Below are 52,670 nucleotides of genomic sequence, written 5' to 3'. Positions count from 1 at the left end.
GGTTCGTTTTGATGAGGTGACTCATTTTGATGCTCCTATTCAGCGTTACAAGTTGTATGCGGGTAAGAAGCGTATTCGGCTGAATTATGTGCGTTTTGATTTTACGTTGGTGTTGATCCGGCTGTTGGTGGAGTTGGATAAGCGAGCGTTTATGTTGCAGGGGAAGGGGGAAGATGCTCCGGACTATGAGGAGTGGGCTCAAAAGCATAGGGTTCGGTGGGCGCAGGATATAGTGGCGGATCATTGGAATTATTATGTGCGTTTTCCTGATGAGTTGGAGCGTATTCGAACTTTGGCGCATTTGCCTGCAGAGTGGACTGCCCCGGTGGATGAGGAACGTCGCCGTCTGGGCATACAGGTAGCCGGGAAGCCGGATGGTGAGGGTGCGTGATGGGGCAGGCCGTCATGTCTTCGGGCACTAACAACTACCATCCCTATAGGGGGCTTGCCCTTACTTAGCTGGAAAACTGGCCCGCCTTTGAGCAGGTGCGCCGAGCTTGCACCTAGCTGCCGTTCCCCACTAGTTGCATGTTTTTACTGGGACGCTCGGTAAAAGCGCCAACCGTGGCTGTAATGACACAGTTGTCGGTTGGGCGCAAAGCCGTCACAGTTTTTCTATCACGCGAAACTGAAACTGCTCCTTCGCAGTTGTCGTTGAATTGGACTGTCCCTGCACTGCCAGTTATAGCCTGCAGGACGCTGGACGAAGTTCCTGTTTGGGGGCTCACGAAAAGTGGGTTTAGCTTGTCTGGGCCATACGGCCAGATAGGCACAATTGAAATAGGTACTGGGTTCTGTATGGTGGTGCGGTCCGGGGTTACAACGTCAATATCTTGCAACCGTTGCGCAGGGTAAGACGAACTGCGCACCCCTTTATCCAAGAGAACTTCACTGGTGCGCTTGGCGTTCAAGCTGAGCCATTTGCGTAAAGAAGCTTTCGTTACCTTGTTCCCTAAGTCCAAAGGGATGGTTGCATGCACTATGCTGGGGGCGTCGGTTCGAACGGCTCCGGGATCTACAGCCCACGAGCAGTCGGCAGAGATATAGGTTTCTTCCTCGGCATTCGGATGTGCTGGAGCATCCCAACTAGGTTCCGCGCACTCTGAACCATCCGCTACTACCTCCAAAAACGGGCCTTTTAGTTCGCTGCTCCTAGCTTCGTAACTAAGCTGTAAGGCTACCTTCTTATTCGCAGGATCGTAAGTTGCTTTTCGTTCTACTACTAGGCCGGTAGGCAAAGGCTCATCTTTCTGAGTTACGCTAACGGGCGTCGAAGGGGCAGAGCGAGAAGAGGCCAAGTGTTTTATGCCAAGGAAGCCACAAGCCAGAACCGCCACCGCTACCACGGCGCAAATTCCCGTTTGTAAAGGGGAAAGACTGCGAAATCTACTCAGCAAACTCTTGGGAGTTGGCTCGGGCTTGGGGAGCGAAATTGGTGCGGGGTGGTGCACTTCGCGCAAAATAGTCTGGTCGCCCTTTGGGGAAGCAGCCTCTACAGTTGGGCGCGACGAAACTGGAGCGGCGGGGGCTGGGGCCCGTTTTGGCTTGCGAGCCCTAATAACAGTTTTGGCTCCGTGCTTACTAAACGAGGCAGGCTGAGACTGCAATGTGCGGGCAACTTCCCCTTGCAAGGACTCTGCCAGGCTTGCGGCCGTAGTAGCCGCACCTTTCGCTGAAGGTCGGTCAGCAGGATTCTTTTCCAACAGCGAGCACAGGAATTCCCACAGTGGAGAGGGCAGATCTAGGCTGGGAAGTTGCGAATTAACGTGCCTTTGAGCAACGGTAAAATCAGTTCCGGGGCCCTCAAAAGGGGTGCGCCCAGCTAGCAATTCATAAAGCACTATGCCCGCAGAATACACATCAGCCGGGTAAGAAGCCTCCCCGAACTCTATTAGTTCTGGTGACATGTAATTAGGGGTTCCCAGCAGGGAAGTAGTACGCGCATGCGATTCAGACAGCACGCGGGCGATGCCAAAATCTGTAACTTTTACATGTTCAGCAGGGGCGGCCTGCCAGCCCCTATTTAGAAGAATATTCTGCGATTTCACGTCCCGGTGAAGCACGCCACGAGCATGTGCGAATGCCAGGGCTGAAAAGATCCCCTCCGATATTTTTAGAGCACGTGCGGGGGCAATTGGCCCAGCGGATACCAGCTCCGTAAGTGAGGGGCCCTCTATGTACTCCTGCACTATCGCTAGTGTGTGCCCTTCGGCAACTAAATCCAAGACCTTGACGATATTGGGGTGCTCCAGAGTCAAAAGAATTGAGCGCTCGGTAAGGAAACTCGTCACAATTTTCGGATCGCTGAGGTACTGGGGGCGAAGTATCTTGGCCGCTACCACAGTATTAGACGTCTTATTGACGCCGCGCCAGACTACGCCTGAGCTGCCCTCCCCAATTGGCGTGCTCAGCTGGTAGTTTGCTCCCAAACTCCGGTTGTGCGGGTTAGTAGACACCTCTCCTCCTGGCGCGTATGACAACGAAGATAGCTTCATGGTAGTGCACGGTAGTGACTCTATCCCAATATATTGCGTCAATTGGAAGATGCTTTAGTGTTGTTTGTCCACTTCTGCATGCTGTATCCTTTCGCCTGGATGGCACCCGACGGAAAGAAAACTGCAGATGTTGCCCCTAAAACCTAGATGGACTATCGCGAAACTGGCCCTCGCTACAGCGGCTGCTGTAGCCGTTGCACTGCCTGCGCTGACCTACCCGGCGATGGCAGCAGAAGCGCCGACTCCAAAAGAGCAAATGTTGCAGTCAGTAAGTGTTTCAGTGGGGTCAAATGGGGCAGTCCGTTCCATCGCTAGTTCGGAACTGAGCTCCGCAAAGAAAAATGGGCAGGCAGTAGGCAGCCATTCCTTCGATCCGTCGAAAGCTGCCATTGATTTGCCCGTCAGAGTGAAAGTAGCCTATAAGCACGACGGCAAGGTGGGAACAAATCTACGAGACCTAGAAGGTACAAACGGGCGCGTAGAGATCGATATATCGGTGCAAAATTTATTAGTGAGGCCGAAGACCTTGCACTTCGATTCTGCAGGTGCAGCGCACTCGCGAACTGATTTGGTTGGAGTCCCCTTGACTGTGGTTGCAGCGGCCAAAGCAGACTTTTCCCCAGAACGGGTAGTTATGCCTGAGCGCGGCGGCAAAGGCGGTACTAACGGGGTTTTGAGCCAGGACGAGTCCGGAAAGGCAGCAGTGCAGTGGGCGAGTGTTTTGGCTCCCCCTCAGCTGTCTGCCTCAACAAAATTGCAGTTTGTAGTAAACGCCAAAGACTTCGAAGTTCCCGATCTAGAAATTAACGTTCAGCCCGGAATCGTAACTGACCCGTCTATAAATAGTCTCCTAGAATCCACATTCGACCCGGCTAAATCCACCGAATTCAAAACGGTAAATAACACCGTCGAGATGCTAGCTGAACTCAACGGCACGCTTGCCCAGGCGGGGGACACCATATCGGCGGCCAGACAATCATTGAGCCAGTCGGCAAACGCCATTGGGGCAAAAACTATTGGCGACCTAAAGGCGTCAAATGACCATCTTGTCGAATCTGCTAAGTCCATGATTTCCTCTACCGAAACAATGGGGCAGGGGCTGAAACAATCCCTATCGGGTGCCCAAGATGGGTTTAATGCTCAGCTAGGTTCTTCCCTAGCAGAGATTCGCAATTTACTTGGAAACCCAGAAGAAGCGAAACCGGTCCGGCGCGTAGACAGTGAAGGGTGTGCTGTAACAGTGGACGAGCAGAGGGAGCCTCGTTCGCTGTTTTCCAACCTACAAGCGGTAAGTGCGCAGCTAGATGAGTTTGCTTCAGCCGCGCAATCTTGCAAAGAAACTACAAGGCAGGCCTTCCTAGAACTGGTGGGCCCTGAAAATCCCACCGCTGAAGCCTGCGAATCAGCACCAGAATCGGTATCTTGTATGCTGACTGATTCAAAGGGAAGACTACGTAAAATAGCCACTGGGTTTGAACAGAACGGAAACGCTGCTCTGGCTGCCCTAGATCCGCGCACCGGTGCAGATTCTGTGGCTGCAATGAAAGATTTATCGGACAGCGTCGATCAGGTAGGCGATCGACTGGAGCAATTGAGTCTTTCAGATCCTGTAGCAAAACTGCACGCCCGTTCGGGGCCAATAAAAAGTGCCATAGTTGGGGCAGAACATAACCTCGAAGATCTAAGGGGCTACTTTAACGCCCTGCACGAAAAAGCGGTAAAACAGGCGGAAAATGCGGGCAACGCACACACCCAGGTTGGCGAGCTGCGCGAAGAAATATGCAAGCTAACCGACGGCGCAGTGTTGCCGGGGGAAGATGCTGAGAACAGCACCGAAGTCGGTGACGGACCGCTTTCGCGCATCCAATCTGACCGCCTGTTGCGCTACCTGAGTGAACGTGCCTGTGGCAACCAAATAGACGCAAAAGGGCGGCCCCTGCTCATACACAAAGGAAAGAGCGGGCAATCGTTAGAGACAATCGCCGAGCAGCAGCAAAATGAGTGGCAACTCTTAGCCGAAAGCAGCGACCTGGACAATACAGAAAGTGGCCTGGCCACCCAAATTGATCTAGTAGCCAGCTCCCTGTCGGAGGCAAAAACGAAGCTAAAAGAACTAAACGACGATTCCGATAAGGCAAACGGGGAGCTAGGGGAAAATATTGCAGCCCTGCGAGGAGCAGTGAGCAAGCTGAATATGCGCAGAACCTCTTTAGCTGGATTCGTAACTACCGTAAATTGGCAGCGGCAAAGCGCAGCGAAGCGAGTGGGGGAACTGCTAGCGCACACTACGGAACAGATTGCCGAAAGTACGGACAGTTCTATAGATCCGGCCATCCGAACCGTAAGATCGCAAACCATGTTGGCGGCAGAGCAGATGTATAACATTTTGTCTACCACCTCCGCTGGACTGCAAGATACGGCGGCGGACATCACCTCGAATGGGCGCCAAATGGTTACCAATGCCAACGGCAACCTGACTGCAACCAGCCATAAGCTAGCAAAGAGCGGCACAGACCAGGTTGCGCAAAATGTCAGCCTGATTGAGCAGTCAGTGGCCGCCTCAAATCGCGATATGCAAGCTACCTCCGCGATGCTGGTTGGAGACATTTCGAAAGTGCTCCTAGACCTGGGCTCGTCTAAGGTCCACGGTTCTGGGCTACTAGGAACCATGGCCTCCAATGTTGCGGGCACGGCAACAGCGAACTACCAGGTTGCAGATGCCACCAGGAAATCAACTGCTTACCAGAACGTGCAAAGTGAAAATTTAGAAGGCAGCCTTTTGCGAGCCGCACAGACCCGCGCGGGCGCAAAAGCTCGGCGAGAACTCACCCCATTCCCCAACCAGAAAAATTTCTCAGGCGAAGTAACCAGCGTCTACAACTTCTCGATTGAGGCGAACTAAATGAATAAGAAGGTCATAGCTGCAGTTGGCGTTGTTATTGTATTAGCCGCATTGATCGCAGCAGCTGTTGTCACGTCCAGTAAAGGCACCGGGCACGAAAGCGCTACACAGCCTCTTGAAATCAGCCTTTCTAACGCACCGAAGAAGATAAAAGTGGGCGTGATCGTCAGCTTGACTGACGATCCAAGGCAAGGAAACGGGTATAGGAATGCCGTCCAGGGAGTTGTAGTTGCGAAAGAGCGGTTGCGCGCCGCTAATACGGAAGTGACCTTGCTGTCAGCCAATGACAAGGGCTCACAAGAGGGGGCGAAAGAAGCCGTAGACATCCTAAAGGAGCAGGGGGCGGCGGCAATAATTGTGGGTACTTCCGGAGCGCATGCCAAATACATCTCTAGGCAGGCAGAAAAGGATGGAATTGCCGCAATTTTCCCCTATGGGGGGAGCGAGCCGGCCGCCGCTACTAGCTTCAGCATGGTTCCCGACCTCGCAGAAGAGGCTAAAGGGGTTCGCAAGATTATAGAACTCGCAGGCTTGCGCCAGATTGTTGTTGTGGATGCTGGCGAGGGCGACCTAGGGCTCAAATTTCGTAAAGTCCAGGCTGCCGGCGAGGCCGACAAAGTACAGGTGGTGCATCAACTAGCCCAAGAGGCTAAAGCTGGGCATTCAATTGGGGCAGCTGTAGTGGTAGGGGACCCGCTTTCGCAGGCGGAGCTTATTGCCGCCTTTCAGGGGGAAAAGCTAAATGTCCCAATCGTAATACCTGCTGTTACGGCTAACGAAGCCTTCGAATCCAAACTGGCCGAAAAAGGTTCTTTATACGCGAATCTATACGGCGTAGGAATCGAAAATGTTGACATGGCTACGCTGCAAGGTGGCGCCAAAGGGGAGTCAGCAGCGACATTCTTCACGGCGCTCAATCAGTACGCAAGCGACCCACAGATCAAAGACAGTCTAGGTAAAGAAGAGTTTTCGAAGGCAGCCGGTAGAGCCGACGGAATATCCCACGACGGCCTTATTGCTGTGGTAGCTGCTGCCGGAAAAGCTGGTTCTGTAGATCCTGAGGACGTAGCAAAATCTCTAAATGACTTAGAACTATCCACCGAAGACGGATTGGTAAGTGGAGACATGAGCGTCTCTAACGGGCAAATTCAGATAGCGGACGAGCCGAAGCCGCTTGTTTCCACCGTGCAAAGTCCCGGGGTTCGCGAAAATGCTCCCCAGCGCCTGTACTGGTTTGATCTAACCGAAGCGCAAAAGTAAGAAATCACCTATGCGGCTACTGATTGACGTTTCGGATTATTCCCGAACAATCATTCTGCAAAAGGCGCCAGCTACGAAAACCCTGGCGGAGCTAATACGGCAGACGCACTCAATCCAAATCAGTGGCCACCCCCTGTACTTGGATGGGGCGGAAGTAGGTGCTGCAACGAAACTTGCCGATCTACCGCTGCTAGATGGTTCGCTCATTAGCGATAAGCAGCCCCGAAACCCTCTTCCGAGTAGGTGGGAAGTGCTGCTTTCTGGAGGATTGGCCGCTGGTGCGCGCATTGCGGTTACCGGCAAGCTAATAGTTGGTAGGGCGCCGGAATCGCACATTAGAAGCTACTCGCCCTCAACTTCTTGGATTCATGCTGCCCTAGTCCCAGAAGGGGAAGGGGTGCGCGTTTTCGATATGGATTCTGCCAACGGGACGTATCTGGACGGGGTGGCAGTTTCCCAAGAGGGCGAACTAGTAACAACTACGGCGGTAGTTACTGCCGGGGGAATCAGCCTGGTAATCCGGGAAAGGCAGGCAGAAGCAGCCGTTCCGAAGCCAGGCAGCCAACACAACATAAGTGCCGAGGGCACGGTTCCATTCAACCGGCCGCCAAGACCGGGAAGAGCTCCAGAACCGGAGGCAATTGAACAGCCCGAACGCAAACAGCCGCCGGAGGCAGCAAAGTTTAGTTGGGCAAGCTTTCTGGCTCCGCTCATAATGGCGGTAGCTCTGATGGTGCTGATGGGAAACGCCAGATACGGCATGATTGCACTGTTGAGCCCCGTACTGGCGGTGGCAACGTGGGTAGAGCAAAAGCGCAGAGCTAAGAAGAACGCGCGAGAAGAAACTGGGCGCTTTGGAAAATCTATGCTCCAGTTCAAAACTGAAATAGAGGAGGCCGTAGCCAGTCAACGAAAACGCCTGTGGCAACAGCTCCCAGATCCGGCTTGGATGATCTGGAGGGCCTGCCAGCCCTCAGTGCGCCTCTGGCAAAGACGCGCCGACGCCAAGGATTTCCTAGCCGTGCACCTGGGGATAGCAGATCTGAAATGGAAACCGCAGGTAGTGAAGGCCAGCACCACCAAATTAGAACCTGAGATCAAGCAGGTGCTGGAGCAGGTCACAATTCCCGCAGCCCCCGTGGGGGTGGAACTAACTGGGGGTGGAGTAGTTGGGATCGTAGGCCCAAGAAACGACTGCCTGGCAGTTGCTCGCTCCCTGCTGCTGCAGGCCACCGTGCATGCCGGGCCAGCTGATCTAAGTGTTGCCATTTTTTGCGAGCGCGGACGCGAAGAAGCGTGGCAATGGGCAAAATGGCTTCCCCACCTGCGCAGACACGTCGGTGGCGGCTATACCCAATGGGCTTCAAGTAACAGGGAGCGCAGCGAATCTTTAGCCCGCGCAATACTAGAGAATTCCTCGGCGTTCGCCACCCCTACAGTGTTGGCGCTAGTAGACTCTGAGGCGCTACTCGAAGGGCGCGAAGCGCCAGTTCGAGAGTTACTTGGGCACGGACGCAATAAAGACCAGGCCTATTTCGCAAAGGCCGAAACGGCAGTATCGGGAATTGTCATTGCAGCGACTGAACGTGCCCTACCTGCAGCATGTACGGCGATAGTGCGCGTGGGCGAAGATGCCAGTGCACAGGTATTTCATCCCGCCGACCTATCTATTCAAGAGGACGTACTGCTAGCCGGCATCAGAGCTGACGTTGCTGAACAATGTGCACGCAACCTAGCGCATTTTGAAGATCCCGAACTGGCTCTGCCAGGTGGGACTTTGCCGCAGGTAGTAAATTTACTTTCGCTGTTGGCGCCCGGCACCTTAGACGCCGCGAAGATTCTGGCGGACTGGAAAACCAATGCTGGGGTAGGTGCGCCGGTTGGGGTATCAGAAGAAGGTAGTTTTGCCTTGGATCTGGTGCGCGACGGCCCCCACGGCCTGGTAGGGGGAACTACCGGCTCGGGCAAGTCGGAGTTCTTGCGTACACTCGTGGCCTCTCTGGCAGCTCGCATCGATCCGGACCACCTGACGTTCATCCTGATCGATTTCAAGGGTGGGGCGGCCTTCAAAACTTGTGAGGCACTGCCGCACACCATAGGTACCGTTTCGAACCTGGACCAGCAGCTGGCAAACAGGGCGATCCGCGCCTTGGAGGCAGAAATGCGCTACAGGCAAGAAGTGTTCGCGGCTGCTGGGGAGGGGATAGACAACCTGGACGCCTACCTAGCAACTAACCCTGCCCAGCCTATGCCGCGCCTAGTGTTGGTAGTGGACGAATTTGCGCAGCTGGCTAAAGAATACCCCGATGTGCTGTCTTCCTTGGTGAGCATTGCTGCAGTTGGCAGAACGCTAGGGGTACACATGGTGTTGGCAACTCAGCGTCCGGCAGGGGTAGTAAACGAAGATATTTTGGCTAACACCAACCTGCGCGTTGCTCTGCGCGTGCAAAGCCGCGACGATTCGAACTATGTAATCGGCACCCCTTCGGCATCTACTATTGACCGTACCCAACGCGGACGCGCCTACGTAAAGTTGGGCGAGGGCGACATAACCCCCATACAAACAGCTCTCTCTACGGGCACTACCGGAGGCAGAGGGCAAGAGGAGCTAATTTTTGCCGATTTTGCCTTCGGTGTGGATGTTGCATTGGGCGAGCCCGACAGTCCCGCCGAGCAGACAAGCAACGATCTGGAACGGCTAATAGAAACTATTGGCGAGGCTGCCAGGCAGGGCGGTTATGCTAGGCCCAGACCCGTGTGGCCTCCGGCTTTAGAAGCGAATTTAAGGCTACCTATAGATAAAGGTCAGTCCGGTGAAGTTGCGATTGGCTCCCTTACAAATGGCAATCTTAGCATTGGCCTGTCGGATGACCCGGATCGACAGAGACAGATCCCTGCCAGCTGGGACATGGATCGAGGCAATGTTTTGTTGGCGGGAATTCCCGGATCAGGGATCACCACAGCCCTCAGCTCTATTGCTTTGAGCCTGTGTGCTCAGCACAGCCCGGAAGAGCTAGACCTGGCGGTCTTGGACATGGGGGCGGGGCAGTTGCAACCGTTGGCAAAATTGCCTCACACGGTGGCATACGTGGGCCCTGGCGCTGCCGCAGGAGAGATGCGTGAACGGTTCATAAAATATTTGGCGCGCGAGTTGACGGAGCGGAAACGGGAACCTGCGGGGCGCAAACTGGTAGTAATTCTGGATGGACTGGCTGCCTTGCGGGAAGAGTTTTCCGACTACGTGGGCCTGGAGCTGCTCGACCTCCTATACAGGGTGTATGCCGACGGGCAAGCGTTAGGCATACATTTTGCGCTGGGCACCTCCAGAATAAAAGCTGTGCCAAGCGCAATCGACGACGTGACTACGCAAAAATGGCTATTTCAACTTGCGGATCCATACGACTATTCTTTTGGCGGCATAGGCAGGGAGCAAATTCCCTCCAAAGTGCCTGGTAGGTGCGTGCTAGCCGAAAATGGTTTGCAGACGCAAATAGCAAGGTATCCTGAGCCAATCGAGCAAGCAGTAGCAAGCATTTCCAGCCGGTGGCCCAATTCTGCAAAGCTACAAGCTGTTGGGGCCCTGCCACACCGCGTCTCTAAAGATCAGGTAGTGGGCTCCGTCGATCTGGCAACGGAGCCGTACCGAATCCCTATCGGCATAGCCGAAGAGGACATGTCTGTATCTTGCCTACAGATGTACGAGGGCGAACACGCGTTGATTGCTGGCCCTCCCAGAAGCGGCAAATCTTCCGTGCTGCTCACGGTGGCGCAAGGGATTCGGGAAGGCTTCGACAAGTTGGGCATACCGGGGCGAATATATGGAGTTGGGGGCAGACGGACGCCGTTGGCCCAAGCTAAACTAGACGGTTTCTACCCATTTGCCAGTTGTGGGGAGCTTTGGGCAAACCTACTTGGGAAAACTATTCCCACATTTGTTTTAGTTGACGACGCTGAACAATTAGATCCTGCGGGTGCGCAGCTGGAAGGGCTAGTAAAAAATCCAGGCCCCTTCTTGCATTTTGTAGTTGCGGGCAGGGCCGACGACCTGCGTTCCAATTATGGGCATTGGAACAAGCAGATCAGACGCTCTCGCCTGGGCATATTGTTGCAGCCCAATGTCGATTACGACGGGGAATTGCTTGGCGTAAAAATACCTAGGCGGTCCCCGGTCGCTTTGACTACGGCGCGGGGATATATGTGCCTCAGCGGCATCCCAACTTTGGTGCAGTGCGCGACATAATAAATCTGCAAAATCTAACTTTTACTTTGACATTTTTATTTCTAAATAACTTCGAAAGTGGCGGAGAAAAAATATAGTAACGGCGCAGGGAAAATAGGGTGGCTTATAGTTTACTGCCGCCCAAGAGCCCGCACGCTAGCGTTATTTTGCGGCAAAAGCCTTCCATGGCGAGGTGATTCGCCCTACAAAGTCTTGCGTTTTTATGGCGCTTTGATAGATTTGTTATGCGGATAGAAAAGAAATGGTAGGAATAATAGAAATTGGTTCGCATCCAAGAAGCAAGAAATAACGAGCAAATTCAACAAGCCGCACAGATTTTCGCAGATGCTTTCGCTAACGATCCCTCCTGTAGGGCCATGTTTCCCAGCGAAAAGGCCTGCCGCAAGCTAATGGCCGCCGATGTAACGCTAGGTTTAAAGATCGGCTACATCTCTACTTTGGACGTGGCCATAGACCAGCAGACAGGGCGGGTAATTGGCGCGCTCACCTCACAATCTCCGAACGGGAAAGTAAACAAAGTACGCAACACTCTACTCGACCTCTTCGAAAGGCTTACCCCAAACGGGCGCCGCGAACGCTTCCACGAGCAGAAGGTAGAAGCCTTCCGCCCTCGCGAAAAACACTGGTACCTGCGCACCCTAGCGGCCTCCCCGGCGGCTCGCGGCAAAGGGGTGGGCTCCAAGCTATTGCGCCACCGCCTCGACCTAATAGATTCCAACCCCACCCCTGTATTTTTGGAATCTACAACCCCCGCCAGTCAGCGCCTCTACAAGCGTTTCGGCTTTGAAACAGTTGCTGACGTGGATACTTTGCCAGGAATTCGCGTCTACGCAATGATCCGACCCGCGCAAGTGCCAGCAAAAACTAACGCGTAAAAAAGCTGGGATTTGCGCCCCTCCAACCTGTGCTGGCAGCGAACATCGCCGCAAGAACAAGCGCCCAGCCTCCATAATGGAAACAGTTTTTGCAATCGCCAAAAGGGAGTTTCATGTTCGAGCGGTTTACTGATCGTGCCCGCCGCGTCATCGTGTTGGCACAGGATGAGGCACGCAACCTCAACCACAACTACATCGGCACTGAACACCTGCTGTTGGGGCTCATTACCGAGGGCGAAGGGGTAGCTGCCAAGGCCCTCGAGATGATGGACGTTTCCCGCGACAAGGTGCGCGACGAAGTAGTTACCATCATTGGCTCAGGCGACCAGCCGGTACCGGGCCACATCCCCTTCACGCCGCGCGCTAAGAAGGTCTTGGAGCTTTCGCTGCGTGAGGCCTTGCAGCTCGGCCACAACTACATTGGCACCGAACACATTCTGCTCGGCCTTATTCGCGAGGGCGAGGGCGTGGCCGCCCAAGTCCTCACCAACCTGGGTGCAGATTTGCAAACCGTGCGCCACAACGTAGTTCAGCTACTTTCTGGCTACCAGGGGGGCCGCGCCGAGGGCGGGGAGGCCGTGGGGGTCGGAGGCTCGTCCTCGCCCCAGGGGCAAAAGTCCGGGTCGGCTATTTTGGACCAGTTCGGGCGCAACCTTACCCAGGCTGCGCACGAGCAAAAGTTGGATCCCGTGATTGGGCGCAAGAACGAGATGGAAAGGGTCATGCAGATCCTTTCGCGGCGCACCAAGAACAACCCGGTGCTGATCGGCGAACCCGGGGTTGGTAAGACTTCGGTGGTGGAAGGGTTGGCCCAGGCAATCGTGGCTGGCGACGTGCCCGAGACTTTGAAGGATAAGCAGCTTTACAGCCTGGACATGGGCTCGCTGGTAGCTGGTTCGCGCTACCGCGGCGATTTCGAAGAGCGCCTAAAGAAGGTGCTGAAAGAGATTCGCACGCGCGGGGACATTATTTTGTTCATCGACGAGATCCACACTTTGGTGGGGGCCGGTGCCGCAGAGGGAGCCATCGACGCGGCTTCAATATTGAAGCCCATGCTGGCTCGCGGCGAGCTGCAGACTATTGGGGCCACCACTAACGACGAATACCGCAAGCACATCGAAAAGGATGCCGCTCTGGAGCGGCGTTTCCAGCCGGTGCGTGTGGAGCAGCCCACGGTCGAAGAGACTGAACAGATTCTGAAGGGTTTGCGCGACCGCTACGAGGCGCATCACAGGGTGATCATTACTGACGAGGCGATCAAGGCTGCGGCCACTCTTTCTGACCGTTATATTTCCGATCGTTTCTTGCCCGACAAGGCCATTGACCTTATTGACGAGGCCGGAGCCCGCCTGCGCATTCGCCGCATGACCGCCCCGCCAGAGCTGCGCGAGATTGACGAGAAAATTGCCGATGTGCGCCGCAAGAAAGAGTCGGCCATTGACGATCAGGATTTCGAGGCAGCCGCCTCGCTGCGCGATCAAGAGAAGACGCTCACGGAGCAGCGTGCTTCCAAAGAGAGCGAATGGAAGAGCGGGGACATGGACCGCATTGCCGAGGTTACCGAGGAATCGATTGCTCAGGTGTTGGCCATGTCTACGGGCATTCCCGTGTTCAAGCTGACTGAGACTGAATCTACCAAGCTGTTGCACATGGAAGATGAGCTGCACAAGCGGATTATTGGCCAGGACAAGGCCGTGCAGGCGCTTTCCAAGTCAATTAGGCGTACTCGCGCGGGTCTGAAGGATCCGAAGCGCCCCGGTGGTTCGTTCATCTTTGCGGGCCCCACGGGTGTTGGTAAGACCGAACTTGCCAAGGCTCTAGCTGAGTTCCTATTTGGTGACGAGGACGCGCTGATCCAACTAGATATGTCCGAGTTTGGCGAGAAGCACACCTCGTCGCGTTTGTTCGGGGCTCCTCCGGGATACGTTGGTTTTGACGAGGGCGGCGAGCTTACCGAGAAGGTGCGCCGCCGGCCGTTCAGCGTGGTGTTGTTTGACGAGGTCGAGAAGGCTCACCCCGACATTTTCAACACTTTGCTGCAGATTCTAGAGGACGGCCGTCTAACGGATTCGCAGGGGCGCCTGGTGGACTTCAAGAACACCGTGATCACCATGACCACCAACCTGGGTACCCGCGACATCAACAAGGGGGTAATGACTGGGTTCCAGGCTGCCGGCGATCTGTCTACCGATTACGATCGGATGCGCTCGAAGGTGTCGGAGGAGCTGAAGCAGCACTTCCGCCCCGAGTTTTTGAACCGCGTCGACGAGGTGGTGGTGTTCCCGCCGCTGCAGCGCGACGAGATCGTAAAGATTGTGGATCTGATGATGAGCCAGCTTTCGGCTCGCATGGCAGACCGCGACATGAAGATAGAACTGACTTCGGCCGCCCGCGAGCTGCTTGCCGACAAGGGGTACGATCCGGTACTTGGCGCGCGTCCGTTGCGCAGGGCTATTCAGCGCGAGATCGAAGATCCGCTATCTGAAAAGATATTGTTCGGAGATTTCAAGGATGGCGAATCGGTGTTGGTAGATGTCGACCCGAACGATCCATTGGAATTCCAGTTCAAGCATCAAGGTACTGCAAACGCTCCCGAGCTTTCCCAGGGGCAGGCAGCTAGTAGCGAGGACTGAGAGACTGGCTTAGCTAGGTGCGGGTGAAGGATACTTCACCCGCACCTATTTTTATGACGAGTAAAATGAATGCGTCAAAAACTCGTTGTAAGGAGCCACCAATGTCAAACCACCCAAATGCTGCGGTAACAGGGAAAACACGCAAGCATCCGGTGGTTAGGCAAATTAGACACGACTTAACGAAAAAGCCCTTTATCGCAATTTGGGAGGTAACCAGGGCCTGCGCCCTCGTCTGCAAGCATTGCCGGGCTGAAGCGCAACCGCACGCAGCCCCGGGACAATTGACCACAGCAGAAGGCAAAAACCTGCTTGACCAGCTCGCCGCCTACGAAAAACCGCGCCCGCTAGTAGTGTTTACCGGAGGCGACTGCTTCGAACGCGAAGACCTAGTAGAACTGGTTCGCTACGGAACCTCGCTGGGGCTTTCAGTTTCTATCTCGCCCTCGGTTACCCCACTATTCACCATGGATAGGCTCAAAGCCCTTAGGGAAGCCGGAGGCAAAGCCATGTCCGTATCCATGGACGGGGCAACTGCCGCCACCCACGACGCCTTTCGCGGAATAGCTGGCACCTTTGAAAAAACCGTCGAAGCTACACACATGATCAACCAGGTGGGGTTTCGCCTGCAAATAAACTCCACCCTAACGCGCGGCAACATCCACGAAGCCCCAGCCATGCTGGCAAAAGCCATAGAATTAGAAGCGTTCATGTGGTACGTCTTCTTCCTTGTCCCCACCGGGCGGGGAGCGCAGCTAAACATGCTGAGCCCAGCCGAACGCGAAGACGTGTTGCACTGGCTCCACGACGTGTCGGACCGCATCGCCATCAAAACTACAGAGGCGCCACAATACCGCAGAGTCGCCTTCCAACGCGACGAAGCCCACGAAAAAGGCACTGCCCTTCCCGAACGGGGCGAGCTCTACCACTGGCTCACCAAAGAAACTACGCGACTAATAGGAGCCCACCCGCGCAAACCCCGCAAACCCCGCACCCCACTGGCAATCAACTCAGGGTCAGGGTTCGTGTTCATAGACCACGTTGGGGACGTCTACCCCTCGGGCTTCCTACCGATCCACGTGGGCTCGGTCAAAGAGACCCCTCTGGCAGACCTGTACGCCAACACGCCCGTGATGCGGCAACTGCGCACACCGGACGGCTTCAAAGGCAAATGCGGGGTGTGCAAATACAACCACTTCTGCGGCGGCTCCCGCTCGAGCGCCTACGCACTAACAGGGGATCCGCTAGCAAGCGACCCCAGCTGCCTGTATGTACCCGAAGGCTATACCGGTCCCATGCCCAAAGGCTGGTTTGCGGATCCGCAACCGCTCCCGCCCGGATGCAACTAGCAGCGCATGCAACTAGGCACGTTCGAGCACTGCCCGGGGCACCCAGCCGTGCGCTTCCGGCTAGCGCGTAGAAGGCTCGCTGTGCTGGAAAAATGCGTTAGCGCAAACGCTCAAGCAAATCGGCGTGGAACGTGGCGTCGCCGGTAAGCTCGGGATGGAACGAAAGCGCAACAATGTTCTTGCTCTTTACCGCCACAATGTCGCCCTCGGGATCCAAACCGCCCTGAGCGGGGTAGCGGCGCGCTAGTACCTGCACGCCCTCGCCAACCCGCACAATCTTAGGGGCCCTGATGAAAGCCCCCACAACCGGCCCCAATGGGGTATCCAACGTGACCTCCGCAGAGGCCGTCTGGCTGCCGTAAACGTTGCGCGAAACGGTGGCGTCCAAGACCTTTAGCGAGGTTTGCCCAGGTGCCGCATCCACGACCTCGCGAGCCAGCAAAATCATGCCCGCACAGGTGGCCAAACAAGGCAGTCCATCCCGCAACAAATCGCCCAGCAGGGCCTTCATGTCGAAAATCCTGAGCAGCCGATCGATGGTAGAAGATTCCCCGCCCGGCAATACCACTCCGTCTATGCCGGAGCTCAAATCGGCGCGCTTGCGCACCAGCTTCACGTTTGCGCCCAGTTGGCGAAGCATGTGCGCGTGCTCAGCGACCCCGCCCTGCAAGGCTAAAACCCCAATAGTAGGCCCGGAGGCCGCACTGCGAACTCCGGGCGTTACAGACCCTGCCATTACCAGCCGCGCTCCGCTAGCCGGTGGGGGGCGGGCAAATCAGAAACGTTGATCCCAACCATTGCCTCGCCCAGCCCACGGGAGACGTCGGCAACAACCGCCGGATCGTCGTACTGGGCCACAGCCTTCACAATAGCCTCGGCGCGAGCCTTCGGGTTGCCCGACTTGAAAATGCCCGAACCAACAAAAACGCCCTCGGCGCCAAGCTGCATCATCATTGCCGCGTCAGCCGGGGTGGCAACCCCACCCGCAACAAACAGCACAACAGGCAGCTTGCCGTTGCGCGCCACTTCTTCGACTATCTCGTAGGGGGCCTGCAATTCCTTGGCTGCCACGTACAATTCCTCGGGATTAGCGTTGTAGGTGGCCTGTAGCTTAGCGATCTGGGCCCGAATTGTGCGAATGTGAGTGGTAGCTTCCGACACGTCGCCAGTGCCGGCCTCGCCCTTGGAACGAATCATGGCCGCGCCCTCGGCGATGCGGCGGATCGCCTCGCCCAGGTTGGTAGCCCCGCAAACGAACGGGACCTTGAAATCGTGCTTGTCGATGTGGTGGGCATAATCGGCTGGCGAGAGCACTTCGGACTCGTCGATGTAGTCGACGCCCAGGTGCTCGAGCACTTGCGCTTCTACAAAGTGGCCGATGCGTGCCTTGGCCATGACCGGGATAGAAACCTCGTCGATAATGGAATCGATCAGATCGGGGTCAGACATGCGAGCCACCCCGCCCTGGGCGCGAATATCGGCAGGCACGCGTTCTAGTGCCATAACCGCAACAGCCCCGGCGTCCTCGGCGATGCGAGCCTGCTCGGGGGTGACCACGTCCATGATCACTCCGCCCTTGAGCATGTCAGCCAAGCCGCGCTTGACCAGCGGGGAACCAGTACGAACTTCTTTTTCTGCGTCGCCCTTAGCGACAGTGTCTTTAGCCATGATTAGATCCTGCCTCCTTTAGTGGTATAACGCAAGATCCAGAAAAAGCTAATTTAATTAGACCAGTTTGGCGGGGCGCTTAGGCGGCGAAGCGGCGCTCTTGTTCCCGGCAGCAGCGCCTTACCGCCCTCGACAAATGCTCCCAAACCCGAGGGGCGCGAGTAGGGGACAGGGATCCATTTATGATTGAATGTGAATGCTTTCTAGTCGAAATTGCGGAACAAAAAGGAAAGAAGAAGCGAATATGCGCCCTCGCAAAATAACTGCCAGCTTATTGACCCTAGCCCTGCTTCCAATGCTGGCAGGGTGCGCCCAAGAGGCAAACGACAGCCAAGCCAAACCGCCAGCCTCAGCCTCCCAAAGCCAGCAGCCAAGTAAAGAAATCAGCTTCACCGACCAGGCTGACCACCAGGTCAAAGTAAAAGTTCCCGTGAAGCGCATGGTGGTTCTACAGCACCACTCTGTAGATATCCTCGCCCAACTCGGCGCCCAAAAACAGGTGGTGGGCATCGAAAAGAAATGGGAACGCAACCTGGGCGAATACATGAAAGATGTCTTTCCCGGCATTCAGAAACTGGCCACCCCCGGCCAGCTCGACTCCATGAACGTCGAAAACGTGGCCGCTCTAAAACCCGACATTGTCATAGTGGCCTCCCAGGCCAATCCCGCCGACCTGAAAAAGCTAGAGAGCCTACACATTCCCTACGCCACGGTGTCGCTGCGAGCCGAAGGCAAACAAAAAGAAGCCCAAAACCCGCGCCTGGCCAACTCCGACAAGGCCTACACCGACGGCCTGGAATGGTCGGTAAAAACCTTGGGCAAACTGACTGGCAAACAAGAGCGCGCCAACAAGCTCTGGGAATTTACCACCCAATCGCGCAAGTACGTGGAAAGTAAGGTTGGGAAAGTTACTGCACCCAAAACCGTGCTAGTTGCCAACGAGGGCGGCCAAACCTACGGCAACGACAAGTACGTGGGGGCACAACTGGTGCGCGCGGGCGCGGTAAACGTGGCTGCGAAAGACATTCAAGGCTACAAACAGTACAACTTCGAACAAGCCCTAGCCTGGGACCCAGATTACGTGGTGGTGCAGGATCGCTACCCGGAAGTGTACGAACAGGTTACAACCGATCCGAAATGGCAGAAAATGCGTGCCGTAAAGAACGGCAACGTAATCAAAGCCCCCTACTGGACGAAGCCCTGGGGAAACCCCGACACCGACTCGATGGCGCTGGGCGAACCCTACTTCGCCCACAAGTTCTACCCTGACCTAGTAAGCGCAAGCTACGTGCAAAAGAGGGCCGAAGCCTTCTACAAGACCTTCTACGGCGTTCCGTTCAAAGGCAAGGTAAGTGAGTAAAGCCGCTCGCCTGGGCGCGGCCTGCGGATTCGTTGCCCTACCAGTTAGCCTGGCCCTGGTCTCGGCGGCTATCGGGGCATTCCCAATCGAAATCCCCCAAATACTTGCTGCACTCGTTGGCAAAGCCGATCCGCAGACGGCAACCGTACTGTACGTAGTCCGCTTCCCCCGCATCGGGGCAGCCGCACTGGTAGGGGCAGCGCTCGCGGGAGCCGGGGCCGTGTACCAGGCAATCTTCCACAACCCACTATCTTCTCCCTACACGCTGGGAGTGGCCAACGGGGCTGGCTTCGGTGCCGCCCTCGCCATTGTGCTGGGTGCTTCTTCTGTGCTGGTCCAAGTAAGTGCCGTGGGATGGGCGGTCGTGTCCGTTGCCCTGACCTTCCTGCTAGCTAAAGCGTCCCGGTCGGGCCCGGTCACTTTGATCCTGGCGGGCATGCTAGTGGGCGCATTCTTTGCTTCGCTGGTGTCATTTTTGAAGTTTGTGGCCGACCCTTACGAAAAATTGCCGCAAATTGTTTTTTGGCTGATGGGCTCTATCTCTTCCATCTCTACCTCGCAGCTGGCCTCCATTCTGCCGGCCCTGCTGGGAGCTACGGTGGTTCTTTCAGCCCTGCTGTGGCGCCTGAACGCCATCAGTTTTGACGACAAGTTTGCCCGTTCAATAGGCATAAACGTATCCCGGGAACGTGGCATTGCCCTGTTCGCCGCCTCAATCCTGGCCGCTGTGGTCATCTCGGTGGCCGGCATCGTAGGCTGGGTTGGGGTAGTAATACCCCACTTCGCGCGCATGATTGTTGGAAACGACATGCGCGAAGTTTTTGGCGCCTCACTATCGATGGGGGCAACCATGTTACTTGGAATCGATCTGCTAGCCCGCACCCTAACTAGCGGGGAGCTCCCACTTGGCGTCCTAACTGGCATAGTGGGCGTGCCCGTATTCCTGTTCTTGATTGTACGAGGGCGGGTTAGTTTCGAATGATAGAAGTCAAGAACCTGTGCTTTAGCTACGGCTCGCAGCAGGTATTACGCGAGATTTCTTTCCACCTTGAAGCCGGGCAAATCCTGACCCTGCTAGGGCCCAACGGGATCGGTAAATCCACGCTGTTAGAAATATTAGTTGGGGCACTGGCCCCAACGAGTGGAGAAGTATTGCTGCAAGGGGAAAACATCACCGGGCTCACCCCAAAGCAGATTGCCCGCAAAGTGGCCTACGTGCCGCAGCAACTGCGCCCCGCCTTCAATTTTTCTGTGCTCGAGGTAGTAACCATGGCCCGCACAGGCAGGCTCGGCTACTTCGCTTCGCCCTCGGCAAAAGACCGGCAGATCGCCAACGAATGCCTGCAGGCGATGGGGATAGCGAGCCTTGCAGGCAAAGGGTACAACCAGATTTCGGGTGGGGAACGCCAACTGTGTTCTCTGGCAGCCGCCCTCGCCCAAGATGCCGAAATGATCGTGTTAGACGAGCCTGCCGCCCACCTAGACCCCGCCCACGCCCACCATCTGCTCACGAGTTTGCGCACGCTAAACGCCCAGTTCGGCAACACGATTGTTCTAAGTACACACGATCCCAACCATGCCCTCCTGCTAGGGGGCAAAGTGTTGGGGTTGCGGCAAGGGCAAGTTGCCGCCTTTGGGCCGGTACAGCAAGTATTGACGGAACAGCTACTGAAACGCCTATACGAGTGCCCCTTTGCGCTTGCGCCAATAGCTGGGCGCACGGTGGCTGTAGTTAGCGACTGACCGAGACCACCCGCACGCCCTCGAAAAGCGCCCGAGGGCGTTTGCCCACCAAAGCGGTAGTAGAACAGACCTCCGCCCTTACCCCATCTGCACAAACCACGCTGACCTGGCGAATGCCACTGGAAGCAGGGCGCCCCGTAGCCGGATCAATTATGTGGTGGACCACCTGCCCAGAAACCAGCTCGGGCAGCCGCTGCAAATAGTCGCCGGAGGTAGACAGCGACTGTCCATCGCCAAGCTCAACCACCTCAGAAATGGTGTCGGTGCCCGCACGCACCCCCACCCGCCAAGGCCCACCCAACGCGGCCACAGACGAGGTACCTATGTCCACCAGTGCCTGCTCTAACCCCCACCTTTGGCAAAGATCGCGAATCCTGTCGGCGGCAAAACCCTTGCCGATGCCCCCAAAATCAATCTTGGCCCCCGAGCGAAGACGGAAGTTCAACCCGCCGCCGTGCTCCAACAGGTTAGGGTTACAGGCAGCCCGGGCGCTCGCAATCTGCTCTGGCTCCGGCAATACGGGATCCACCCCCGCCGCCACGGAAGCCAGGTACGCCTTCACGTCCCACAAGTCCGCCAGAGCGCCGATCAGAGGGGTGAACGCGCCCTCGGAAAGAGAAGCAAACTGGCGGGCAGCAAGCAGCAACGCCCCTGTAGAAGGGTGAACGTACACCCAACCGCCCTGGTTTAGCTGCCACACGTCAGAGCCGGGCAGAAACTTCGAAAGCCGCCCCTCCAAGGTTGCCAGCTCACTGCCGATGCGCTCCTTGAGACGTTGAGGCAGCGGAACGGGCGTAGTAATAGTTGCCACGGTGCCCATGGTGGGCAACGTGAAACGCGACCGCTCCGAAAGAGTGGCCCTAGTAGTCTTTGTCATCCAACTTCAGCGAAGGCACGTCTATGCTGTCGACAGCACCCGTGTCCTTTACACCCTGCGACTTGTAGATAGCGCGCACGGCGGCCTGCAAGAACTGCGAGTGAGCTACGGTGGCTCCAGAAATAACATCCACCTTGGTGGGGTCGCCCACCTGGGTCAACTTCTTGGCATACTGGTCGTAGGAACGCACCACCGCCTGAGCGCGCTCATAGTATTCCTGATTACCTACTTCGCCCCCACGGGTCTTTCCGTAATCCTTGTCTTTGACATGGCCGTCAGAAGTCTTGGTCTGGTACTTAGCATCCGTGATCTTGCCCCCGGAAACCGTAATTTGCACGGTACCCACAGCACCCTGCTCATCGGGGTTCGAAGCACCCTCGTAGGTGCCATCCTTTAGAGGCTTAGACATGTCCACCAACTGCGGGGGAGTGCACGCACTCAAAATTGCCGCCCCCACTGCCCCTAAAGCTGCTAACTGAAGTGCCCTGGTCGCGCCTGTTGCGCTCATTTTGCCTCTTTCAAAATAGAACCGATGCCCGTGCGGTCAAAACCTTCGCCCATCTTGTGGTGGCTCTCGCCAACAACCCTGCCGTGGTCCAGGCGAATCTCGCGCATCCCCTGGCTGGCCACCGTAGTGTCGTGTGTTACCACGATCAAAGTGGTGCCATCTGCATGCAACTGCTTGAAAATATCCAGCACGATCCGTTCATTTTTCTCGTCGAGGTTGCCAGTCGGCTCGTCTGCAAGCACCAGCTTCGGGTAGTTAATGAGCGCCCGGGCCACGCATACGCGCTGCTGCTCGCCACCGGAAAGCTGCGAGGGCAAGTGCCCGGCACGCTCCGCCAGCCCCACCCGGTCCAAGGCTGCCAGAGCCTCCTTTTCGTCAGGCAGGGAGTGGTAGTACTGGGCCACCATCACGTTCTCGAGCGCAGTCAGGTGGGGGATCAGGTGAAACTGCTGAAAAATAAGACCAATAGTTTCGCGCCGCAGCTGAGTCAGATCGTGTTTGGTGGCCTTCGAAATGTCGTGGCCATCCAAATGCACCTGCCCCTTAGTGGCCGTATCCATGCACCCAATGATGTTCATCATGGTGGTCTTGCCGGACCCAGACGGGCCCACGATGGAAAGCCACTCCCCGGTCTGCACCTGCAGATCCACGTTGTCGAGGGCGTGCAGCTCCCCGTAAATCTTTGATACGCCTTGCAACTGCAAGAGGGTATTCTCACTCACTTTTACTCCTTACTCTCCGCGCAGCACTAGGGCGGGATCAACTTCAACTGCCCTGCGCACTGGGATAGCGCTAGCCAGCGTGGACACGAGGACGGCTACCACAATAGTTGCAGCTATTACAGAAAAGTGCAGGGCCACGGTGCGGTGGAAAACGTTTAGCGAGATCACCTGAGCCAGGCCAAAGCCGAGCCCGGCCCCAACTACGCCTCCCACGAGGCCCAGGACCACGCCCTCGCCCAGGAATTCGGTTACGATCGAGCGGTCTTCGGCTCCCAGAGCCTTCCGTAGGCCGATTTCGTTGCGACGCTCGGTAACAACGGCCATCATCGTGGTGGAGACGCCGATCATGATGAGCGCCAAGACAATAACCGTGATGATGGCCATCAGTGAACGCAGCATATCTAGCACCGAGGCGTCTGAATGGGCCAGGCGCGCCACCGGGGTGGCGGTGTAGGAATCGTTCTTCGAAATCGAGTTGGCCAAAGACTGCAACGTGTCTGAGGAGGCAGCCACCGAGAATTCGGCCACGGTCAGGGCGAAGGGGTGGCCGGTGAGCTTTTGCATGTCGGGCGGGAACATGTAGACGAAACCGTCCTCGGGGCCGCCCGTTTCTACAATGCCGGCAACTTTTACCGTCAGCTTTTGGGTCTTGGCTCCCGCTCCGGGGGCAGATTGCGAATAATCAATTTGGCCGTCCTTTTGCACGGGCGAGGCCGAATTCTGCTTCTCAACCAGCCGGGTCAGCTCAATCTGCGAGCCAACTTTCGCGTCGGTGGCGTTGGCGATCTGCTTTCCCAGCAGCACTGACCCCTCGCGTTTTGGCCAGGCCCCGTCCACATACCAGAAGGGAGAGAGCTTGCGCACTGCCGCCAGGTCCGCGCCCACGGAAACGTAGGGCAGATCGTTGATCGTTATGGGCTGGTATTCGTAGCCGACGGCCCCCACTAGGGAACCGGAGGGGATTTGCTTCGAGACTTCGGGCACTACCTTGGTATCCAAAGTCTTCCCCTCGCCGTTGGGCAAAACCACCATGTTGGCGCCGTAAGAGCGCATTTCGCGGGCCATCTGCCGCGGCACATCCACCGCAATAGTGGCTAGTGCAGAAAGCGTAGTGGCCCCAATCGCTACAGCCGCCATAGCTACCAGCACGCGCGAGCGCCGGCGCAAAATAGAGGCCATAACCATGCGCAGGAACATTGTCCGTTTATTCACGATTTACCTTCCGTGGAGCACTTCTGTGGGGCGTAGCTTCAAGAGGAAACGCATTGCCGGAATGGACCCGCCCACAACTACTAGCAGCACCAGCGCGGCAACGATTCCGGCCACCGCCGGGATTACTGTGATTGCAGATCCGAACACCAGATGGCCGATCAGTTGGGCCAGTCCGATGCCGGCAACGTAGCCGCCAACTCCGCCTATAAGGCCTATGAGTACGATCTCGGTGAGCAGGAGGCCAACTACGGCCCGGTCGCGTGCGCCTAATGCTTTGAGCAGACCAATCTCGCGGGCCCGCTCCATTACGTTTGCGGTTACCAAGTTGGCGATCGCGAGGGCAGAACCCGCCATGGAAAGAATGGTTACAAGCACCATGAGCAGCTGGGTCTTTTCCAAAATGATGCCCTCGGATTGGGCTACCGCTCGCACCGGGCGGGCAACCGAATCGGGGATTGCTTCTTCAATCTGGTAGGCGATAGAGGACACGTAGGCGGTGCAGTACCAGGTTTCCTTTTCGGAAATGGAAAGGGACTTGGGGTCCTTTGCCGCCTTCTTCGCCAACTCGTTGTCGGGGGTGGTGAGGGCGGAAACTTCCACCTGTCCCACAGCCCCGGGTTTTTGCAGCAAGCCTTGGGCAACCGAAATATCGGTGTAGACCTGTTGGTCTTCTTCGCCGCCGGTCTTTACTATTGCACGAGTTTGGACTTTGGCTGTGTGCCCATCTTTGGTGACGGTTAGAAAATCGCCAACTTTAATGCCCTCGGCCGCAGCCACCTTGGCACCCACGATTGCGCCGGCGTTGTCGCCGGATTTGGGCCAGGAACCGCTCAGTTTCCACCAGCCGCGCAGATGCTGCAGGCCGGTGTCAAACTTTTCGCCAGAGGGCAGATCCATATGTTTGTTGAACCAGGTACCCACGACCCTAACGTTCTTGCCTTGCACCTGTGCGTCCGCATCTAGCAGGGGCGCGAAGTCTAAAATGTTGTACGTCCAGAAGATGGTTTTGATGTGGCCTAGCGACGATTCTTGTAAATAGGATTGTTGCTTTTGTTCCTGTTTGAAGTTGTACAGGTCTTGGATAACCGCGGCTCCTTTAGGCCGCACCACAATATTGGCCCCGTAGGCTTTAAGTTCCTGCGACACCTTGTCGCCAACGCCAAACATTACAGACAGCATTGCCGTTGCCACTGAAGCGCCGAGCGCCACGGTGGCCATAATCATGAGCCTTCGTCCGCGCTGGCGGAACAGGGCCCCTCTTATCATTCGCAAAAACATAACTCCGCCTTACTTGAAAATCTTGGCCGAATTCTCGAGGGCAGCCTTCGGTACGGTCAGTTTCCCGCCGGAAACTGAATACTCCAGTGGGATGGGGTTGCACCCGCCCTTGAAACCGATGGTCGCGATGTTCATGGCGACCTCGCAGAGCTTACAAATAACGTGCCCATCCTTTTCGTAGTAGCCGGAAGCCCCGCAAATGTCGCAGGCATCCAGCCCCACGCCATAGGCACTGCCGGCCTTCTTGATGACGATGAAGCGGACCTTTGTACCGTCCTTAGTGGGATATTCGAAGCGGTGCAGGTGCCCGTCGTTAATTTGGCTGAGCGAAATCGCCACATTGTTACCCGCGTTTTGGAATTCTTCGGGTGGGGAAAGCTGAATCTCGCCGTTTGCAAAGTGCGAGCCAACCGTAAGTACGGCCACAGAAAGGAAGACACAGACGAGGCCGACCCTGCCGGTGCGGCGCATACCCCTCGCCCGCGCTTTTACAAGTCGTTTTGCGGCCGGGTTGGGGCCCGCAACCTTCAGGCTTCGCCCTCGGAACAAAAGCAGCAGGGCGGCACTGAAAACAATAATTATTCCACCGAAGGTCAAAAGTGGTTCGTTGTTCACCAGGAAGGTCAGAACGGAAACGCCCGCGGGCACCAGGTAGATGGCGCGGATTGCGTACAGCAGGCGTAGCAGTAAGAAGACGTGGGAGGCGCTTACCAATAGCATGAGCGCGGTGGCTAAGGGGAGGGCGTAGGTTGGGCGGATGCGGCACATTTTAGCTACCGCTAAGCCCGCCACCAGTACGAACGCGAGGGCAAACACGTAGCCCAACAGGTTCAAGAAGGTGGGGGTGGAAAAGAAGGTTGCCCCTACGGGCACTAACGTGCGTGCCTGCATGTACACCTGTTGGCTGGCGCGGAACACCGTGAGTGCAATCCAGCCGGCTCCGCAAAGGCGCGCCGCCACGGCCAGGGTGCGTCCCACGGGTCGGTCGGTGGGGGAAAGCGGAAGGGCCCGCAAAGTTTTTAGCCCGCCGAGCCACAACAACACCAGTGTTGCAACGCCCAGGGCGATGGTCGGCTCGAGGGTAGTAAGAGTTAAATGTTGGCGGTCAAAACGAACAATCGAATACAAGTGGACGATGATCATTGCGAGGCCCGCCAACGCTCCCACAACAGTTGCCCACAAGACGGGGTGGGAACCCGGACGGGCCGGGTCCCCACCACCAGCAAGTGACAGAGCAGGGGACAGTGCTCCTAGGGTTAGGGCTACTAGTAGCAGCGAAGCAACTACTTGAACTAACTGTGCGAGCACTGTGTCTCCTTCTACTCAGATCGATTTACCACCACGGGGAGCTGGACGGATCCCAGTGCCAGTTCTTGAACTCAGCCACGATCGGCTTGGTCCAGAACCTGCCAGGAACGCCAGTTTCCTTGTCGGTGTGCAGCATCCAGCCGTTCTTTTCGGGCGATTCCACGGTTACCCGCAGAGTGTAGTCGCCGGCTTCCAGCTTGGGCAGGTTCAGCCCGTAGTGGGGGCCGTCGGAGGCGTTCATCGGCATGAAGGTGCCGTCTTGGACCTTGTTGCCATCCTTGCCTAGGATTTCGTACTTGACGGTTAGGCCAGGAATGAAGTCGCCGGCGCCGTAACCCAGCTTGTTGTCTTTGACTGCGGCGATGTCAGCTTCGAGGTGCATGGAAGCTTCAGCTGCGGAAACGCCCATCTTGGGTTCCATCTCGACCGGCTGGAAGTACACAGCCGAAATCTTGATCGGACCCTGGTAGACGTCCTCACCAATAGGTTCTTCCTTGAAGCCTGCGTCGCCGCCGTCATCCTTACCTTCGTCCGACTTGTCGTCGGCCTTCTGCGAGGTAGAGGTATCCTTTGCGGAATCGGCACCCTTGTCGTGACCTGCCGAGCAAGCGGTCATGGAGCCCGCCAGGGCAAGCCCCGCCACCAGCGCAGTCAGGCGCTTCAGAGAGGTTTTCATTTATATCTCCATAGTTGTGAGACGGTAACTATTTGGTTTCATCGAGGGCGCGCGTAGACCGCTGTTTCAGATAGGCATACGCGAACAGACCGCCAATGATCACGAGAACTAGAGCTTGCGCTGCAAGGTTCTCGACTCTGGGGTAGATCCCCAAGAGGTCTACGGTGGGCCAGCCATCAAGCGGAGTAGCCGGAAGTGCATCGGCCTCCTGCAGTTCCTTGATGCCCGAGCCGGTGAAGGTGAACGCCATGATCGCTAGGAAGATGGAGGTCACAATAAAGAAGGGGCGCAACGGGATGCGCACACTGAAGATTCGAATGAGGGCGTAAATGATTACTAGGCACACCACGCCCACGGCGAGGCCGATCCACACCAGGTGCATGTCGTCGCCGGCCATAGCGATAACGGGCTGGTAGAACAGAATGGTTTCTGCGCCCTCGCGGAGCACTGCCAAGAATGCGACAAACGCCAGCGAAACCAGCGAGCCGCGGGTTAGGGAAGTGTCCGTCTTATCCTTGATGAACTTGTCCCAGGCCTTCTGGTTGGATTTGCCGAGCATCCAGTTTGACACCCAGATCAACATTGCTACCGCAACGATTGCGGTGAGGCCCTCAAGGAGCTCCTGATTCTTGCCAGCTAGGGAGGCAAGTTCTGAGAACGCCGCTGCCAACCCAATAGAAATGAGTAGCGCCACGCCCGCGCCCAGCCAAACATACTTGGTCTTGTTCTGGTGCCCAGCCTTGACCAGGTAGGCGATTACCGCAGCAACCACCAAGATGGCTTCCATGCCCTCACGCAAAATCACCAGGAAGGAACCTAAAAGATTGAGGTGGAACCGCCGGTGGACTTGCCGGAGCCGTCGAAGCCGTCGAGTTTGTTGGCATCCTCGATCAACTGTGGCTTTAGCTGGTCGATGCGCTGGGAAACCTCGTCGGTCTTCTTCTCGGAGATTGCCTTTTTGATTAGCGAGAATTCCAATTCGATGGACGAGACTCGCGCCCCGTTCACGCGCGCGCCCGTCATCTTTTCAAAGCCGGTGGTTTCGTAGTGGCCGTAGTAGGCCTCGTTGACCTTGTCCTTGGCGGCTTCGGCGTTGCCCTTTTTGGATTCTTGAACAGCTTTGTCCAAAATGCCGTTCATGGTTTGCGCTACCTGCCCCCACTTGCCGTCGGAAACGCGCAGGTCCTTGGCCTTTACGGTGCCGCCGTCGAGTGCGGTGGCATTGTCTTTAATATGCGATTTGAGTCCGTCGATAATCTTGGCGACCTTGGCCTTGTCGCCCTTGTTGAGCGCCTGCCCTAGAGCCCCGAACTCCATGTCGGCGTGGGAGGCATCCCCACCCGAAACCTTTGCGTTTACCTCGGTCTCAAAGCCGGTGCGCACGAACTGGCCGTAGCGGGCCTCCTTCACGTGCTCCTTGGCCTTTTCAACGTTGCCACTTTCGAAAGCCTTTTGAGCCTGGTCGAGGTTAGTGTTGATGCGCTCTGCTACGGCACCCCATTTTCCGCCCTCGTCGGCTAATGCGTTCGGAGTGAGCGAAAAGATCAGTAGAGCTATAAAAAGTAGTAGCAGAAGAGGGCGAGAACTCGCCTTTAGGGACCGTGTAGGGGTCACGGGACTTCACCTCTTAGTGGTAGGAAAAGTTGCGCGCCATTAAGGTTAGGCAACGCTATCTAAATTTGATGATAGGCGTAATGAAATCGTGAATGCAACAATGCGAAAATGTGGTGTTGTAGGAAAAACTTCCCTAAATGCGAGTGGGGAGAACAGCAAATCTGGAGCCGGATTAGGCTAGGCGGACCTAAGGGAATTACTTGGCGTTGGGGTTGATCCAGCCGTTGGGCTGGCAGTTGGCAGCCATCCCTCCGGTCTGTTGCATCATGACCTTAGCCAGCCCGTCGTCGCGGCATTCAAAATCGTGTCCGTTGCCCAAAAAGTGACCGACCTCATGTGAAACTAGGTAAATTCGATACTCGTCGTCGCTCTTTTTGTGGTCGCGCCAGAGCTGCGCCGAGGATGTCCAGCGCTTCGCGTTAAGGGCGACGTAGGGGCCGTTGTTACAACTGTATTCCCCGTCGGTATCTAGGGGAGCGCACAGAGAATCGATGAGCTTTGGTGACCCTAAGACGATGCGGAACTGCGGGTTGGCATCGGTGCGCGTGAAAGACCGTTTGCCGCCCTCGCCCCAGCCGCGAGGGTCGTTCAAAATCTGATAAATGGAATCGGCGGCCACCTTCTTGTCAATCGGCAGGCCCTGTTCCACCTCGACGCTAAAAGTGAACTTCTGCGCGCCCGCCGGCCCTTCCAAGGTGCCCGCCACCGGGGGGTGGTTGCCGGTTCCAGAAGCGGGGATGGCGGTGCCGTTCCAGCCGGTGGGAACGGTGTTGCCTGAAAGCTGGGAGGCGACGGACAGGCTCAGCTTGGGGGCGCCCTCGCCCAGGCGGGGGACGGACTTAGAAATAGTGGTGGGCGGATTTATCGAGGCAGCCTTCGGGGAAGAAGAAGGGCGCTCGCCTGCAGCCCATGCTAACGCTGCGCCGCACACCAGAGCTAGGGCACAAGCCGCAGGTAGCAGGTGGGGAAAATGAGGGCGAGAGTGTCTACTAGTTTTAGAGGTGCTTCGCCTGGCGGTCACTTTCGAGGACGAGTTGCGCTGCGGTGTCGAGGCGGCAGGGCGCCTAGGTGAACGCGCCCTGCGAATCCCGCTGTAGGGGGCAGGGGGCATACTCTTTTGTGGCGAGTGCCTGCGAGGTGCCTTCTGCGACATATCAACATCATACGCCGTTATTAAAACGTGACCTAACGTGCAGGTTCCACCACTTTCTTGCGCCTAGTTCCTACCGGGCGGTAAAAAACTTGGGTGGGACCTACATCACCGAGAATGTAGAGAGCGATCCCTCTAATTTTGCGAGTTATAAACAAATATTTCGAAAAGAGTGTCCTACGTCCCAAAGTTGCTAGAATCTACCAGGAAGAAGCGAACAGCATTTTTCATCAAAATTGAACCAATGGAGGCCAATTAACGATGGTCAAATACGTCTACGACTTCTCTGAAGGCGACAAAGACATGAAAGACCTGCTAGGTGGCAAAGGTGCTAACCTGGCGGAAATGACACGACTGGGACTTCCCGTCCCCCCGGGATTCACCATTACTACCGATGCGTGCCGTGCCTACCTCAAAGACGGCGAAGTACCCGAATCGCTAGGCACTGAAGTAACCCGCTACCTGCGCGCCGTAGAAGACAAACTGGGCCGCAAACTTGGCGACGCCACCGATCCACTACTCGTCTCGGTGCGTTCAGGGGCAAAATTCTCGATGCCCGGCATGATGGAGACCGTCCTAGACGTGGGCCTCAACGACAAATCGGTAGAAGGGCTAGCCAACATTGCAGGCGACGCCCACTTCGCCTGGGATTCCTACCGGCGCCTAGTGCAAATGTTCGGCAAAACCGTGCTCGACCTCGACGGCGAACTGTTCTCGGATGCGCTAGAAGAAATGAAAGAAAAGCGCGGCGTCAAACTCGACATGGACCTAACCACCGACGATCTAAAAGAACTCACCGAACAATTTAAAACCATCGTCAAAGAACAAACCGGCCACCCCTTCCCCCAGGACCCCCGCGAGCAGGTAGACCAATGCATCGAGGCGGTGTTCCGCTCCTGGAACACCGAGCGCGCCCGCATCTACCGCCGCCGCGAACGGATCCCCCACTCGCTTGGAACGGCCGTCAACATTTGCACGATGGTATTCGGCAACATGGGGGAGACCTCCGGGACCGGCGTCTGCTTCACCCGCGACCCCTCCTCAGGCCACTCCGGCGTATACGGCGACTACCTAATGAATGCCCAAGGCGAGGACGTAGTAGCCGGCATTCGCAACACCCACCCGCTCTCCGACCTCGAAACCCAAGACAAAAAGTCCTACGACGAACTGCTGGGAATCATGCGCACCCTAGAAACCCACTACAAGGACATGTGCGACATCGAATTCACCATCGAACGCGGCAAGCTGTGGATGCTGCAAACCCGCGTAGGCAAGCGCACCGCCGCAGCCGCCTTCCGCATCGCCACCCAGCTGGTAGACGAAAAGTTGATCACTAAAGACGAGGCTCTAGAACGCGTCAGCGGAGCCCAGCTGACCCAGCTGATGTTCCCGCAATTCGACGCCTCCGCCGAACGCACCATGATCGCCAAAGGCATGGCCGCCTCGCCAGGGGCAGCCGTAGGCGGGGTAGTCTTCGACAACGACCAGGCAGAAGCCTACGCCAGCCAAGGGAAAAAGGCGATCCTAGTACGGCGCGAAACCAACCCCGACGACCTGCCGGGAATGGTGGCAGCCGAGGGCGTGCTCACCGCCCGCGGAGGTAAAACCTCCCACGCCGCCGTGGTAGCCCGCGGCATGGGCAAAACCTGCGTTTGCGGTGCCGAAGCCCTGCGCATCGACGCCACCGCGCGCGAACTTCGCATTGGCGACAAAGTGTTCCACTCCGGCGACATCATCGCAATCGACGGCACTACAGGCGAAGTATTCGAGGGCGAAGTCGCAGTCGAAGATTCGCCAGTAACCACCTACCTAACCCACGGGCTCGAGGCGGGCCTCGAAGCCTGCAAGGGCCAGAAGGAAGACGAAGACCTGGTGCACGCCGTGGCCAGGCTAATGGAACACGCCGATTCCAGGCGCGCCCTCGACGTGCGAGCCAACGCCGACACCCCAGAAGACGCCCAGCGCAGCGTAGACTTCGGCGCCCAGGGCATCGGGCTATGCCGCACCGAGCACATGTTCCTAGGTAAACGACGCAAACTGATCGAGCGAGCCATCCTCTCCGAACCAGATTCGAACGAGCGCCAAGAAGCCCTGGACGAACTCGAAAAACTACAAACCGGCGACTTCGAAAAAATGCTCCCCATAATGGACGGGCTCCCCATGACAGTACGCCTAATCGACCCGCCGCTACACGAATTCCTACCCGACCTAGTCGACCTCGAAGTAAAGGTTGCGGTAGCCGAAGCAAAAGGTGAGGAGTGCGAAGAAGACAAAAAGATGCTCACCGCGGTACGCCGCATGCACGAAGCCAACCCCATGCTGGGCCTGCGCGGCGTCCGCTTGGGCCTCTACTTCGACGGCCTCTTCGAACTGCAAATTCGCGCCCTCGTGGGGGCGGCGGCCCGGCTCAAGAAGGCTGGCAAAGATCCATGTCCCGAAATCATGGTGCCGCTGGTCGGCTCCGTAAACGAACTACGTTACGTACGCGAAGAAGCCGAAAAGATCATCGCCTCCATCGAGCAAGAATGCGGCGTCGAGCTGAACATACCGATTGGCGCCATGATCGAGCTGCCGCGCGCGGCACTCACCGCCGAAGCACTAGCCGAAGAAGCAGACTTCTTCAGCTTCGGCACCAACGATCTGACGCAAACCACCTGGGGCTTCAGCCGTGACGACGTCGAGGGCGTGTTCTTCCCCGAATACCTAGAAAAAGGCATCCTAGGGGTATCTCCCTTCGAAACCATCGACCGGCGCGGGGTAGGCCGCATGGTCGAAATCGGCGCAGAAAATGCCCGTTCCACGAAGGCTGACATTAAACTCGGCGTTTGCGGCGAGCACGGCGGCGACCCCGAGTCAGTCCGTTTCTTCGACGAAATGGAAATGGCCTACGTGTCCTGCTCCCCATTCCGCGTCCCGGTTGCTCGCCTAGAGGCCGGACGCGCCGCAGCGTTACGCGAAAAGGCCGAATAAAACCGGCTGAACAAATCTGACAGAGGGCGCCACCTCATCTAGGTGGCGCCCTCTGCTGTGACTGACATGGGGAAGGTAATGTGCGCCCTCGCCCTTGCGCTTCGCGCAAATGCCCGTCCGCGCCCGGGGCGCACATTACCTTCCCTGCCCCTTGCCCTTGTGCGTTGCGCAAATTCCTGTACGGGCCCTGGGCGCACATTACCTTCCCTGTCCCTTGCCCTTGTGCGTTGCGCAAATTCCTGTACGGGCCCTGGGCGCACATTACCTTCCCTGCCTTCCGGCCCTAGGCTCGCGGGCCTGGAAACCGCAAAAAGCGGCTCTAGGGCTTGAAGTGGTGCCAGCGCCCCAGGCAGGTTAGGCTACCCTAAGTAAAACTAAAATTGCTTAGAGAAAGGACCATGCGTGGGTTTCCATAAACTCCGTAGGGGCGCTATAGGCCTAACTGCTGCTCTAATTTGCGCAACTCTTGCCACTCCGGCAGCCAGTGCCGGTGAAAAACCGGCCACCGGCGCAGACTCGAATCTACCCAAATGGTCGGTGGTAGATGGCACCCGCTTCACCGACGTAGCCCGCCGCACCGACCGCGTCACCTACCCGGACGCTGGTACCGTGCCACCCGTCAGCTGCGACATCGACGGCGATGACCTGACAGACATGATCTTCACCAATCCCACAAAGCACAAAACCTACATGGTTCCATTCATCCCCTACGGCTCAGACACGGATGAAGTAACCCGCAACATTGAAGATCAAGATTCGGCCAAGGCGGTATCGGAGGAAGCAGAAGGCTACGGCATCGCTTCGGCGTGCCTGCCAGACTCCACCAGGATCGCCGTAGCAGCAAAAAACAAAGTATTCATATACGCGGCCGGGCTGAAGAAAGCCGCCGAAATCGACCTGCCCAATGTAAGTGCCATAGCCGGTAGCGGCAACAGGCTCGCCGTAGCGGCAGGCAATAAGCTCTACTTCTACGATGCGACGGGACAAATTCAAGGCAAGCCCATCGACCTCGGCGCGAAAATCGAGGTAGTAGCGGCCCTAACTGACGGAACCTTCGCGGTAGGGATGCTCGCAGTGGGCAAAGTGCTGATTGTCGAACCTCGCTCCGGGGCGGTGAGCGCAACCATAACGGGCTCTGCCGAATCCCGCTTTGGCGCTGCCATCACCTCTACGGGGGATCTTAACGGGGACGAGAACGACGACCTCGCCATAGGTGCTCCCATGGCCGGGAACGAAACCGGTTCAGTTGCCCTAATAACCGACCTTTCGAAAGACGTCAAAGTAGACGTCACCTCGCGTGATGCTAAGGCGGTAACAGCAGACGGAAAACAGGTTGGGTACCTTCTGCGGGCACCCCTGCGAGCTAAGCTAGGCAGCTCCCTGGCCTGGGTTGACGGAGGCGACAAGCCCGGCGCCTTAGTAATAGGTAAACCCGTCGACGAAGAGCATACCGGCGCCCTCGTCATATCCCAAGAGGCCCTAAACAAGAATTACAACTCAGGGCGTGGTATCGACGGCATTGGCGAAAAATACAAGCTGTGGCTAGCCGGCGGTGACGAAAAAGATGACGTTGGCGTAGCAGTGGGAGTAATGCCTAGGCGTGGCGAAGACTCCCTCAGCGGCATATTCACCGTAAACTCCACCGGAAAAGTGGACGTGTGGACGATCGACCTGACCCGCCAAGGCGAGCTCAAGAACGACAAGATTGAACCGCCTGTACCGGCGCCGCAGCCAGAAAAGCGTGCTCCAGCCGTGAAACCTGTAGACACTGAGGAAAAGAAGATCTGGATGGGAGAGTTTTCCTCCGGCCTCGGCTCCTCGCTAGCGAAGGGACGCTGTGACGTAACGGGCGATGGAAAGGCGGACATCATTGCCGGCATGCCCACGCGCTCGGAGTGGAAGTTCGATCCGTTCTACATGAACTCGACCCCCACCCACGGGTGGCTGCCCAACGTTACCGGTGGGGTGCAGATCATTCCCGGTGGCACCAGGGGTAAAGAGGTACCGGCCAAAGACACGATTGCCCTCAACGGGCCCAAGGAAACGGCAGATCCAGGCACCGATTCCTCGGTTGGGCTGTCTGTGGCCTGCCTGGGGGACACTAACGGCGACGGTATTGACGACCTGGCGTTCAACTCGCACACCATGGCGCGCGCCTGGGTCGTATACGGCGGCAAGGATTTGGGCAAGGTGGATCTAAACCACCTCCAACCCCGGCAGGGCTGGTGGATTGACCTGCCGGAATATGGTTCTTCGCCGGTGCAAATTTCTCGCGCCGGGGACACCAATGGCGACGGGCTGGCCGACCTTGCCGTGACGGTTGGGAACGCTTCGTTGGCGGCAGGTCAGAGCGGACAAAGAGGCGCCCTGTTTGTGTTTGCAGGCCAAAAAAATGGGACGAATGTGGACATGAAGCAGATGAAAGCGCCTGCCGCGCGAGTGCTGAAGACCATATACGCACCCGACGGGCACCTGCTGAACCAGGCTGCCCCCATTGGGGATGCCAACGGTGACGGGATGCTTGACTGGGTGCTCACTGATTTCCAGTCCGAGGGCGAAGCAGGCATCTACCCTGGCAAGGCTTGGGTGGTCTACGGTTCCAAGGAACCCCAAGTCCATGTGGGGGCAAATAATTCCTTCGAGCTCACCATGGCTCCGGGTGCTTCCCACAGGTTGGGTGCGGGTACCTCCGTGGCCCCGGTTGGGGACGCCAATGGCGACGGGCTGGCAGATTTTGTAATCGGCTACGACGGCGGACAGATCCAACACCAGTCCGAAGGCGGGGTGCTGTTGGTATACGGCTGCAAGGAGAGGCGTTCTAAGCAGGTAGTTTCTGTTGCGGATGGAGCAAAAAACCAGGGGGTGCGGGTTGTACGCGGTCTTCAGAAAGGCTCCGGCTTCGGCTGGGCCGTAGACGCGCTGGCAACTAAAAAACGGACCTTGATTGCCGTGGGAGCTCCCACCGCCAAAAAAGATGGGCGCGTCTACCTGTTCGACCTCTCATTGTTCAAGCAGACTCCCACCACTTTGCCCCTCCCCAAGGGAGGAATGCAGGCAAGCGGGAGCAAGGTGAAGGTACTGGTTTCTACCGGCGAACAGGCGCGCTTCGGCCGCGCAGTGGGCTTCGTAGGGGACGTGCTTGGCGGTCCCACCCTGGCCGTTGGTGCAGATGGGGTGATTTCTGAAGAGGGCGAAGGCCGGGAGGGCTTTGCCAATTCGGCACACGTGTTGGCCCTGCGAGTGCTGCCGCCAGAAGCGGCCTCCCCGCAGCCGGATGCGACAGCGGCAGATGAGGGTGGCCACCCTGCGCCCGGCAAGGGGCAGGGGCCACAATCTGGCGGACACGCCGGTCCTGCTGTGCCCGCAAAACCCGCGCCGGGCAGTGGCGAACATCTGCCAGGAGGCGGGAAAGACCAGGGCAACACCGGCAAGTCCCACAATGAGGCTGGCGCTGGGGAGCGGGGGCCGGAAGAGTCCCACCCTGCTGCCTCGGGGCAAAGCCCCTCAGCGCTAGCAACTACCGGTGCCGGCGCCCTCGGGGTAACCGCGTTGACTGCCCTTCTGCTTTCCCTGGGCGGTCTAGGTCTAGTGCGCCGCCGCTGAGCGGTAGCAAAAGGTGAGACCATGGAGGCATGGAATCACCAAAAGCAGGTAAAGCCGCGCTCATGGCCGAGTACTTGCCGCAGCATATGCGCTGCCAGTTGGACACCAGTCGACTGACTCGGGGCATGTATTCGACAGACGCCGGCATCTACCGGGTGGTGCCCGCTGCCGTGTTTTTCCCTAGAAATAAGGCGGAAGCGGTGGCGGGCATCCGGGCGGCATTGCGGGCCAAGCTCCCACTTACCAGCAGGGGAGCGGGGACTTCCTGCGCTGGCAATGCCATAGGGCCGGGCGTAGTAATCGACTTTTGTAAACACATGAACAAGGTGTTGGACATAGATGCCAAGGGCCGCACTGCCAGGGTCCAACCCGGTTGCGTAGAGGCCACACTGCAGGCGGCTGCGGCTCCCTTCGGGCTGCGTTTTGGGCCGGATCCATCTAGTCAGAACCGGTGTACTATCGGCGGAATGGTGGGCAACAATGCCTGTGGGCCGCATGCTACGGCCTGGGGGAGGACGGCTGTAAACGTGCTCTCGCTCGAATGCGTGGACGGGGCCGGGCGGCGGTTTACTGCGCGCACTGATTCGCTGGCTCCGGCAGAGGGACTCGAGGAGCTTATTGACGCGAATCTGGCTACTATCCGCACCGAGTTCGGGCGTTTTTCGCGCCAGGTCTCCGGATACCAGCTGGACATGGCGTTGCCCGAGGCCGGGCGGAACTTGGCCGCATTTTTGACGGGCACGGAAGGAACACTAGTGACCGTCGTCGAAATCGAAGTGCGACTGGTACCCCTGCCTGCGGCGCCCGTGCTAATGGCGCTCGGGTACGCGAACATGGTCGAAGCAGCCCGCGACGTGCCCGCCCTGCTCAAATTCCGCCCTCTTTCTGTAGAGGGGTTGGATCGGCGCATGGTGCAGGTAGTGGAGGCAAAACAGGGGCCCGTCCCGGCTTTGCCCGAGGGCGGCGGCTGGCTAATGTGCGAGGTCTCTGGACCTACCCCCGCCGAGTCGTTGGCGCTGGCCCGCCGCATTGGGCAGGCCGCGGCTACCGACGCGGTGGCAATTTATCCCCCTGGCGAAGAGGCGGCCGCGCTCTGGCGGATTCGTGCTGACGGGGCCGGCCTGGGAGGGCGCACGCCCCTGGTGCGAGAAGCCGACGGCAGCCTGAGCGGAGGCGAACAGGCTTGGGCCGGTTTCGAGGACGCGGCGGTGCCCCCAGAAAAATTGGCGCCCTACCTGGCAGATTTTTCCGCTTGCATGAAAAAACATGGGATAAACGGGCTGCTTTACGGGCACTTTGGCGATGGTTGCGTACACGTTCGCCTCGACTTTCCTCTGGCCGAACCGGGTGGGGTGGGCCGCACGCGCGCATTTTTAGAGGATGCCGCAGATGCGGTGGCTTTCTACGGCGGCTCAATATCGGGTGAACACGGAGACGGGCGGGCCCGCTCCGAACTACTAAAACGCCTCTATAGCCCCGCTGCAATCAGTATTTTTCGGCAGGTAAAAACCCTGTTCGATCCCGCTGGGCTGCTAAACCCGGGGGTAATAGTAGACCCGGACCCGCTCGACAAAAACTTGCGCCGCCCTCAGGCGAAAAAGCTGCCCGCCCTAAAGGGAGGGTTTGCGTTCGAGGGCGATCATGGCGACTTCACCACGGCGTTGCACCGGTGTACCGGAGTAGGCAAGTGCAGGGCTGGCATCCGCAAAAACTTCATGTGCCCCTCGTTTGCGGCGACCGGGCGCGAACAGGACGTTACCCGAGGGCGCGCCCGCATCTTAGAGGAAGCCGCAAATGGAAAGCTTATAGAAGGATTTTCCACCCCCGAAGTGCTCAAAGTGTTGGACTTGTGCCTGGCCTGCAAGGCCTGCAGCGCTGATTGCCCGGCGGGGGTCGACATGGCCAAGTACCGCTCCGAAACCTACTACCGCCACTACCGGGGCAGATTGCGCCCTCGCACGCACTACCTGCTGGGAGCTCTGCCGCGCTGGCTGCGTCTAGCCACCGCGATCCCGGGCCTCGCGCAGGCTATAAATGCGCTCATGGCAACTCCGGCACGGAAGGTGTTATTTCGCGCAGGGGGATTGGATCCGCGCAGGCAAATGCCGCCCATAGTGAGTGAACGCTTTTCAAAGTGGGCCAAAAAAGTGGGGCTGGAAGCGGCGCTGCCCCGCTCCCGCGCCTCTACAAAATATGCGGTTCTATGGGCGGATTCGTTCTCAGAACACCTGGATTCTGAGGGCGCCAAAGCCACAGTAAAGGTTCTTTCCGAGGCCGGCTACAGGGTGTTACTTGCTCCGCCCAGCTGCTGTGGGCTCACCTGGATCACAACCGGACAGCTACCCGCAGCGAAAAAACACCTGGAAGCGTTAGTGGAAAACTTGGCGCCCTTCGCCGTGGCAGGGATTCCGATCGTGGGGGTAGAGCCTTCTTGTACGGCGGCGTTGCGCGGAGATCTGCCCGACCTTCTTCCGGACGATGCTCGCGCGAAAGCCGTGTCGCAGGGAGTGTACACGCTCGCAGAACTACTCAGTGCGCCCTCGCCACTTGGCCCCCAAAAATGGCAGCCGCCCTCCCTGAAGGGACTGCAAGTGGTTGCCCAACCGCACTGCCACCACTATTCGGTGATGGGGTGGCAGGCTGATCGCGACCTTCTCCAAAAAGCCGGTGCCCAAATAGTGGAACTGTCTGGCTGCTGTGGGCTAGCTGGCAATTTCGGGATGGAAGCCGGCCACTACGAAATGTCGGTGAAAGTGGCAGAAAACTCCCTTCTTCCCACCCTGAGGGCGAAACCTAACGCCGTATTTTTGGCCGACGGGTTTTCGTGCCGCACCCAGGCGCGCCAACTGGCCGGCCGCCAAGGCGTGCACCTGGCAACCCTCTTGGCGGCGCCGGGGGACAGGCTGAAACATCTGCACTAAACTGATCCGATCCGTGGAACAATAGAAACTACGTGTGCCACAAGAAGGAGCGATAATGCCACTTTTTGAACTTGATCAAGGCCGGCTGGTTCCAGCCCAGTTCGGCCGTCCGATAGAACGCGGGTTCAACGCCGAGGTTCTAGAATCCGTTCGGGCACAAGTCCTAGAGGTAATATCGCGTCCCCTTTTTCCCGTGGCGTGGGATCACGACGAGGCCGACGAGGTCTCTGGCCCACACCGCCTTACCGCCCTGGATGCCTCCGGGCAGGTAGTAGCCGTCGAAGTGTTGGGCCACCTCGATGCGATTTCGCTCATTGCCGCCCTCTCTAGGCTGGGGGACATCTCGTCAATGGGGTGGCTAGATTTGGCTCAAATGTATCCGGGCGGGGCCGAACGGTTCCGCTCCGGGTGGACAGAGTTTCGCGAATCGATGCCTCCCGACGCCAAGCCTGGCCCGCGTATGATCATTGTTGCTGCGAACATCGACCCTGCCGTGCGCCCCTCTTTGGATGTATTGTTTTCTTCCGGGCTCGAGGTGCACGAAATTGCCATGCGGGCTATGGCAAACGGGCGGCGCTTCTTGGACGTACAACCGGTCGGGCCTAGCTACTGGTCGCCTAATCCTGCTTTGATGCGCTCTTCGCGCAGGCCCAGGCTGTCGCAGTATTCTACCGATGCCGGGCGCATCAGCGGGCCCGAACAGAGGGGGAACGCTAGCCTGGAAAAGACAGGCGGGCAGAACACCCCCGTGCAGGCCCAACCGGCAGGCTCAACCTCGCGGCAGGTGCCAGGCAAGCAGGGCGAGGCAGAGGCTGCGCGCCAGCCGGTACAAGAACAACAGATGCGTTCTCCGAAGCAGAAAGATCGCATCATCGGGGGCATCCACTATCCGCAGGTTTACGCCGTAGGGGATACCGTGGTTGCCCAGGGCTTCGACAAGAAGGGCCAGGAACCACCGGCCACTACCGGCGAACACGAGGCCGTACAAAAAGAGGTCCCGGCTGTGCTAGGGCACGATGCCGAAGGGCTAGCCGCAATCGCCACCGTGTTGGGCTCCGACACCCTGATTGTTGCGGTGGGCGCCGATTCGGCAAAAGAGGCACTCCTGCTGGCCAACGGCAAGATTCGTTACCCGGGTGGGGGCGAAACCGACAACGCAGACGCTGCCCTAGAAAAGCTACTAGGAATTCAAGCTGACGGTTGGGATCACTTCCGCCTAGGGCACGCCGAAGGGCCTTCGCTGGCCGAAGCCATATTGGAAATTAACGAGGAGATCGACCGCGAGTCCAAAGGTCGCTAGCGGCACCCACTCTAGGGGCAAAGCTTCCGGCAGGCCGCCTCCGCCAAAAGCGAGGGCGGATTCGCGGCCTGCGGCAGTGCTGCCGCCACCCACCTGTGGAAGCACTCCCACACCTGCGCGCGCACATCTGGCTCCGACAAAGTCACGTCGTGGAGCGCCTCGAAACGGTGAAGCGACAGATTAGTGGACAGCTTGTAAGCGGTAGCTGCCACCTTATCCGCGTCTAACACCGCATCGCGCCGGCGAGCCAATACTTGCCACTTCCCCCCAAAAGAACCCACCGAGGTAACCACCAGCGTGGGGCAGGTAAGCTGCAACCCGCCTGCGATTTCCGTGTGGCCCGCCAAAATAGCCTGCAACCAGCCCGGACGAATCGGAGCAGACTTCGAGGTTTTCCACTGTGGGATCAAATCCCACCCCCTGACAGAAGGATCCTGGCGGAACGGTACCAGCCGCTCGGGCAGGGGCCCGTCACTGCTATCCCAACCGGCAAGCGAATGCGCATAGATGTTTTCGCCCTCGGGCATAGGCATTACTTGGCGGGGGGAACGCCAAGACCAAGCCCGTACCAGTGGGGCCACCACCGTTTTAGAGGTGTTGTCGTATTGCCAGGCGATCCACGGCGAATTTAGTACCAGCGCGGCTACCTGGTTGCGATGGCGGTTAGCCCACAGCGCTGCCGACAGTCCCCCCGTGGAGTGCCCCATAAGTACCAGCGGTAGGTGCGGGTGCTGCTGGCGAATTACAGCGAGGGCGGCCTGCAAATCCTCGTCGTAAGTCTGTAGGGAATCAACGTAGCCAAACGACTGGTAAAGACGCCAGGAACGACCATATTTGCGCAGGTCAATGGCGTAAAACGCGCCGCCTGCAGCGGCCACGTGCCTAGCCTTTTCACGTTGGAAAAAGTAGTCGTTCCACCCGTGCACGTATAGAGCCACAAACCCGGGAGCGGAAGGGGTACCGGCTATGGCCTCTGGATCCTCGCTGGGCCTATGCTGAACTAGAGTGGCAACTACCGGGCCCTCAAAATCGGCCTGCAACGGCAACGTTTGAGCCACAAAACCAGGCCCCAAAATATCGGGCCCCCATTCCCCCTGTGGCGCAGCCTCATCTGGAACCTCGGTAGGAAGAGGGCGAAAATCTGTCATTTTAGCTCTTTCATAAAATCTGCGAAGATCGCATTTACTTGGGCAAATTCTATCAAGAACCCATCGTGGCCAAACGGGGTGCAAATCTGCCGGTAACGGCCATCCGGGAACGCCGCCGCCATTTTCTTGCAATCTCGGGCGTAGAACAGTCGGTCAGAATCCACGCCCACAACTAATGTGGGTTTAGAAAACACAGATAGGGCGGCTTGCACTCCGCCCCTGTCTCGCCCCACGTCGTGGGTGATCATCGCTTTAGAGAGCACCCTGTACGAGCCCGCATCAAAACGGGCAGCCAACTTGCGCGCGTGGTAGTCGAGGTAGGACTGTACAGCTAGTTGCCCTCCGGCCAGCGGATCTTCGTCTCCCTGGCGCTCGCGGCCGAAACGTTCGTCTAGTTCCAGCGGCGTGCGGTAGGTGGTGTGGGCGATCTCGCGGGCGAGTCCCAAACCGCGTACCGGCCCTTCGAGGTTGGAATAGTAGTCACCGCCAGCAAAATGTGGATCTAGTTCTATGGCTGCAATCTGGGCATGTGCCCACGCCGCTTGCTCTGCGGTAGTGCAGGCAGAGGTAGCTACCAAAATGAGGGCGCGAGCCCGCTCGGGGTAGGTGGCCGCCCACTCGAGGGCGCGGTGCCAGCCGGCAGAAGGCCCAACTACTGCGGCAAAGGTGTCGATGCCCAGCAGGTCGGCCAGGCGGGCCTCGGCGCGAACCATGTCGCGGGTGGATAGCTGCGGGAAACGAGAACCCCATTCGCGCCCGTCTGGCGCGAGCGAAGACGGGCCGGTAGAGCCCATACACCCGCCCAACACGTTGGGGGCCACGATAAAAAATTTATTGGTATCTAGGGGTAAATCAGGGCCCACTGCCTGCGCCCACCAACCCGGGGTAGGTTGGCCTGGGCCGACCGGGCCAGCCACATGCGAATCGCCGGTGAGGGCGTGCAAAATAAGGATTGCATTGTCGCGAGCCGGGTTTAGCTTCCCCCAGGTTTCGTAAGCTAAACGGACTGCGGGCAGATGCCCGCCGCCCTCTAGCGAGAGGGGGCCGAGCTCAGCGTACATACGGGGGCCGGGGGCGTCGCCCTCGCGCCAAGCTCCCGTCACGGGCAGGTGCCCGCTGCGGGCAAGCTCGCCAGGATCGGTGATTTTTCCTGCTTCCCAATTGGGTTGCTGTTTTAGCAACGAATCGAATGGAAGAGGGGCTTGGGCCCTGGAAATGCCGGGAGCGGCTCGGTCCAGCGCGGCCTTTTCGGCGGCGCGCTGGGCAAGCACCGTGAGGGGTGGAAGCTCCTCCCACCCCTCACAACATGGATCTTCGCTCACAGGCCCACTGCCTTGAAGGCGGTTTCGAGGGCTTCGATCAGGTCGTCGACATTTTCGATGCCAACCGACAGGCGGATGGTGCCACCGGTAATTCCGGCCTTCTTCAGGCCCTCTTCGTCCAACTGCGAGTGGGTGGTCGAGGCCGGGTGTGCCACGAGCGAACGCACGTCGCCAATGTTGGCAAGGTTAGAGAAGAGGGGCAGGTTGTCAACGAATTTCTCGCCTACCGTCCGGCCGCCAGAAATGTCGAAGCTTACCAGTGCGCCCGGGCCGCGGGGAGTGTACTTCTTGGCGAGCTCGTAGTAGGGGCTGGATTCCAGGCCCGAATAACTGATCGAGTCGACGCCCCGCCCCTCGTTCTTGCGCTTTTCCAGGTATTTTGCGATCTTCAGGGCGTTGTCTACGTGGCGTTCGATGCGCAGCGAAAGGGTTTCGATGCCCTGCTCAATGAGGAAGGCGTTGAACGGAGAGGCGCTAAAGCCGAGGTCGCGCAGCCCCTGGGCACGAGCTTTCAGTATGAAAGCCTGGTTGCCCAGATCGGGCCCGTAGGTGAGGCCGTGGTAGGAGGGGTCGGGTTCGTTGAACTGGACGAAGCGCTTTGGATCCTTGGTCCAGTCGAAGTTGCCGGAGTCGACGATCACGCCCAGCACCGAGTTTCCGTGCCCGCCCAAGTACTTGGTTGCCGAGTGCACCACTATGTCGGCGCCCCATTCGATCGGGCGCAGCAGGTAGGGGGTGGGTACGGTGTTATCGACTACCAGGGGTACGCCGATCTCGTGGGCAGCCTTAGCTAGGGGCTCCAAATCTAGGATGTCGCCGGCGGGATTTGGAATAGTTTCGCCGTAGAAGGCTACGGTACGATCGTCGGCCAGGGCCTTCCACGATTCGATGTCGTGGGGGTCTTCAACTAGCCGGGTTTCGATGCCGTACTTGGGGAGGGTGTGAACGAACAGGTTCGTGGTGCCGCCGTATAGCGAGGGCGAAGCCACAATGTTGTCCCCGGCCTGGGCGATCGTCAAAATGGTGAGGCTAATTGCGCCTGCCCCAGACGACGTGAGCAACCCGCCCACGCCGCCCTCGAGGGTGGCTAGTCGTGCCTCGACCACATCCCAAGTCGGGTTTGTCAGTCGCGAGTATATTGGGCCCTGATCTTTGAGGGCGAAGCGATCTGCAGCCTGCTTGGCGGACTTGAACACGTAGGATGTGGTTTGGTAGATCGGCAGGGTGCGGGCGCCAGTGGTGGGATCTGGTTGCTGGCCGGCGTGGATTTGGTTAGTTTCAAAATTCCAAGACATGAGGGTTCCTTATAGTTTCAGGTGGTTTCGAGGGGCCCCATGAAGATAAAGAAATGCCGTGCAAGGCCCCTTGAGGACTGCACGGCAGACACGATGTACGGCTTCTTTAGCTTTGTATTGCTTCTGAGCTTTGGCTGACGCGCAGTCAGCTGAACATTCGTGTGAACATGGCAAAACCATACACTGCCTAGTTGGCGGATGCGCAAGTTCGATTTTGAAAATGTCCGCTTAGTGGGACGGAATATTTTACCTTTCGAGGACGAAGGGCTGTTTGGTCGTATTTAAATTGGCCGGAGGCGGCGTGTTGGGTGGAAGTTGACATCGCAAAAGCTAGCCAAATGTTACTAATGCAGTGTATGTTATTACTGTGAAAATTGTTGTTGTTGTGGGACCTGTGGCTATTGTGTCTGCTGAGCCGATATCTTGGTACCGCGACGACACCCTCTAGGAGACGAAACGTGAGTGCCAAAAAATTCTCTGCGCGCGGGCGCACCCTTGTAAGTAGCCTCGTCATAGGTGGGATTGCCCTGTCCGGACTTGGCGGCGCAGTCGCGCTAGCGGCGCCCTCGGACGACGATATTGCTAGAGCTAAGCAAGCTGAAAAGAACGCGGAAGGTTCCGTAGCTGACATTGAAGTAAAACTGGCGCAAAATACCGCTAAGTCTGAAGAGGCGATCGTGGCAGCTCAGCGCGCCGGCGAACGCTTTGCGCAGGCCTCGGTTGCGGCAGACGCTGCCTCGCAAAGAGCTCAGAAGGCCCGCAAAGATGCTGACGAAGCTAAGAAAAAAGTGGAAGAAGCTCGCAAATCCTTGGGGGACGTTGCCACCACCGTATACCGCCAATCCGGTTCACTGGCTTCGGTGGCACCCTACCTGAACGCGGATGGGCTCGAGACCGTCGAGATGCGTCGGGTAGCCATTGAGCTCTTCGGCGGTAAAGCTGACCAGAAGATGCAGACCTTCTCGGCAATGCAGCAGGTAGCAAACGTAATCGAAGAGCGCGCCAACAAGGCTGAGGCAACCCAGAGGGCAGCAGCCCAGGCCATGCAAAACCGGGCTAACGCTGCGCAGCAGGCGGCAGACGCGGCCACTGCGGCCCGTCAGTCTACGGCCCAGCGGCGCACAGAATTGATCGCCCAGCTAGCGAAGGCGCGCGGAACTACCGCCGAACTCGAAGCTAAGAGGCAGGAAGAACTCGATCGGCAACGGCGAGCTCGCGAAGCTGAGGCTGCCCGCCGCGCCCTAGCCACCCAGCGCGCGCAAGAGGAAGCTCGCCGCGTAGCGGCACAGCAGGCTGCGGCGCAACAGGCCGAGGCTGCTCAAGAAGAAGAGCAGTCAGCCCCGGCTCCGGCTCCCGCTCCCGCGCCGGCCCCAGCGCCTGCCCCGGCCCCAGCTCCGGCACCTGCTCCCGCGCCGGCCCCGGCACCTGCTCCTGCTCCCTCAGGAGGCGGAGATGCGGTGGTGGCCGCAGCTGCCAGCCAGATTGGCGTCCCGTACGTGTGGGGCGGTGCAGCTCGCTACTCGGGCCTCGACTGCTCGGGCCTGTCCATGACTTCTTGGGCACAAGTGGGCGTCGACCTCCCGCGCACAGCGCAGCAGCAGTACACCTGGGGCGTAAACTCGGGGCGCGGCGTCTCGATCAACAATCTGCGCCCGGGTGACCTGGTGTTCTGGGGCGATGGCGGGGGCGTCTACCACGTGGCTGTCTATGCTGGCGGCGGGGAAATTATTGAGGCACCTTACCCCGGTGCCACGGTCAGGCGCGTTGGCCTGTACTATGGCAACCTGATGGCCCTTGGTGTCCGCCCTGCATAGGAGTAAAACATGAGTCAAAACCGGCGTGTGCTTTGCGTTGGTGAAGCCCTTATGGACCGCATCGAACGCGATGGAGATGCGAAAGAATACATCGGCGGGTCCCTGCTAAACGTAGCTCGCGGCATAGCACAGCTGGACCACGACACCACGCTGTGCTCATGGTGGGGCAAAGACGAGCGCGGGCAAAAGCTGAGCGCCGCCCTCGACGAGGGTGGGGTACACGTTCTAGAGGGGACCGAGGGCGCCGACCACACTACGGTTGCCTACGCCCACGTCGATTCCGAAGGGCGGGCCACCTACGAGTTTGACCTGCTGTGGGACCTGCCTGCTGGAGCTTCCAGTGCCTCCTTTGACCACCTGCACACCGGTTCTTTCGCAGCCACTGTAGAACCGGGCGGGAAAAAGGTGTTGCGTCTGGTAAAAGAAGCGGCGCTTACCGGCACTGTTTCATACGATCCCAACATTCGCCCCTCCGTGATGGGAAGCCCTGAACAGGTGCGCGCCCGAATCGAAGAAATCGTCAGCTTCTGCGACATTGTGAAGGCTTCCGACGAGGACCTGGCCTGGCTTTACCCGGAGCGGGCAGTTGAAGAAGTCATGCGCTCGTGGCTGGCCCTAGGGCCTGCAATGGTAATAACCACGCGCGGCCCCTGGGGGGCATACGCCCGCATGGCAGGCGAACGCGACATGCTGGTGATCGACCCGCTGAACGTAGAACTCGGCGACACCGTGGGCGCCGGCGATTCCTTCATGGCCGGTCTAATATCCGCACTCCTGGACGCCGATCTGGCCGGAAGCGGGCAGGCACGTAGGCGTTTGCGGCAGGCCAAGTGGGCTGACGTAATACCAGCGCTACACCAGGCCACCGTTACCTCTGGGCTGACCGTATCTAGGCTTGGGGCATTCTCGCCCAATCGTGCCGACGTTGCGCGCGTTACCGAAGGACACCCGGAACTGAAATAAAACTTCCCCATATTAGGCCCCTTTGGCAGTATCTCAGATGCCAAAGGGGCACCCCATTTAACACTGGTTTTAGGTGCGAAAAAGTGCGGGCAAAGAAAAGGCCCACGCCTTTCGGCGCAGGCCAGAACCCGGCCTTCTAGCATCGGTGGCAGGGCGGCGCGTGTAGCCAACCATTTGGGCAGCGAACAAAAGCTCGTCCGCTCCTGCCACCGAAGCCGCGGGTATTCTTACGGTTCGGGGGCAATCACCGGAACGGGATTTACCGCGTGCCCGCCGGCAGCGATGCGATCCTGCTCGCGCTTAATAGAAACGCGGATTTCCTCTTCAGCTTCCTCGCGGCCAACCCAGTGGGCGCCCTCGACGGACTTGCCGGGCTCTAGATCCTTATACACCTCAAAGAAGTGCTGAATTTCCAGGCGGTGAAACTCAGAGACGTCCTCGAGCTCAGTGCGCCAGGCCATGCGCTGGTCGGCAGTAGGCACTGCGATCACCTTGTCGTCGCCGCCCTTCTCGTCGCGCATGCGGAACATGCCCAACGCGCGGCACCGAATCACGCAGCCGGGGAACGTGGGCTCCTCCAGGAGTACCAAAACGTCGAGCGGGTCACCGTCCTCGCCAAGCGTGCCATCGATAAAACCGTAGTCATCCGGGTAACGGGTGGACGTGAAAAGCATACGATCCAAGCGTATACGGCCGGTCTCGTGGTCAACCTCGTACTTATTCCTGTTCCCTTTCGGGATCTCGATCGTTACATCAAACTCCATTTAAGAGCCCTTTCAAACAGTTGGGTCGATGCGATAATAACCCAATGGTACCGGTACAGTAAGAAAGGTCGTTACCCGAAACAGAACTGCGAGGCAGTAGATGCGAAAAACAGTAGCTGCGGCCACAATCGGCACACTTCTGCTTGTAGGGGGCTCCCTCACCTACGGGGCCCTGGACGCCTACGACATTGTGCCCGGCGTGTTCACCGTGTCCCCGCCGCCTCCCACCCCGCAGGCCCTCCCCAAAGCGCGCACCGCCACAGCTGGCGAACCAGACTTTACCCCAGACGGGCAAGCGCCTCTGCCGGATGCAACCCAAGTTCAGAAAACGGCTGAATCCCTGTCAGGAAAAATAAAGAAGGCCGCCCACGACGCCGCCGCCCAAGCCGGCACCACAGCCGAAGACGCACAAGAAAACCCCTCCGATACAGTCAAAAAAGCAGGCGAGCAACCGGGGCTGCGCGTAGGAGTATCCGTGCAAGACGTACAGACGGGCAAAGTGCTTGCCGACGTGAACGGCTCCACGGCACTCACGCCCGCGTCCTCGACAAAAATCTTGTCAGCCGTAACGGCCTTAAAAACGCTCCCGGGCGGGACCACCTTCGAAACCAAAGCCGTACTAGACGGAAATAAGCTGACGCTGGTTGCCGGAGGCGACGAAATGTTGGGGGCCGGCAAGTCCAACCCCGATCTGACCAATGGGCACGCCGGCCTTGCCGACCTCGCAAACCAAGCCGCGGCCGCCCTCAAGAAACAAGCGATAGCCTCTGTGAAATTGGGGTATGACACCTCGGCCTTCGGCAAGGAAGAACTGAGCCCCGACTGGAACGGCTACGAGCAATTCGTAACTAAAATCCAAGGGCTGGGAATGAACGCCGCCCAAGATACCTCCCGGCACGACCTCCAAAGCGATCCTGCCGCGCGGGCAGCCCAAACTTTCAAAGACAAACTGGCCGGAGCCGGCATCAGCGTCGAAGGGCCCGTCCAGGCAAAAGCTCCACAGGGAGCAAAGGTAGTTGCCTCCGTACGCAGCGCCCCCATCACCGACGTGCTGCGCGAAACGCTGAAACCATCAGACAACACCCTAGCCGAAACCGTCTGCCGCGCCACCTTGGTGCGCCAAGGTAAAGAACCCACCTTCGCCGCAGCCGTGAAAACGGTCCACGAGGCCATCTCGGATTTGGGCGTCGACAGCGCTGAGGCCCCCATCCGCGACTGCTCGGGACTGTCTGACAAAGGCAAAATTACCCCCCACGCCCTCGCTAAAGTTCTACGCGAAGCCGCGGTTTCTAAGAATCCGCAACTGCGCTCGCTGCCGTCTTTGCTTCCGGTAGCGGGTTTGGATGGGACACTGCACAACCGCATGACGGATGGGGCGGCAACCGGAAACGTGCGTTCTAAGACTGGCACGCTCGATTCGGCGCGTTCCCTGAGCGGGTACGTGCGCACGGCCTCCGGGCGGTCGCTGGCCTTTTCCATTGTGGTCAACGGCTACGACGACACCGGCGCGGGTGGGGTAGTCGAGTCGATCGATTCAGTGGCAACCGAATTTGCAGAGTTGAAGTGAGGTTATGAAGAAAGCTAGCGAGCTGGTGGGCGCCACCCCCAATGCGCAGGTGCGTCCGGTATCTTTGGCGATTCGCAAGGCGGTGGCGCGTTTTGACGATTTGGCTCCATCCCTGCCGATAGTGGTGGGGTGCTCTGGTGGTGCCGACTCGTTGGCGCTGGCCGCTTGCCTCATCGATGCCGGTTCGCGTGCGGGCCACGAGGTGTACACGGTCACGGTTGACCACGGGATTCGCGAAGAATCTACGCGCGAGGCCGAGGCAGTAGTTGCCAAGCTTCTTTCTCTGGGTGCGGACAAGGCTGTGCGCAAGCAGGTAAATGTTGGCAAAGAGGGCGGCCCAGAGGCGGCCGCTCGGGAGGCGCGCTATGCCGGTCTCGGCGAGGCCCGGCGGGAATTGGGAGCCGAGCAGGCCCCGGTTTGGCTCGGCCATACTTTAGACGACCAGGCCGAGGGCGTCCTGCTATCTTTGGCACGCGGGTCCGGTACCCATTCGCTGGCAGGGATGCGCAAAGGTTTTGAGGGGGGCCACCTGCACGGGCGGATTCGCCCTCTGTTGGAGTTGCGCAGGGCCGACACTGAGGCATGCTGCCATGGGTTGGGCCTTGACTACGTGTTGGATCCGTCTAATAAAGCCGACGGCCCCTGGAAGACGGCTTCCGGCGAGGCACTGCGGCGGGCTGCGCTCAGGGAACGTGCGCTGCCTGCGTTGGCGGCCGCCCTCGGCAAGGACGCGGCCCCCGCGCTGGCAAAAAGCGCGGTGCTTGCCCGCCAGGACGACGAAGCTTTGGAGCAGGTGGCAGATCGCATTTTTGCTTCCGTTAGCCGCGTCGAACCCGACCGGGTAGAGCTAGACGCGAAGAAGCTGAAGAGTTTTCCTCCGGCCTTGCGCAGGCGGGTGCTTAGAGCAGCGGGAGCCCAGCTGGGGATGACAGAACTAACCGCGGCGCACCTAAAGGCGATGGACGCTCTGGTACAGGATTGGCACGGGCAGGGGCCGGCGCACGTGCGCGGAGGGAAGGCCTGGCGCGCGGCCGGACGGGCAATCCTAACCCTGCAAAGGTGATCTTGTTCTACTAAACGGCGGCTGGCCCGCACGCGGGCGCGCTTGTGCCTATCATTAGGAGAGTGGATGCAAAAGATATGGGCACGGACCTCGAAGAAATCCTAATCTCCGAAGATGAAATGCAGGCTCGCCTGTCCGAGCTAGCAGCGCAGATTGACAAAGACTACCAGGGCAAACGGCCAATTGTGGTTGGCGTCCTGAAGGGTGCCGTTATGGTGGTTGCCGACCTGCTGCGCAAAATGCACACCGAGACGCTAATGGATTGGATGGCCGTTTCCTCGTATGGTTCCGGCACTAAGTCCTCGGGCGTGGTGCGCATTTTGAAGGATTTGGATTCCGACATTCAGGGCCGCGATGTGCTCATTATCGAGGACATTATTGATTCTGGCCTTACCCTCTCGTGGCTGGTAACTAATTTGAAGGCCAGGGGGGCCGCTTCGGTCCAGATCGCTGCCGCCCTACGCAAAAAGGAAGCCATGAAGGCCGATTTGGACGTGCGCTATGTGGGCTTTGACATTCCCAATAAGTTTGTGGTGGGCTACGGGCTCGATTTTGCCGAGCGCTACCGCAATCTGCCCTTCGTGGCAACGCTGGCGCCGCACGTGTATCAGTAGTGTTCACCGCTAGCGCATATTTTGTTCTCGCACTTGGACTTCCGGCTAGGCTTTGTGCATAGTGTCAATCTTGAAGGGAATAGTTAATGGCAACGGCTAAGAAAAAGGCGCCCAAGCGCAACTATCTCGCGTGGTTTTTGCCGCTTTTAATTATCGCGTTGATCATTTGGGCGGCAACGCGTCTTTTCGCTCCTGCCGAGATCGACACTTCCGAGGGCGTGGAGTTACTGAAGGGCGATACCGTTTCTAGGGCTGTGGTGAACGACGGTTCGCACCAGGTCACCTTGAACCTGAAGAAGGCGTACAAGCCCAAGGTGCGCACGCAGAATTCTTCTTTCATGGCCTCTGCCCCGAAGCCTGCCAAGAAGGTGCAGTTCCAGTACACGGATGGGCAGGCGAAGGCGCTGTCTGAGCTGGTTTCCAAGGCCAAGTTGGACAAGGGCTACAACTCGCTTTACCCGGTGCCGTCGTGGTGGCAGGGCATCGTGCAGATGCTGCTTATGATTGCCGTGTTTGTGGGGATTTTCTGGTTCCTCACTTCCCGCATGCAGGGTGGGGCCGGCAAGATTATGAACTTTGGCAAGTCCAAGGCCCGCATGAAGGATGCGGATGCACCCAAGGTGCGTTTTTCTGATGTGGCTGGTGTCGACGAGGCCGTCGAAGAGTTGCAAGAGATTCGCGAATTTTTGTCTACCCCGGGCAAGTTCCACCAGCTGGGAGCCAAGATTCCTAAGGGCGTGCTGTTGTATGGCCCTCCGGGCACCGGCAAGACTCTGCTTGCCAAGGCTGTGGCAGGTGAGGCCGGGGTGCCGTTCTACACCATGTCGGGTTCGGAATTTGTTGAAATGTACGTGGGCGTGGGGGCTTCGCGCGTGCGCGATTTGTTCGACCAGGCTAAACAGAATGCGCCGGCAATTATTTTTGTAGACGAGATTGACGCTGTGGGTCGCCACCGCGGCACCGGCATGGGGGGCGGCAATGACGAGCGCGAGCAGACCCTGAACCAGTTGCTCGTCGAGATGGATGGTTTCGACGAGAATACAAACGTCATAATGATTGCGGCTACTAACCGTCCGGACGTGCTGGATCCGGCGCTGCTGCGCCCGGGCCGTTTTGACCGGCAGATTTCGGTGGAGGCCCCCGACATCAACGGCCGCTACCAGATCTTGAAGGTGCACGCTAAGAACAAGCCGATGGTCGATTCGGTGGATTTGCGCCAGATCGCCAAGCGCACGCCAGGTTTTGCGGGTGCTGACTTGGCTAACGTGCTGAACGAGGCAGCGTTGCTAACCGCCCGTTCGAACGCAGATTTGATAGACGAGAGGGCTCTAGACGAGGCAATAGACAGGGTTATTGCGGGGCCCCAAAAGCGCACCAGGGTCATGCTTGCCCACGACAAGTTGGTTACCGCCTATCACGAGGGCGGCCACGCGGTGGCGGCGGCTGCGCTGCGTTATAC

At 58.2% G+C, this 52,670-nt stretch carries 36 protein-coding genes and 1 pseudogene (1 of these 37 cut by a window edge); 20 read left to right on the top strand and 17 right to left on the bottom strand.

The genetic code is table 11. The annotated features are described in order from the left end of the window. A pseudogene (locus G437_RS0104575) lies at nucleotides 1-391 on the top strand (hypothetical protein); the annotation flags it as partial. A 112-nt stretch (nucleotides 392-503) separates the two neighbouring features. Here the strand turns inward: G437_RS0104575 and G437_RS0104570 are convergent. After that, nucleotides 504-2,456: a serine/threonine-protein kinase gene (locus G437_RS0104570; RefSeq protein WP_024331406.1), complete on the bottom strand. Its 1,953-nt coding sequence runs from the start codon at nucleotides 2,454-2,456 to the stop codon at nucleotides 504-506. 166 nt (nucleotides 2,457-2,622) lie between these two features. Between G437_RS0104570 and G437_RS0104565 the strand changes: the two genes are divergently transcribed. The 6 genes from G437_RS0104565 (at nucleotide 2,623) to G437_RS0104540 (ending at nucleotide 15,751) form a co-directional block, all read left to right on the top strand. Then, nucleotides 2,623-5,397, top strand: a complete 2,775-nt coding sequence (locus G437_RS0104565) for a coiled-coil domain-containing protein (protein WP_024331405.1) — start codon at nucleotides 2,623-2,625, stop codon at nucleotides 5,395-5,397. Next, on the top strand, nucleotides 5,398-6,657 hold the full coding sequence (locus G437_RS0104560) for a type 1 periplasmic-binding domain-containing protein (protein WP_024331404.1): 1,260 nt from the start codon (nucleotides 5,398-5,400) through the stop codon (nucleotides 6,655-6,657). It begins immediately after the preceding gene. Between the two features lie 10 nt (nucleotides 6,658-6,667). Then, complete coding sequence (locus G437_RS0104555) at nucleotides 6,668-10,897, top strand: FtsK/SpoIIIE domain-containing protein (protein WP_024331403.1); 4,230 nt, start codon at nucleotides 6,668-6,670, stop codon at nucleotides 10,895-10,897. A gap of 260 nt (nucleotides 10,898-11,157) precedes the next feature. Further along, entirely contained in the window at nucleotides 11,158-11,772 is a 615-nt protein-coding gene (locus tag G437_RS10530; RefSeq protein WP_024331402.1) for a GNAT family N-acetyltransferase, read from the top strand. A gap of 113 nt (nucleotides 11,773-11,885) precedes the next feature. Beyond that, nucleotides 11,886-14,405 carry an ATP-dependent Clp protease ATP-binding subunit gene (locus G437_RS0104545; RefSeq protein WP_024331401.1) on the top strand — a complete coding sequence of 840 codons (2,520 nt, stop codon included), beginning with the start codon at nucleotides 11,886-11,888 and terminating at the stop codon, nucleotides 14,403-14,405. A 101-nt stretch (nucleotides 14,406-14,506) separates the two neighbouring features. Then, nucleotides 14,507-15,751, top strand: a complete 1,245-nt coding sequence (locus G437_RS0104540) for a TIGR04053 family radical SAM/SPASM domain-containing protein (protein WP_024331400.1) — start codon at nucleotides 14,507-14,509, stop codon at nucleotides 15,749-15,751. A gap of 97 nt (nucleotides 15,752-15,848) precedes the next feature. Here the strand turns inward: G437_RS0104540 and pdxT are convergent, their stop codons facing one another. Both pdxT and pdxS read right to left on the bottom strand, forming a co-directional pair. Beyond that, entirely contained in the window at nucleotides 15,849-16,487 is a 639-nt protein-coding gene (pdxT, locus tag G437_RS0104535) for a pyridoxal 5'-phosphate synthase glutaminase subunit PdxT (RefSeq protein ID WP_024331399.1), read from the bottom strand. Beyond that, on the bottom strand, nucleotides 16,487-17,419 hold the full coding sequence (gene pdxS / locus G437_RS0104530; RefSeq protein WP_024331398.1) for a pyridoxal 5'-phosphate synthase lyase subunit PdxS: 933 nt from the start codon (nucleotides 17,417-17,419) through the stop codon (nucleotides 16,487-16,489). The genes pdxT and pdxS overlap by 1 nt, the downstream gene beginning before the upstream one ends. 244 nt (nucleotides 17,420-17,663) lie before the next feature. Between pdxS and G437_RS0104525 the strand changes: the two genes are divergently transcribed. The 3 genes from G437_RS0104525 to G437_RS0104515 are packed head-to-tail and all read left to right on the top strand — an operon-like array spanning nucleotide 17,664 to nucleotide 20,522. Then, the gene (locus G437_RS0104525; protein WP_024331397.1) at nucleotides 17,664-18,779 is read left to right on the top strand and encodes an ABC transporter substrate-binding protein; all 1,116 of its coding nucleotides are present in this window, start codon (nucleotides 17,664-17,666) and stop codon (nucleotides 18,777-18,779) included. After that, nucleotides 18,772-19,761 (top strand): FecCD family ABC transporter permease, encoded by a 990-nt coding sequence (locus G437_RS0104520; protein WP_024331396.1) that lies wholly within the window; start codon nucleotides 18,772-18,774, stop codon nucleotides 19,759-19,761. The genes G437_RS0104525 and G437_RS0104520 overlap by 8 nt, the downstream gene beginning before the upstream one ends. Further along, entirely contained in the window at nucleotides 19,758-20,522 is a 765-nt protein-coding gene (locus tag G437_RS0104515; protein WP_024331395.1) for an ABC transporter ATP-binding protein, read from the top strand. The genes G437_RS0104520 and G437_RS0104515 overlap by 4 nt, the downstream gene beginning before the upstream one ends. Here the strand turns inward: G437_RS0104515 and G437_RS10920 are convergent. The 10 genes from G437_RS10920 to G437_RS10915 all read right to left on the bottom strand — a co-directional run bounded on the left by G437_RS10920 (nucleotide 20,512) and on the right by G437_RS10915 (nucleotide 29,870). After that, the gene (locus G437_RS10920; protein WP_024331394.1) at nucleotides 20,512-21,399 is read right to left on the bottom strand and encodes an FAD:protein FMN transferase; all 888 of its coding nucleotides are present in this window, start codon (nucleotides 21,397-21,399) and stop codon (nucleotides 20,512-20,514) included. The two genes, G437_RS0104515 and G437_RS10920, sit on opposite strands and share 11 nt — an antisense overlap. Beyond that, nucleotides 21,383-21,907 carry an FMN-binding protein gene (locus G437_RS0104505; RefSeq protein WP_024331393.1) on the bottom strand — a complete coding sequence of 175 codons (525 nt, stop codon included), beginning with the start codon at nucleotides 21,905-21,907 and terminating at the stop codon, nucleotides 21,383-21,385. The genes G437_RS10920 and G437_RS0104505 overlap by 17 nt, the downstream gene beginning before the upstream one ends. Further along, nucleotides 21,904-22,629 (bottom strand): ABC transporter ATP-binding protein, encoded by a 726-nt coding sequence (locus tag G437_RS0104500; protein ID WP_024331392.1) that lies wholly within the window; start codon nucleotides 22,627-22,629, stop codon nucleotides 21,904-21,906. Before G437_RS0104500 ends, G437_RS0104505 begins: the two co-directional genes overlap by 4 nt. 9 nt (nucleotides 22,630-22,638) lie before the next feature. Next, entirely contained in the window at nucleotides 22,639-23,841 is a 1,203-nt protein-coding gene (locus G437_RS0104495; protein ID WP_024331391.1) for an ABC transporter permease, read from the bottom strand. Between the two features lie 3 nt (nucleotides 23,842-23,844). Next, nucleotides 23,845-25,119 (bottom strand): ABC transporter permease, encoded by a 1,275-nt coding sequence (locus tag G437_RS0104490; protein ID WP_024331390.1) that lies wholly within the window; start codon nucleotides 25,117-25,119, stop codon nucleotides 23,845-23,847. 9 nt (nucleotides 25,120-25,128) lie between these two features. After that, nucleotides 25,129-26,427 (bottom strand): Fe-S-containing protein, encoded by a 1,299-nt coding sequence (locus tag G437_RS0104485; protein ID WP_024331389.1) that lies wholly within the window; start codon nucleotides 26,425-26,427, stop codon nucleotides 25,129-25,131. Between the two features lie 25 nt (nucleotides 26,428-26,452). Beyond that, on the bottom strand, nucleotides 26,453-27,103 hold the full coding sequence (locus G437_RS0104480) for an iron transporter (protein ID WP_024331388.1): 651 nt from the start codon (nucleotides 27,101-27,103) through the stop codon (nucleotides 26,453-26,455). A gap of 28 nt (nucleotides 27,104-27,131) precedes the next feature. Further along, on the bottom strand, nucleotides 27,132-27,908 hold the full coding sequence (locus G437_RS11575; protein WP_244263217.1) for an FTR1 family iron permease: 777 nt from the start codon (nucleotides 27,906-27,908) through the stop codon (nucleotides 27,132-27,134). A gap of 11 nt (nucleotides 27,909-27,919) precedes the next feature. Beyond that, complete coding sequence (locus G437_RS11570) at nucleotides 27,920-28,717, bottom strand: hypothetical protein (protein WP_244263216.1); 798 nt, start codon at nucleotides 28,715-28,717, stop codon at nucleotides 27,920-27,922. Nucleotides 28,718-28,913: 196 nt separating this feature from the next. Further along, nucleotides 28,914-29,870, bottom strand: a complete 957-nt coding sequence (locus tag G437_RS10915) for a DUF3152 domain-containing protein (RefSeq protein WP_081638902.1) — start codon at nucleotides 29,868-29,870, stop codon at nucleotides 28,914-28,916. A gap of 258 nt (nucleotides 29,871-30,128) precedes the next feature. Between G437_RS10915 and ppdK the strand changes: the two genes are divergently transcribed. From ppdK to G437_RS10910, 4 genes are all read left to right on the top strand, one after another. Then, the gene (ppdK, locus tag G437_RS0104465; RefSeq protein ID WP_024331386.1) at nucleotides 30,129-32,837 is read left to right on the top strand and encodes a pyruvate, phosphate dikinase; all 2,709 of its coding nucleotides are present in this window, start codon (nucleotides 30,129-30,131) and stop codon (nucleotides 32,835-32,837) included. Nucleotides 32,838-33,239: 402 nt separating this feature from the next. Continuing rightward, nucleotides 33,240-36,440 (top strand): hypothetical protein, encoded by a 3,201-nt coding sequence (locus G437_RS0104460; protein ID WP_024331385.1) that lies wholly within the window; start codon nucleotides 33,240-33,242, stop codon nucleotides 36,438-36,440. 62 nt (nucleotides 36,441-36,502) lie between these two features. Beyond that, nucleotides 36,503-39,361 carry an FAD-binding and (Fe-S)-binding domain-containing protein gene (locus G437_RS0104455; RefSeq protein WP_070454750.1) on the top strand — a complete coding sequence of 953 codons (2,859 nt, stop codon included), beginning with the start codon at nucleotides 36,503-36,505 and terminating at the stop codon, nucleotides 39,359-39,361. A 55-nt stretch (nucleotides 39,362-39,416) separates the two neighbouring features. Further along, nucleotides 39,417-40,661, top strand: coding sequence for a hypothetical protein (locus tag G437_RS10910; protein ID WP_024331383.1), 1,245 nt, complete (start codon nucleotides 39,417-39,419; stop codon nucleotides 40,659-40,661). An 11-nt stretch (nucleotides 40,662-40,672) separates the two neighbouring features. On the opposite strand, the gene G437_RS0104445 is transcribed toward G437_RS10910, so the two are convergent. The 3 genes from G437_RS0104445 to G437_RS0104435 all read right to left on the bottom strand — a co-directional run bounded on the left by G437_RS0104445 (nucleotide 40,673) and on the right by G437_RS0104435 (nucleotide 44,426). Then, complete coding sequence (locus G437_RS0104445) at nucleotides 40,673-41,809, bottom strand: alpha/beta fold hydrolase (protein ID WP_024331382.1); 1,137 nt, start codon at nucleotides 41,807-41,809, stop codon at nucleotides 40,673-40,675. Further along, the gene (gene metX, locus G437_RS0104440) at nucleotides 41,806-42,954 is read right to left on the bottom strand and encodes a homoserine O-acetyltransferase MetX (RefSeq protein WP_244263220.1); all 1,149 of its coding nucleotides are present in this window, start codon (nucleotides 42,952-42,954) and stop codon (nucleotides 41,806-41,808) included. Before metX ends, G437_RS0104445 begins: the two co-directional genes overlap by 4 nt. A gap of 173 nt (nucleotides 42,955-43,127) precedes the next feature. Then, the gene (locus G437_RS0104435; RefSeq protein ID WP_024331380.1) at nucleotides 43,128-44,426 is read right to left on the bottom strand and encodes an O-acetylhomoserine aminocarboxypropyltransferase/cysteine synthase family protein; all 1,299 of its coding nucleotides are present in this window, start codon (nucleotides 44,424-44,426) and stop codon (nucleotides 43,128-43,130) included. A gap of 458 nt (nucleotides 44,427-44,884) precedes the next feature. Here G437_RS0104435 and G437_RS0104430 point away from each other — a divergent pair, with 458 nt between their 5' ends. After that, nucleotides 44,885-46,240, top strand: coding sequence for a C40 family peptidase (locus tag G437_RS0104430; protein WP_024331379.1), 1,356 nt, complete (start codon nucleotides 44,885-44,887; stop codon nucleotides 46,238-46,240). Between the two features lie 9 nt (nucleotides 46,241-46,249). Further along, nucleotides 46,250-47,203 (top strand): PfkB family carbohydrate kinase, encoded by a 954-nt coding sequence (locus G437_RS0104425; protein ID WP_024331378.1) that lies wholly within the window; start codon nucleotides 46,250-46,252, stop codon nucleotides 47,201-47,203. A 227-nt stretch (nucleotides 47,204-47,430) separates the two neighbouring features. Here G437_RS0104425 and G437_RS0104415 read toward each other — a convergent pair whose 3' ends face one another. Further along, nucleotides 47,431-47,967, bottom strand: coding sequence for an inorganic diphosphatase (locus tag G437_RS0104415; protein ID WP_024331377.1), 537 nt, complete (start codon nucleotides 47,965-47,967; stop codon nucleotides 47,431-47,433). A 100-nt stretch (nucleotides 47,968-48,067) separates the two neighbouring features. Here G437_RS0104415 and dacB point away from each other — a divergent pair, with 100 nt between their 5' ends. The 4 genes from dacB to ftsH all read left to right on the top strand — a co-directional run. Then, nucleotides 48,068-49,534, top strand: coding sequence for a D-alanyl-D-alanine carboxypeptidase/D-alanyl-D-alanine endopeptidase (dacB, locus tag G437_RS0104410; protein WP_024331376.1), 1,467 nt, complete (start codon nucleotides 48,068-48,070; stop codon nucleotides 49,532-49,534). 4 nt (nucleotides 49,535-49,538) lie between these two features. After that, on the top strand, nucleotides 49,539-50,597 hold the full coding sequence (gene tilS / locus G437_RS0104405) for a tRNA lysidine(34) synthetase TilS (protein ID WP_051141879.1): 1,059 nt from the start codon (nucleotides 49,539-49,541) through the stop codon (nucleotides 50,595-50,597). Between the two features lie 62 nt (nucleotides 50,598-50,659). Next, a complete protein-coding gene (gene hpt / locus G437_RS0104400; protein ID WP_024331374.1) occupies nucleotides 50,660-51,211 on the top strand; it encodes a hypoxanthine phosphoribosyltransferase in 552 nt (183 codons plus the stop codon). Between the two features lie 86 nt (nucleotides 51,212-51,297). Further along, nucleotides 51,298-52,670: the 5' portion of an ATP-dependent zinc metalloprotease FtsH gene (gene ftsH, locus G437_RS0104395; RefSeq protein ID WP_024331373.1), read on the top strand. 646 nt of this gene lie beyond the right edge of the window; 1,373 of the gene's 2,019 nt are visible here — the first part of the coding sequence; it begins with the start codon at nucleotides 51,298-51,300; its stop codon lies beyond the right edge, outside the window.

Source organism: Winkia neuii subsp. neuii DSM 8576, assembly GCF_000420405.1.
Lineage (GTDB): Bacteria > Actinomycetota > Actinomycetes > Actinomycetales > Actinomycetaceae > Winkia > Winkia neuii.
Note: the sequence above shows the minus strand (reverse complement) of the source record. Positions and strands in the feature narration are given on the sequence as shown.

Excerpts from the sequence above, each read along its gene's own strand:
- G437_RS0104415 (WP_024331377.1), bottom strand. The coding sequence starts at position 47,967 with ATGGAGTTTGATGTAACGATCGAGATCCCGAAAGGGAACAGGAATAAG.
- G437_RS0104505 (WP_024331393.1), bottom strand. The coding sequence starts at position 21,907 with ATGAGCGCAACAGGCGCGACCAGGGCACTTCAGTTAGCAGCTTTAGGG.
- pdxT (WP_024331399.1), bottom strand. The coding sequence starts at position 16,487 with ATGGCAGGGTCTGTAACGCCCGGAGTTCGCAGTGCGGCCTCCGGGCCT.
- G437_RS0104560 (WP_024331404.1), top strand. The coding sequence starts at position 5,398 with ATGAATAAGAAGGTCATAGCTGCAGTTGGCGTTGTTATTGTATTAGCC.
- dacB (WP_024331376.1), top strand. The coding sequence starts at position 48,068 with ATGCGAAAAACAGTAGCTGCGGCCACAATCGGCACACTTCTGCTTGTA.
- G437_RS0104445 (WP_024331382.1), bottom strand. The coding sequence starts at position 41,809 with ATGACAGATTTTCGCCCTCTTCCTACCGAGGTTCCAGATGAGGCTGCG.
- G437_RS0104515 (WP_024331395.1), top strand. The coding sequence starts at position 19,758 with ATGATAGAAGTCAAGAACCTGTGCTTTAGCTACGGCTCGCAGCAGGTA.
- G437_RS0104490 (WP_024331390.1), bottom strand. The coding sequence starts at position 25,119 with ATGTTTTTGCGAATGATAAGAGGGGCCCTGTTCCGCCAGCGCGGACGA.
- G437_RS10915 (WP_081638902.1), bottom strand. The coding sequence starts at position 29,870 with ATGTCGCAGAAGGCACCTCGCAGGCACTCGCCACAAAAGAGTATGCCC.
- G437_RS0104525 (WP_024331397.1), top strand. The coding sequence starts at position 17,664 with ATGCGCCCTCGCAAAATAACTGCCAGCTTATTGACCCTAGCCCTGCTT.
- G437_RS0104540 (WP_024331400.1), top strand. The coding sequence starts at position 14,507 with ATGTCAAACCACCCAAATGCTGCGGTAACAGGGAAAACACGCAAGCAT.
- G437_RS0104565 (WP_024331405.1), top strand. The coding sequence starts at position 2,623 with ATGTTGCCCCTAAAACCTAGATGGACTATCGCGAAACTGGCCCTCGCT.
- G437_RS0104425 (WP_024331378.1), top strand. The coding sequence starts at position 46,250 with ATGAGTCAAAACCGGCGTGTGCTTTGCGTTGGTGAAGCCCTTATGGAC.
- G437_RS0104455 (WP_070454750.1), top strand. The coding sequence starts at position 36,503 with ATGGCCGAGTACTTGCCGCAGCATATGCGCTGCCAGTTGGACACCAGT.
- G437_RS0104555 (WP_024331403.1), top strand. The coding sequence starts at position 6,668 with ATGCGGCTACTGATTGACGTTTCGGATTATTCCCGAACAATCATTCTG.
- tilS (WP_051141879.1), top strand. The coding sequence starts at position 49,539 with ATGAAGAAAGCTAGCGAGCTGGTGGGCGCCACCCCCAATGCGCAGGTG.
- G437_RS0104435 (WP_024331380.1), bottom strand. The coding sequence starts at position 44,426 with ATGTCTTGGAATTTTGAAACTAACCAAATCCACGCCGGCCAGCAACCA.
- G437_RS0104545 (WP_024331401.1), top strand. The coding sequence starts at position 11,886 with ATGTTCGAGCGGTTTACTGATCGTGCCCGCCGCGTCATCGTGTTGGCA.
- ppdK (WP_024331386.1), top strand. The coding sequence starts at position 30,129 with ATGGTCAAATACGTCTACGACTTCTCTGAAGGCGACAAAGACATGAAA.
- pdxS (WP_024331398.1), bottom strand. The coding sequence starts at position 17,419 with ATGGCTAAAGACACTGTCGCTAAGGGCGACGCAGAAAAAGAAGTTCGT.
- G437_RS10910 (WP_024331383.1), top strand. The coding sequence starts at position 39,417 with ATGCCACTTTTTGAACTTGATCAAGGCCGGCTGGTTCCAGCCCAGTTC.
- G437_RS0104480 (WP_024331388.1), bottom strand. The coding sequence starts at position 27,103 with ATGAAAACCTCTCTGAAGCGCCTGACTGCGCTGGTGGCGGGGCTTGCC.
- G437_RS10920 (WP_024331394.1), bottom strand. The coding sequence starts at position 21,399 with ATGACAAAGACTACTAGGGCCACTCTTTCGGAGCGGTCGCGTTTCACG.